Source organism: Polyangium jinanense, from assembly GCF_028435265.1.
GTDB classification, from domain to species: Bacteria; Myxococcota_A; Polyangia; order Polyangiales; family Polyangiaceae; genus Polyangium; species Polyangium jinanense.
Genome location: NZ_JAGTJK010000015.1, coordinates 1 through 57,671, shown reverse-complemented (window position 1 = coordinate 57,671; position 57,671 = coordinate 1). Strand labels below are relative to the sequence as shown.

The following is a 57,671-nucleotide window of genomic DNA, read 5'->3' as shown; positions in this document are numbered from 1 at the left end:
CGAGGGCCCGCTCGACCTCGCGGACCTCGCGGAGGTCGGTCGAGACGGCGAAGGTGCGGAGGCTCTTGCCCGCGGCGTCGCGCTCGACGAGCGCGGTCATCACCACCTCGAGGAGACTGCCGTCCTTGCGCACGAACTCGTATCGGCTGCCTTGGCCGACGCCGCGCTGGAAGAGCTCGGGGATCCGCGCGAGGGCGAGCTCTCGGGAGGCCTCGGTCATGAAGTCGACGGAGCGGCGGCCGAGGACCTCGGCGCGCTCGTAACCGAGCGCGTCGAGCCATCCGTCGCTGACGCTCACGAGGCGGCCTTCGGCGTCGATCGAGTGCAGGATGATCGGCGCGTGCTCGTAGAGGTACTCGTGGCGGCGCTCGATGTCGCGCTTGTCGTCGAGGATGCGTCGGGTCGTCTCGACGCGGCGGCGGATCGCGGCGAGGCGCGGACCGAGGCGTGGCGCGTCGTGCGGGAGGACGAAGAGCTCGTCGGCGCCGGCGTCGACGAGCGTGCGGAGGTGGGCGTCATCGTCGCGATCGGTTGCGACCGCGAGGGCAGCGGCGTCGAGGCGCGCGCGGGTCGTGCGGCAAGCGTCGAGGGCGGTTCGGGGGGCGTCGCCTTCGAGGTCGAGGACGACGACGAGGGACGGGTCGCCGAGCGTGCCCGGATCCTCGTTCGGGAGCACGTCGAAGCCGGCGGCGCGGAGCTCGGCTTCGAGCAAAGCGCGCACGGGCGAGGTGCGTCCGAGGATCGAGGCGGGGAGAAGGCTCGGCAAGACCGAAACTATCTCGCGCGTGGCGCGGCGCGCGCAAGGGCGCGGTCGATGCTGGCGCGCGCTTCACAAACGAGCGGCCTGGGGATCGCGGTAAAAGGCAGAGGATCGCCCTTCGGATCGCAAAACCCGAACGGGCCGGAGAACGCGGCGTCGTGCGGCCAGGGCGGACTGTCAGGGGGTTTGCGTCGCGTCCTGCGCCGGTGGCGTCTGCTCGATCTCGCCCGTCTCCGGGTTCACGTCCTCGATGGGCTTGCGGTCGCGCAGGTAGCGCCGGATCGCCTCGTTCTGAACGAGAATGGGCGAAAGGAGCGCGCCGCGCGCCTTCCGATCCGCCTCGCTGTCCGAGGGATACTTGCCGAGGATCATGGCCACGGCCTGAAGCATGAGGGATTGCCCCTTCGTGCGCGCGTCCTTCACCGTGGCGTAGGTCAAGGTCCCGCCGGGGCCCTCGATGGCGGCGCGGTATTGCCCTTCGAGGGTCATGAGCCGCGCCACCTGCCGCGTGAGACCGAGCTCCGTCACGAGAGCCTTGTAATCGGGCTCGTTCACCCGCTCCAGAATGCGGTTCACCTCGGCCAGCTCGTCCACGAAGCCGAGCGTCGTGATGGCGCCCACGCCCTTCGGGAACAGGACGTCGAGCATCTTCAGCGCCGCGTCGGCTATCGGATCGCCCGGCGCGCAGGCGCGAATCTGCGCATCGGCGCCGTCGCGGAGGGCGCCGAGGGCGGCGTCGACGTAGATATCGAGCTGCTTGGCTTCGGGCGAAAACGTCGATTGCTTTCGACCAGCCCATCGCGCCTCCAGCGCGCGTGTGTCCGTGTCATAGGCGATCGCGTTGCCCGTGTGCACCACGAGGTCCGTGAGTCCAGAAGCCAGGGCGAGCTTTCGCACCTGGTGCAGGGCGAAGAGCCGCCGACCGGTCGAGAACGTGTAGAGGCGGAACAGGGCGTCGAGAAAAGGTTCCATGCAGGCAGTCCTCGGACACGTCGGCCCCCCTGCGGGTTGGACGTGGTGTGGACGGCAGGTTGCATCGACGTCGACCCGGAAGGCAAGGGAGATTCGTGGTCCCGACACCATCCCGAGCGCGGGAGGGCTGGGAGCTCGAAGCGTGGAGGTCGCACCGGGGGCGTGGTGGGTGGAGGTCTCGCCTCGCGGGCCTCGGACGTGGGCCCGGGTGGCCTCGAGGGTCCGCATTTGGAACACGAGCGCGGGCAAAAGTGGGTGAGGGTCACGCCTCGCGTCGCCGGACCCCGGGCCAAGGCGGGTTACACCCTCCCGTTTGGCGACACCGACCGGGTGCGGGCAGGGTGCCCTCCGCCCATTTTCTGTGGCGACTTTGGGCCGAGGAGGCAGCACCCCGTCGCTGTCGGGGTTCGAGGCCCGAACGAAGGGGGCCCATGCCGCCGCGATCGAGGTTCGGATGGCGTCTTTCGAGGGCGAAGGTCCGCCGTTTTCGGGTTCGAGATGGCGCTTTTTCGGGGGGCGAGCACCCGATGCCAGGTGCGTGTCGGAAGATGGGTGGGGCAGGTCCACCTTTGTCCGCGATCGAGAAGGAAATGGGGTGGGTGGTAGCCAGGCGAGTCGAGGCCCGGGCGAGGCACGACGAGGGGCGCGGGCGTCGCGGCTGGGGGCCCCGCGAGGAATGGGGTGGGGGCGAGGGTCGGCAGAGGGGGTTCGACCCGGGAGGGGGCAGGGGCAAGGCCACGCGGCACGGGGCTCGACCCCGGACTGACAACGTCCGCGCACACCGTGATTTGTCTTGCCGGACCCGTTCGTCCTCCTGATAGATGGGCCACAGCTCATCGCAGGAGGGGATTCCAGATGGGACGAGGGGATTACCTCGTCGCGGCGTTCGTCATGTGAGCGTATGGCTATTGCGTACCGCCGCAGGACTCGAAGGAGTGGGGCTGCTGCGTGTCGCAGAGGAACCGCTGGTCGTAACAGCAGCCCGTGCAAATGGGGCCTTCATTTCGTCGGAAGCAACCATTGTAGCAGTTCATCGACGGCACGTTGCACTCTTTACGCGGCGTGAATCCACCATCGATCCCGTCGAAACGGCCCTTGGGCTTTTCGCGCGTGCTGCAGCCCGCGCCGAGCACGAGGACGAGCCCCGCAAATACCACTGAACGTCGAATCATCATGGACAGCGCCCCGATGGCCGGGTCTCTCATTGCGGCTATTCTTTGTCGGGACACGAGTAAAAACGATAACCACCATCGTTGGCGCACGACGAGCCGTTGTCGTCACAGCAAGCGTGGCACTTCTCTCCCATGTCGGCCTTGTAGCAAGCGTTGTGACAAGCTCCGGCCTTCCTAGCGCATGGGTCGCGATCCGCTTCGGTGGGGTCAGTCGTGCAAGCAGGGACCATCGAGGCGAAGGCCGTGACGAGTATGGTGGCACGAATGAATCTCATGGTGGTCATGTTCGCCATGTGAGCAAGCCGAGTCAAGGTTCGTGTACTCGCCGCGCGACCAAGGAGGTGGATGCATCGAAGGCCGCCCTCTCCGGCGTCGACAGGGGGCGAGCAAGCGAGCTTCGAAGCGGCGCATGGCGCGAGCGCAGGGCCGCAAGAGATGGTGCTGCGGGCGATGACGCTCTCCGCGGAGATCACCCAATTCGAGGTCACATCGCAAGAGGCGCTCACGCCGCACGCGGATTTCATGGTCACGCATGGCGTGCAGAGCCCGGACATGACCTCCGGGGCGCAGCGCTCGATCCACGCGATGCTCGGGTATGTCGATCGACGTATTGCCAGGAGCGACCGGGCGGCGATGTCGCTCCTCTTCGGGATCACGATGCGGAGGCAAGCGCTGCAATTGCTCGACGAGAGCCAAGCCGTGCGGGACACGGTCGCGGAGGCGAAGATTGCGAAGGCGGAGGCGACGTTTCACGAGAGCGCGGAGGCGCATGTGCTCGCGTTCGAGCAGGCGCCGCCCCAAGGCGTGAAGCTATCGCTCCCGTACCTCGCGAAGCGATACGACGAGGTCACGGCCTTCTTGCAGATGCGCCCGCTCTGCGAGTTGCCCTCGTCGTCGTGGCGTGAGGCCGGCTGCGCGGAGATGCGTCCGCATTTCAAGACGGCGGCGACGTACCGCGCGACCACCCTGCCGGAGCTCATCCAGACCGGGCTCTCGACGATGAAGGCGCAAGGCGTGGGCGGCGCGTTGCTCGATGTGGCGGCAGCGAAGCTCGCGGCGGGCGATGTGAAGGGGGCTGCCGTTTTGCACGACGCCGCTTTGCGCGGCGCGGAGGGGACATGAATCGCTTGCTTGTTTTCTGGATCGTCGTGCTCGTGCTGATGACGCCCGCGCATGCGCGGGCGGGGACGCCGTACAGCGTTCACTGGGAGATGCTCCAGGAGAGCAACTCTTGCGAGGACGCCCGCCTCGGTATCCCCGGGGGCGACTATTTCCACGCGAACCGGATGCCGCTCGCGACCTTCGAGGTTCCGGGGGCCTACGTTTCGATCCCGAACGGCCCGAAGAGCAACGTGGCGGAGGCCCCGTCCAACTCCGTGCTCCTCCGCATGGGCACGAACGAATTCACCTTCGGCACCCAGAACGCCATGGGCAACGATACCTGCGTTCACCAGCAGAACTTCGTGACCCTCGTCTCGATCCCGCTCGGTATCCAAAAGCCGCTGTTCAACGTCCGGCGTGACGGGACGGCCTTCAGCGGCAGTACGCAGGTCGGTCTCTCGCTTTCGGAGATCAATCCGCCCCTCGCGCGGGACATCGCGAACCTGGAGGTCGAGATCGCGGCCGAGCGGAAATGGCTCATCGAGAACGCGGCGAAGGCCGCGAACCTCGCGGAGAGGCTCGACCTGCTCCAGCAGCTCGATACGGAGCTGCATGATCTCGTGTCCCGGCCGCTCGACGAGATCAGCGAGGTGGACCTCGACGCGATTTTGGAGCGGTACGGAGACGTGGTCGACGAGGCCACGCGGGAAGCGCTGGTGCAGCTTCTTTCCGACCTGAAGAAGAGCGTTCAGGATTTGAAGGACGAGCTCGCGAGCCTGCTCGAACATTTCGGCGCGCAGGCGGACGCGGTGGCGGATCTGGTGACGGGCGAGGCGCGGGCGGCCGGGTTTTCGCCGGATGATCCGTGGGAGTATTCGCTGACGTCGTCGGAGGTGCCGTGGGTCGAGGTGCCCGACGTCGGAGACCACTTTGGGGACTATGCGGAGGTGATGCAGACGCTGGTGCATGCATCATCGCGCATTGCGATCGGGTTCCTGCCGTATGCGGGGCCGGCGCTCGACCTCTGCGAGGCGGTGACGGGGAAGCTCCTGTGTTTGCCCGGGGGGGAAGGATCTGACCACACCACAGAGGAGCGAGTCGGCTCGGCGGTGGGCTTCGGATTCGGGAGGGACCGGGAGAGGAAGCGGGAGCGGAAGCGGGAGCGGGAGCGGCAAGTGGAATCTGATTGTGTACCGCTCCGGCGGCTCCCGCCGGCTCCCGCCGACCCGGTCACCATCATGTGACGCTCGGTTCCCGGGCGCATCGTGAGCCCCCTGGCTGGTTTTCCGTTGCCGCCGAGCCGATGCACGTGCGACTCAGTACACCATGCAAGCAATGACGAGACTCCGCTCGGTCATGCTGGGCGTGCTGGGGTTGGGTTTTGGTGCGGTAGGGATGATGGGTGCGTGCGGATCACCTCCCGATCCGGGGCCTCTCAAGGCGTGCCCGGCTCCACCCGACATCCCGACCGACACGTCGACCGGATGTGCGGCAACGATGCCCGAGCCGTGCATGCGTTATCGCATCCCGCTCCTCGGCAATCCGAGCATGGACCTCGCGCTGCGCGCGAAGTACATCGCCGCGTTCGGCGACGCTTGTTACATGTCCGAGGGCCCCACCCCCACGTTCAACTGTTTCTACAAGACCCCGCAGGAAGCGTGCGACGAGGGCGTGCGGGTCGCAGAGGTCTTCGGAGCGGCGCCCTACGACAAGAACTACCCGGCGTGCGAGCCCATCGCCGGCACGGAGAACTACTTTCGCCAGGTCGGGCCGGACCCCGCGATCCACATCGTCATCAGCCATGAACCCGCGCCGAGGCAGACGCCGCTCGTCGAGGTCGACGGCGTGCTGGTGGAGGTCAATGGTCCGTACCGCAATTTGTCCGAGCCGCCAACCCTCGGACTCGCGCAGCCGTTCAACAAATGCTTCAGCGGCATGGTTGACGAGAGCGGGGATGCCCTCAGCCAGAGGAACTATATTCTCCAGGTCAACCGTAACGCGCACAAGGGCGACGCGGGCGTGGGCGAGATCCACTCCGATCTCGCGGGCTTCAAGTGGCCTTGCACGAATGAGAAGTGCGAGTCGGTGATATGCGAGGAGCCGCTTGTCCTCCCGGATCCAGAGGATCCCGTCGCGACGTACCCGGAGGTGCACCACGTCGTGCCGATGAAGGACAAGCGCAGTTGCCCGTGGGGCACGAACTCGACGAAGAACGCTGCGGTCATATCGCGGGCGCTGAACAACTGGCTTTTAAATAAAAACCCGCCGGCCGAGGAGGTGAAACGGCTCAACGCCGCGCCGGCGTACACGCCCTGACGCGGCAGCCGGACGCGTGCGACGAGCACGTTGACGCCGAGACCCACGTGGCCTAGTCGAGGCCTCATGGTCACGCGCAACCATCCCCGCGGACGCCTCGTGTTCGACCGAGATGCCATCGTGCGCGCCGCGTTGCGCGCTTACGTGGAAGCCATCCTCGCCACGCTCCCGAATGGCCCGGCGTACCCGGTTTGCGACATCTCGGAGTGGACAGGCGACGTCCAGCGTGGCGCCTTCATGACCCGCGACGGATGCGGAGCGTACGACGTCGTGGCGTGGACCGAAGCAGGCGTCGTTGGTCTCGCGTACGAGCTTGGGTTTGGCCCGATTGCTCACTTCGGCCTGACGCCTGACACGGTGACGGGTGGCCCAGAGGATGTGCGCGGGGCTGTGCCAGGGCTTCCCGCTGAGCTGGAGCCAGCATTTCAGATGGCCGCCAGCATGCTCGACACGTTCAGCGATTTGTACAATGGAAAGTTACCCAATAAGAAAATGTATTCGGAAAGGTTGGCCGGGGTTGGCTTCTGGCTGCACGGCGATCGCGTCGGGGGCTCCATGTTCGACGCCCCTACCTTGCTTGGCGTCATGCGACTTGTCCCATGGGGCATGCTCCAAAACGGTCGGCTACCATTCTGGGTACTCGGAGAACTTGCCGCGCACGCAGCAGAGCGCGCCCGCACGAGGGACGCACCCATTCACGCGCTCATCGACACGGTGGTCGATCGGCGGATGCAGGGTCCCACGGAATTCACGGCCGACGAGCTCGCGACGCTGTTTCCCAAGCCGCTCGGTCCAGAGGACCTGCTTTTCGCTCAACGGCGCCTTCAGAAAGCCGGCATTACCTGGCCCGGCTCGCCCGAGCTTCCCGAGGAGCCGAAGCCAAGTGGTATCGACCCCTTCAAGCGAAAGCCCATTGTACAGGCCAAGTGAAGGCGCAAGCGTCCGCGGCTCAACAAGCCTCGACGCACGGGAGCGGTAGCGGTAGCGGGTTTGGGAGCGGGAGCGGGAGCGGGAGCGGGAGCGGGAGCGTCAGACGGGGGCGCAGTGCGCGAGGCGGTTGCGGGCCAGTTGCAGGCGGGCGTAGGCGGTCTTCAGGCGGATCCCGAGCGCGCGGGCAATCTCCGGCATCGAGCGGCCTTCGATTTCGTAGGCGATCAGCACGGGGGCGAGCTTTTCGCCGAGCTTTGGGAGGGCCCTCCAGAGGAGGCGGGTCGCGTCCATGGCCTGCGTCACCTGCGGATGGACCGCGGGCTCGGGCAGCTCGGCGACGAACGCCTCCGTCCGGTGCCGCGCAAGCTTGCAATGGTTCGCGGCGATATAACCGGCGACCGTGTAGAGCCACGCTCGCGCCTGCCTGTCCCAAACCATGGAGTCACGCTGTCGCCACGCGACCACGAAGACCTCCTGCGTGAGGTCGTCCGCTTCCCGCTCCGGGACGCCACGCTTGAGGAGGACAGAACGAACGAAGCCCCAGGATTCGCGGTAAAACCGCTCGAAGGATGCCTCCGGGGAGGGAAAGGTTACCGGTTTTTTGGCGGATTCAGGGCAGACGTCTAGATTGGTCACAGCTTGTGAACTCCGGTTAGCTCGGGGTTTGCAGGTCAGACGCCGGTCGGTGTTGGAAGCACCGGCTGGCGTCGCTTGCTTTTGTCTCATGAATCGTGGGGGAAGGCAATCACGAAAGGTGAAGATTGGTTCGTCGGGGGAGAACCTGCGATCCATAGGGAATGGGACGAGGAGCACCGCAATGGGGGCCGTGATCCAGGCGGAAAGGGTGGGCCGCCCGTGCAGAGGGCGGCCCACCCTGCTGGTTCAGGATGCGCGGCGGTAGACGAGGCGTCCGAGGGTGGCGATGACGCGGTCCATTCGGTCGAGCGCGCGCCCATCGACGCTACCGATATAACGCATGGCCTGGGCGACCTGGACGCATGCCAGCACCTCCCGTGCCGAGCCGAGGGCGGAGGCGTAGCGCTGCCGCTTCGTACCGGCGTGGTTGCCCATTCCCTCTGCAATGTTGACCTTTCGCCAAACGGCGACACGGCCTCTCGTGTTAGATGGAACGGTGAAGTTGTCCACGCGGCCCACGCCCGCGGGTGCGGCGGAGGCCTGGGCGAAGGCTGAAAATGCGAAGGGGTACAGGTGCGCCTGCGGGTGCGGGGGGCGGGTCGTGGTGAAGCCGTGGCACCACTGCGTGGGGATCCCGCGGTTCATCCGGTGGCATCAGCCGGAGGTGTGTTCAGCGTGGGCGGAGGTTGAGAACGCGAAGGGGCTGCACGTCTGCGCCTGCGGGTGCGGGAAGCGGATTCGGGTGCTACCGCGGCACCACACCACCGGGATCCCGCGGTATTTGCGGGGGCATTATGATACGCGTCGCCGCAGAAAGGATTGATCAAGCGTCATTCGCCATTACGGAGGGTCTCTTGCCTGCCGCAATTGGCGAGCGAGGCTCGTCCTTTGCCAAGCCGTTTGGACTCGAGCCGCTCGTGGCCATCGCCGAGCGGGCGCTCCACGAAAATGGAATCGTCTCGCGGTTTGCGGGTCGTCCAGGCATTTCGGGCAACGATCGCACTGCTGGAGGACATATATGTCCAGAACAAACGTGCACCGTCGAGCGCGATCGGGATTGGGCACGACGCCCTGGACGTGTGAATGCTGCATTCTCAACGCCTTCGCCTGCGAAGTTTTCGTGACGTGATTCGCTCTGCACGGGTGGACGGAGCGCAAAAACTCCAGTATCTTCCGGTTCGTGCCCGAGCACACGACAGGCAGCATCATCGCAGGTCGTTATCGTCTCGAACGTGCGCTGGCACGGGGCGCAATGGGCAGCGTGTGGGTAGCTCGACACCTGCAACTCGACGTGGATATCGCGATCAAGTTCATGGCGCCGCAGGTCGCCTCCTCCGCCGACCTGCGCGCGCGCTTCGAGCGCGAGGCCAAGGTCGCGGCCATCCTCAAGAGCCCAAATGCGGCGCAGGTTCACGATTATGGTGTCGAGGACGGATCGCCCTACATCGTGATGGAGCTCCTCGAGGGGGAGGATCTCGCGGCCTGCCTCGCACGCGAGCGCCGGCTGTCGCTCCGGGCCACCCTGGACATCCTCGAGCAGGTCGGCAAGGCTCTGCGCCGCGCGCACGAACTCGGCCTCATTCACCGCGATCTCAAGCCCGGAAACATCTTCCTCGCTCGCCTCGGCGACGAGCAGATCGTCAAGGTCGTCGATTTCGGGATCGCAAAGTCCACCGGGCTCATCGCAGGCGCACAGGCGACGCGCACCGGCGCGCTGCTCGGCTCCCCGAGTTACATGAGCCCGGAGCAGGTACGCAGGAGCAACCACGTCGATCACCGCACCGATCTCTGGTCCCTCGGCGTGATTGCATTCCAGTGCCTCACTGGCCGGCTCCCCTTCCCGGGCGATGAGATCGGCGAGGTGCTCGTGGATGTCTGCACGGCGCCCATTCCGCTCGCCTCGGAGGTGGCGCCCGACCTCGGCCCCGAGATCGATGGGTTCTTCCAGCGCGCACTTGCGCGAGATCCAAAACAGCGTTTCCAGAGCGCGGCCGAGCTCGTCGAGGCGTTTGCGAGCCTGGCCAGGAACGTCGGGGTGCATGCATCGAGGAGCTCCGGGCCTGACATCGGCTCCGGCATCGAGATTGCGGCCCCGATCCCCATGTCCCAACCCGAAATGGGTACGCTGTCGCCGTCGGCCCAGACGCGGCCTCACACCCCGCTGCCGAGCCGTGGCCGACGCACCGCGATCACGATCGGCGCGGCCATCGCCGCAGCGGTGCTTGGCCTCGGCCTCTTCGCATGGCTGCGCGCGCCTTCGCCGCCCGATGTGCTCGCAGGGCCCCAGGCGAAAGCGCCAGCGGAGCCCTCGCCGCCCAGCGCCGCTCTCGCGGCGCCCGAGGCGGCGCTGCTGCTCGACACGACGCCTCTTGTGTCCGCATCGCCGAGCGCCTCAGCGGCCCCGCCGTCCACGTCGACGCATTCAGGGAAGGCCGGCCGCCGCCCCCCTCCTGCCCCTTCGAGGAAGACCGATGACCTACTCCAGCATATGTGACATCCGCGTTTGCGGCGTTCCAGCGCGGATCGCGGGGCTTGCGTGTGCTGTGGGGCTCGGAGTTTGCGCCTCCGGGGCGGGCGCGCAGGAACCCAAGGCGCATGATGCGGCGGCCGCGGAGGCGCTTTTCAAGGCCGGGCGATCGCTCGTCGAGAATGGCGACTATGCCGCAGGTTGTCCAAAGTTCGAGGCCAGCCTCGCGCTGCACCCTTCGGCGAGCACCGCGCTCAATCTCGCCCGGTGTCACGAGCAGGAGGGCAAGCTCGCCTCGGCCTGGGAGGACTACCACCGCGCCCTCGGTCTGAACCACGAGACCCATGGGGAGCAGCGGCGGAGAGGCCTCGAGGAAATCGCGAACAACGGGATCACGGCGCTTTCGCCGCGGGTGCCGAAGCTCCGTGTCGTGGTCGCGCACGCGCCGGCGGGTCTCGAAGTGCAGCGCGATGGCAAGGCACTCCTTCCTGCAGCGCTCGGCGAACCGCTGCCCGCCGATCCGGGCCCCCACGAGATCCGCGCGAGCGCGCCCGGCCACAAGACGGAGACCCGCACGGTCACGCTCGAGGAGGGCAAAAGCGTCACAGTCGAGCTGGCGCTCGAGCCCGAACCAGAGGCCAGAGCAGACGGGAAGACCGGAGGTGGCGTCCCCGCCTGGGCGTGGGTCGCCGGGGCCGTCGGAATTGGGCTCTCCGGGGCGGCGATCGGATTCCTCGTCGACAACCGGGCTGCGATCGGCGCATTGCAAGAAAACTGTCGCGACGTCCGGGGCGGTACCTATTGCAACCCTGGGTACGACTACGCAGCCGACAATGCGCGCAAAAACCGCGATCTCGGACTCTTCGTCGGGCTGGGCAGCGCGGGGATGATCGTGATCGGGGCTGCGATCGTGGGGATCGCCGGATCGCGGTTTGCGAAGGAGCCGACGCGGACGGCCATTACGCTCCCGTGGATTGCACCCGACGGCGCGGGCGCGACGATCGTGGGGAGCTTCTAATGCACGGACGTGATCGAATGCGGCTTCCTGTCGTCGAGCTCTCTGCTGCGACGGCCCTGTTCTCGGTCGCCTCGACCGCGTGTTTTCCGGACGTGGAACCAAACGTGTTCTCGCTGCCGCGGTGTGATCGGGTCGAGCCCCGCTGCGGGCCGGACGGCGACGAGAGCTGTTGCGCGGACGCGGTCGTGCTGGGCGGCACGTTCAACCGCGTCAACGATCCTCAGTTCCCCGCCACGGTCGCTGATTTTCGGCTCGATCGTTTCGAGGTGACGGTGGGTCGATTTCGGCAGTTCGTCGCGGGATATCCACAGAACAAGCCCCAAAAGGACCACGGGAGCCACCCGCGGCTCGCGGGCAGCGGGTGGGATCCTGGCTGGGACGACCATTTGCCCAGAGATCGGGCGGAGCTCGAAGCTTCGCTGGGCTGTGATCCGAATTTTCGGACGTGGACCGACGGACCAGGCCCGAACGAGGAGCTCCCCATCAATTGCGTCTCCTGGTACGTCGCCTTCGCCTTCTGCGCCTGGGACGAAGCCCGTCTCCCGACGAAAGCCGAGTGGAACTACGCGGCCGCCCACGGCAACGAGCAACGGACCTATCCGTGGGGCGAGGCCACGCCGACCCCGGACCTCGCCGCGTATGGCTGCGATACCACCAACATGGGGTGCCTGATCCCGCGCGTCGGATCGAGATCGCCCGCCGGCGATGGAGAATCGGGGCACGCTGATCTGGCGGGAAGCATGTCGGAGTGGCTTCTGGATTACCACGGCACACATCCGACGCCCTGCAACGATTGCGCGAACCTCAGCGATAAAGACGAGGACAATGGCCGGGAGGCCCGCGGCGGAGATTTCGCACATTCCACGGAGGGACTGGCGACCACCTTCGAGCTCGGGTTCACACCCGAGAGCCGCGAGGCCTTCCTCGGGTTCCGCTGCGCGCGCGAAAAATGAGCGCCAGCCAGTCGACTGCAAAGCCGTCCCGAACGTGTGCTGGACAGGATATTGGAACGCTTATGGATGGGAAACCGCCGCTCATGCTCCGCAGCGCTCATCTTCCGGCCGTCCCGGAGCCACAACACGAATCGACGACGGCGTCGACCGCCGTCGCCTGGCGCTTCGAAGGCCAGCTCCACGTCACCGTCATTGCCAAAGCCACGTTCACCTTCGCGCCGGACGCGCCGATGTCTCGAACGGAGCCGCAGGAGATACTGCGTTCGGACGTTCACCACGGCAACAACCCGGCGCGCAGCGTCCGGTTCACGAGTGATCTCGCCCCCTACCTGGCGCGTGCCGATGTGCTCTTCACCGGACACGCGTATGCGCCCGAGGGCAACCCCGTACAAGCCTTGCCTGTGCGGGTCGCGATTTTCGATGACGATCGGCTCCTACTCGACAAGAGGCTGCTGATCCGCGCCCCTCGTGGCTTGCAGCGCATGCCCATGGTCTACGAACGGTCGACTCGCGGTATGGACGGCCAAGAGAACCCATTTGGCCTGGAGCCGCCCACGGACGAACAGGAGCCATATATCCTCGATCCCACCGAACCGCACCGTCCCGCCGGCTTCGGGCCGATCGGGCGCGCCTGGCCCATCCGCAAACGACTGCTCGGCTCGGTGCCCCGCCACGTGCTCGATGGACCCATCGCCGAGATCCCCGAGGGCTTCAACTGGTCGTACTTCCAGGCTGCGCCGCTCGATCAGCGAATCGATTGGCTGCGCGGGGACGAGTGGCTCGTACTCGAAGGTCTGCACCCGGCGCTGCCTCGCTTCCGGACGCGCCTCCCGGGTTTGCGCGGCGCGGCGCGGGTCTTCGGCCTTTCCGCATTCGGCGTACCCGACGGCCAACCGCTCGATCTCCACCTGGACACGGTGCGGATCGACGGGGACGAACAGCGCTGCACCGTGGTGTGCCGGCGCAGCTTCCCCATTGCCAGCGAGGCGGCACTTTCGGCGTTGCGGATCGTGGCAGCCGTCCAGATGACCGGCGAAGAAAGTATCTCGCGAATCGAACCCACGCCGAGCCGGAATCGGGCTGGCTGCGTGGGAGCGACACAGCCCACGACCACGCTTGCGCTCTCCTCCGACGCAGCCGCTGCGGCGAAGCACCTGCCACTCCTTCCATTTGTTCCGCCACCCGTCCCCTCGGGAGCCCCGACGTCGGGTACCGGTGCAGCTCTGGGGCAAAACTCCGTGCCCCGCGAGCAGGCGCCTTCCACAGGAACGCTTGCTCTGGTCCCGGAAGAGAATGAGGCAGCGGCTACGCGTAGCGTAATGCCTTTCCGAGCCGCCGCGCCGTCTCCGCCGATCATCGAGCACGTCTCGTCACCCCCTCCGCCTGCACCGACGCCGGTCGAGCCGCCGATTGAGCAAGGACAGACCGCCGCTGCGCCGGCGCCTCCACCCATGATCGGGCCGCTCGCTGGGTCCGAAATGGTCGCGCGTACGGCGGTTTTACCTGAGCCGCCGCAGTCATCCACGGAATCCAAGGATCTCCCGCTTGAGAAGTGCGCGGCAATCGCGGCAGCGATAGCATGCCACCGCGCCGAGACGACGGAGATCCTCCGCGAGAACGGCCTCGGGCCCATGGAGTGGGCAGCGCTCGAGCGACGCTGGATGGACGCGATCCGGACCGAGACGAGCAAGGGAAAGCCCGGGCTGCTCAGGAGGTTTGACGCGGCGTACGTCGATCAGATCGAGAAGGAGCGCGGGCCCATCCAGGCGAGCGAGTATGCGCGCCTGACGCTCGCATCGGAACAGGGGGCGATCGCCGAGGCGCTTTCGGCGCTTTCGCTGCCGCAGGGCGCTGCCATGCGAATCGAGCGCGTCTGGGTCGAGAGGTTGGCGCAAGACAGGGCGCTCCGGAAACACGTGCGAGACGCGCTCAAAGGGTTGCAGAGGGAAGGAACTGACGCCTCATGAGAATGCTGGTGCCGCCGACGCTCAATCTCTCGGCTCCGGTCGCGATGCCGGCGCCGGGGGCCGTGCCCGAGGCGCTGCGTTTTCCCGTGGGAGAGGCCCGCCACCTCCTGGCCGCCTATGCGCGCAAGTTCGCGGGCAAACCCCGCGTGACTCGCGATACGGCACTGCTCCAGGAGATGGCGGAGCGCCTTCGCAGCTTGCAGGTCGAAATCATGGCCACGCGAGCGAGTGGCGCGGGGATCGAAGGCATGGCCGCGGCCATTGGCGGCCACCTCGCCCTGTTCGCCGTGGAGCTTGCGCAGATCCGCAAGGCAATCCACGCGCAGCCCACGGCAGCGCGGCTCGCTTCCCAGGTCACGCGGTTGAACGATCAGCTCCTCCTTTACCGCATCCATTTCGCGGGGCGCCCGCGGCTCACGGGCCGGGCCGGGCTGCTCCGGCGCTCTGCCGCGAGCTTGGCCGATATCCTCTCGACATTGGAGGATCCGGAGCTCGATGCGCTCTCGGATGCTCGCGTGGCTCTCTGCCGAGAGCGGGGACGGGCTCAGCTCCGCACGCTGCAGAACGAGGCGCGGGAGATCGAGCGCGTCCAGGCGGCGGCTCCGCTAGGCGAACGCCTCCGCAGCCTGGAGCACGAGGCGGCGTTGATATCCACCGAGTTTCAGGTCTTCTTCGAGGGCAAACCTCGCGAACGGACGAACCTGATCCAGCTCGCCCAAATGTGCGATCGCCTCGCAGAGATCGAACAACAGATAGCCGCCCTATTTCGACAGGACCATTCCGCCGAGAGTGCTCGGATCCTCGCTGGCGTGCAGCGCCAGCTCGACATTTACGAGGCGGAGTATCCCAGGATCAGGGAGGCGTGGCGGCGACGAGGGATCGACGTCTGAATCATGATGCTTTCCGGCCGCCGGAGCGCGTCGTCACGGCTGGGCGGACGAGGCGCTGCCGGACGGCGAGCGGGATCGCCGCGGCGTTCGGGGCAAGCGCGAGCGCGAGGAAAGAGCCATCCTCTTCGAGCGCAACGCCCGTTCGTACGAAGCGCGCGAGAAGCTCGCGCAGGCTGGCCTCGGACAGGTCCATTCCCGGCGTAGATCGAAGCTGGGCGAGGACCTTCGATGGCGAGGCCGGCTCGGCAATGGCCTGGTAGACCTTTGCCTCCAGGGAGCTCAAGACCTGGGACTCGGCCTGCCCGCAACGGGTATCGACGAGGAAAAGCCCCCCTGACGCTCCCGGCATGCTCGTGAGGGCGGGCAGTTCGGAGGACTCGGTCCAGGCGCGCAGCCATTCCAGGGTCGCCTCGATGACCGGCCTGTGAGCCTCCTCCGGGAGGACTTCCTTCCAATCAGCCTCGAAGTAATAGGCTACCCGGGAAAGATTCACGTGCTCCGGGGGGTACAGGAAGCGGTACCAGGCCATGGGACGGATTTGAGCCGTCCATCGCCCTGTGTCATGGAAATAGGGGCTATACCGGTGGCATTCCACCGCCGGCGCTCCGCCGAGCGGCGGCCAGAGGTGCACGAGCTTGGGCATCCATTCAGCCATCTGCGCATAGTCTTCGGGCCGCTCGCCCGGCACCCGGATCAGCAGGTTCCAGAACGGCACGATACCCATCTCCCGGCACATCTTGAGGAGGAAGACATTCTGAAGACCCGTGACCCCCTTGCGCATGGCGCGGAGGATCCCCGTGGACAGACTCTCGATGCCGGGTTGAATGTAGGCGATCCCCGCGCTCTTCAGGGCCGTCACGTGAGCCCGGTTCAAGTTGGACTTCACGCAATAATAGAAGCGCGCGTCGGGGCCCAGCGGCCTCCCGGCGAGCCAGGGCAAGAGGTCCTTGAATGCATCCATGGTGAGGATGTTGTCGGTGGCGTGCATGCGCCGTATCGGATAACGCGCAGAAAGGGTCTGGAGCGCCGACCGCACGTGGCCGGGATCGAAGGGGCGAGACACCATCCCCTCGGCGTTCAGCCCACAGAACGTGCAATGGCTCTTGGCGCCCCACCAGCAGCCGCGAGCGCTCTCGAACGGCAGAAAGACACGCTCCTTCCAGCCTGGGGAGCGCGCGAGGCCCACCTTCGAGGCCTCCTCGAAGAAGTCGTCGAAATCGGGCGCGGGCAGGGTATTCAGGACCTCCGTGCCGACCGGGCGGGCCGGCGGCCCCGATCGGATCTTCCCCTGGTCGTCGCGCCAGAGGATTCCCTGAAGTCCCTCTGGTGGACGGCCCTTCGAGAGGGCGCGGAACAGCGGCACGATGATGTCGTCGGCCTCCCCCGTCGAGACGGCGTCGATCCAGGGCGCTTTATGGATGAGCTCATCACCCTGCTCGCCGTGGAAGCACGCGCCGCCATAGACCAGCTTCACGTGCGGCGCCGCCTGCTTCAGGCGGCGCCCGAGGGCCAGCGCCGGCAGGGTCTGGAAGAACGTGCATCCGAAGGCAACGACGCGCGTCTCTGCGGCTTCCCGGAGCCACTGGACGCAGGCGTCGAGGAAGACCGGGACCGCCTTGGCTCGTATCTTCCGAAGCCACGCTCGTGGCTGTTTGACCGCCAAGGACTCGAGCTCGTCGCCGCACTGGGCGAGAAACACGTCCTCGGATGGACCGAACCGCCCCCACACGGATTCCGCGAACAGCCATTCGCCGACCTGGGGCTCCACCCCTTTCCATCTGGCCAGCATTTCATAACGTCCGGGTCCGATCTGATGGGCAAACGCCAGATTTAGGTTGAAGACCCGGGCGTCGAGCCCCGCCTGCCGAAGCTGCGCCTTGATCAAACCCAGCGCGAGCGGAGGCCGTAGGATCGAGCCGAATGGCATGTGGACCAAGTGAATCATGGGACCTCAAATCAACGGTATGACAGGGATGATGTCGAGGCCGCACGCATCCATGACGCAAGCGTCCGCCGGCGTGAGGTCCAGCCCACAGGCATTCGCGCCGCAGGCCTGCGCGGCGCAGGCGTTCACGCCATGGGCATCGCCGCCGCAGGCCTGCCCTCCGCAGGCATCCCCGCCGCAGGCCTGCCCCCCGCACGCATCGGCGCCTCCGGCATCGGCGCCGCATGCGTCTGCTGCGCAGGCGTCCGCCGCGCAGGCGGCGGCGCCGCACGCAGCCCCCGCGCAGACCGCAGCGCCGCACGCGTCCGCGCCGCAAACCCCGCCGGCGCCGCCCCCAGCCCCGCCGAATGCGACGCCGCAGATGTCTCCAGCGCAAAACGCCGCGCCGCACGCCCCGCCACCGCCGACCGCGCCGGTGCACGCGGCGGCGCCGCATGCATCCCCGCCGCAGGCATCCCCTCCACACGCATCCGCGGCGCAGGCAGCGCCGCCGCACGTTGCGCCACCGCAGACGGCGGCGCCGCACGCATCCAGCGCGGCTTCTTCACCCGAGCAGACGGCGGCGCCGCAGAGCCCTCCATCCTCGTCGGCAGGCTGTTCCTCGATCGGGGCTTCGCCGTTCGGGCTGGTCTCGACAGCGAGCGCAGGGACGTTGTTGACCACGACCGTATTTTGACCGGGGTCGAGGATCGAAATGAGCCCGCCCAGTTTACACGGCAGAATCGCGCCCTCCGTCAGGATGTTCGACGCCTGGGTGAGCCCCACCCCGGGGACCATGATCGACCAGGTGCCCCCCGTCATGGGAATGCAGGGCATCCCGAAGAGCATGCACATCCCGAACGAGGGGATGTTGGCAATGGGGACGGTGTGATCGATCTGCGCCGCGTCCACCCCGCCGATCTGAACCGTGTTCGATCCGACCTGAAGCCTGCCGGGCAGCGCTCCGGTATTGCACACGAGGCTTGCGTTGTTCACCACGACCAGATTGGGCACGGGCTGTTCTCCTCGTGGGGGTGACGGAAACGTGGGCCATCAAAAAGGCACGACGGGGAGGGACACGCGGCGTGTGGCGCGGGAGGTCCGTGTTGTTTCATGCAGCGCCGCGTCCGGGGCATGTGCTTCCGTGCAGAGCTCGGCTGGATCCGTGCGAATGGCCTTGCGGTCGTAATCGTGCGGACCGATGGCCCCTGATTTTTCTGCTCGCAGAACCAGTCGCTCCTTGATGTTGTATTTCCAGCTCGGGCAGGGCAGAACGGCCTGCTCGCCCCGCGTGTCCTCGGCGTAGAGGAACTTGTAGGCGCACGCGCCCGCGCAGCTCGGCAGGATCCGGCACGAGCGGCAGCTCTCGTTATCGAGCGGACTCCAGTCCGTGAAACGTAGCGCCTCGGCGCTTCTTTGGATGGCGGCCATGTCGAAGATGGTACCCACCGCCCGCCCGGGCGTGTTCACGGTGTCCCAGCATTTATGGATTTCTCCCGTCGGGAGGATGACGAACCCCTGCGGACGCACGGCCGCGCAGGTGCCCCGGAAACGGGGCGGGTATGGCAGCGAGGAGAGCCCTCTGTCGAATGCGTGCCGGGCGAGCCGCGCCTCCAGATCTCCGTATTCGCGCTTGCTCAGGCAAGCGTCGGTGACACCATGGCAACCCGTGGTAATAGCCTCGACCGGCGCGAAGTACACCTGGAAGTTCCGGCGGCCCCCGAGGCCACGGCGCCAGAGGAGATCGAGGAGATCGACGACCCGATCGGCATTCCGGCGATCGATGTTCACGCGGATCGAGAAGGTGATCGGGGTGGCCTCCACCGCCGCGAGGAGGTTCTCGGCAATGCGATCGAACGTAGGCTTGCCCGAGAGAAGCGCGCGGCGCTGGTCGTGGTCCTCGGGGGCGCCGTCCAGCGTGACCTGGATGGTCTTCACACGCCGCGCCCAAAGAGACCGAGCCACGTCGGCCGTGAGCAGATAGCCATTGGTCACCATCATCGCGCTGTAGGCGATGTGGCGTCGAGCCGCGCATTCGATCAGACGATCCGAGAGTCGCTCGATGATCTCGCGCCGGACGAGCGGCTCCCCGCCGTACCAGGCGACGTGGAGGGAGCGAGCTCCCGCCGCCTGCTGCTCGACATGAGCGAGGATGGCGTCCTGCACCTCCGGGGTCATGCTGCCCGCCGGTTTGTCCTGCCCCTGAAAACAATAATCGCACCCGAAATTGCAGGCCATGGTCGGAGCGATGGTGAGGATCATCGAACCGGGGTCGAAGCGGTGGGCGCGGTAGGCCTGTTCCATGGTCCGAAGCTCATCCATGGCGGTGCTCACCAGGTATCCGGCCTGCACCATTTCGCCCACCGATGAATCCAGTGGATCAGGAGCCTCCCCGGCCTCGATCCGCTGGTAGAGCGCCCACTCGTCGGCTTCCCAGAGCCCGAGGCCACCGCTCAAGGAGTTGTACGCGAGGCACCGACCATTCCGGAGGTGGACGAAGATGTTGTATCGCGACGGTTTGAACATGGCGGTGGTCCCCGCCCAGCGCCGTAGCGCCAGGCCCATCGTTGCGGAGTTCTTCGGAGCGATCTCGACCTCGCTCAGTTGAGCTTGACCATGACTCCCCTGATGATGATGTCGCCGGACGGGGCGCCAAGGGTAAGCCCGGAGATTCCCCCGACATTGGTCTGTGTGACGCCAGCGACGTTGACAGCATTGCCGCCGATGATGCTGATGTTGAGGGCGTTGATTTCAACGCTGGATCCGTCCAAGGTAATCGTTGCTCCAGCCCCCGTGTCGAGCACGATTTTCTTCTTGCTGATCGTGACCGACTCCGCGGCGTCGATCCGGACGTGCGCGCCCTCCATGGTGATCGTCGCCCCGGCCCCTGTGTCGAACACGATCTTTTGGTCCGTCATCGTGCTGGACGAGGACGCGACGGACACCGTGTGCATTTCCCCCACGGTGACTGCGTCGACGGCGCCGATCTGCGCAGAGCGGTTCACGCCGACGACGATGCTCCGGTTCACCCCGGTGACTTCGCGCTCGTTGTTCCCGACGAGCTTCGTCTGGTCATTGCCGATCGTGACCTCCTCGTCGTTTTGTACGAGCTTCGTGCGGTCGTTGCCGATCGTGACCTCTTCGTCGTTTTGCACGAGTTTCGTGCGGTTGTTGCCGATCGAGACCATCTCGTCGTTTTGTACGAGCTTCGTGCGGTCGTTTCCGATCGTGAGCGCCTCGTTTTTCGTCACGAGCTTCGTGCGGTTGTTGCCAATCGAGACCGTCTCGTCGTTCTGCACGCGCTTCGTTCGGTCGTTGCCGACCGTGATTGCCTCGTCGTTCTTCACGACGCTCTTCTGATCCCTCTCGGCCTGCAAGAAGACGAGCTCCCTGCCTTTCGCGTCCTCGAAGCGGAGCTCATTGGATCCGCCTCCGCCCGGCGTCGACTGGCTCTTCCACCCGCTCTGGGTCTTGTTCTCGGGCAACGTGTAGGGCACCTTCTGTACATTCGTGTAAACCCGGCCGACGATGACGGGCCGGTCGGGATCTCCGCCCAGGAAATCCACCAGCACCTCCTGCCCCACGCGCGGCAAGTTGATAACGCCAAACCCCGGTCCGGCGAGCGGCTGGCTCACGTGGATCCAGCAAGAGCTGTCCTCGTCCATCTTGCTCTCGCGGTCCCAATGGAAGTGCACCCGCACCCGGCCGAATTCGTCCGTATGGATTTCCTCGCCGGGCGGACCCACCACGGTTGCGCTCTCGATGCCGATCGCCTTCGGCTTCGGCGTGGCAAGAGGTGGCCGGTAGGGGATATCCGCGCTCCGTGCCTCGCACCGCTGGGAGAAGGCGTCGAACGGCGTGCCGGCGTGGGTCGCCTTCACGACGAGCAGGCGCCTGTCCGGGCCGAGCTCCGGCCGCGGGTGATCCAGCATGGTCAAGACCGTGCCCGGCGCGAGGTCGAGCGCGTTCGTCTCGAAGGTGCAGATCCTCGCGTCCTCGCGCTTCGCGTCGAGCCGCTTTTGCAAGAGGATCGCGCCCTCCGCCTCATCGGTCCTGCTCTTCCCCTTGGCGTCCGCGAACGGCGTGCCCTCGCCCGTGTCCGTTCCGAAAAGGAACGCCCCCGGCACGTAATGGTACCGCTCGAGCTTCCTTTCGATCTCCAGGTCCGCCTCTTCTGCGCTCAAGACGAGTTGATAATCGGCGCGCAGGCGGTAGTCGTTGTCCCGCAACGTGTAGCGCCCCGGGCGCACCTGCTGGCCGACGTGCACTTGCGTCGCATACTCCCCCGTGACCATCGAGATGTCGTCCTTGAAGGCGATCGCGCTCCCGCGTTGCTCACTCCTGTGCGGCGCATCGGAAAGGACGAGCCTGGTCTCGGTGCCCGCCTGGACGAAGTAGAACGAGATCCCAGCGTCCTCGAGCATACGGCACATGAAGGCATAGTCGGACTCGCCGTATTGGACGCGGTACTCCCGCTTCTTGTACGTTGCCGAGAGCTTCATCTCCGGCTGGATGCCCCACTCGTCCAGGATACGGAGGACGATGTCCGGCTCCGATACGTGTTGGAACCTCCTGTGATTGCGCCGCTGGGTGGCGAGCCAGAGGTCGGGGACGATCGTGAGCTCGTACGTGGACAGTCCCTTCTCCTCGACCGTCGCGAGCTGGAAGCGGTTGCACAACCCTGACCACGAGCGTTCGTAGCGGTCACCGACGATGGTGAAGCGTGCCGGCTTGCCGACGACGGCGTCGAATTCGATCGCGAGATTTTCGCTGACGACGACCAGGTCGACGACGAACAGCGACGAGATCTGCTCGGTGACCGAATACTGGCGAACGTCGCAGAGCTCGCTCGAGCCGGTGGTGATCCGGAGATGGTTGGTCTGCGATGCGTGAGCGATCGGTACCATGGGTTGCCTTTCGTGGAGCAGCACCGCCGCGAGCCCGCTACCAGGCGACGGCGCGCCCCAAGTCTACCGAGGACTCTCTACGATCCCGGCCATCCAAGCGCGAATCCACTCCGTGTGAATCGCCAAAGAAAACGCGACGCGCCTCTCCTCGTGGCCACCGAACGCAGCGGTCCTCGCGGCCGTGCGTGTCGAATGGACACCAATCGTCCACTAGCACACGCAGGTCTCCGTTTCATTGGGGTGGCCACCTGGTTCGGGCCAGGAGAAACCCTCGATTTCGCTTACGGGGGATCCTGTAGGTGACGTTTACGACGTAATTCACGGGGCGGTGAGGTCGCGGAGTGCTCTTCCCCGGCTTCCACGGCTCGGAATTCTTGCGTTGGCTTTGTCGCCGTAGGCAAGTCTCTAGACGCCGCTCAACGCCACTTCGCCCGCAGCCAGCCGTCGATCGCGTTCACGAACTCGGCGTGGACGCTCTCCGGTGTCCTCTGCAGCGCCTTCGGCACCTCGAACGAGTGGTCGCCGCCCTCGACGACGTGCAGGCTCGCCCGGTCGCCGAGCCGCGCCAGCACGAGGCGGAGCAGGGCGAGGTCGCAGAGGGGGTCGCGCGTGCCCTGGAGGAACAGCATGGGGGCCCGGACGGCGACGAGGTTCGCGACCCTCAAGGCCGAGCTGGTCGACGCGACGCGCTTCCCGACCCGGGATGCCGCGATGGCGTCCATCGGTGCTACCTCGAGCGGTTCTACAACCACGCCCGGCGGCACTCGTACCTCGGGTACTTGAGCCCGGTCGAGTTCGAATTGAGAGCACAAGTGGCCGCGTTTGCGGCATAGTAGGTTTGTCCACGGGAGCGGGGGAAGATCAACCCACGCGCCCGCCTTCGAATAGCTCCCGACTGTGGACCTCAGGCGAAGGTCGCCGCCCGTGATCTGGGTATATCTCCATCGCATGCGCGCGCTCGGCGTCATCCATAGTGTTTCTGGCGACAGACGAGGTGGCTACCACCCTCGCTGGGGCCGGGTCCCTTGGCCACGCGACGCGCAAACTGGAGGGAGGGCGTTTGGCGAAAGGTCAACGATGCGGCTGTGCCTCATGTCCACGCAGACGAGAACCTGAGCCGTCTCATAGCATTAGCGTTCTTTAGGCGAAAGCTTCCCACCGCTTCGGCGAGATTCAATGCCACGCTATGCATGGCCCTGCGTAGTTGCCGAGCCAGGTCCGAGTCCCTCCGTTCGATCTGCTCTGCAATACCAGCCGCGTCCCGGGCCATGGCCAAGACGACCTCGTAAATTCGCAACACGACGAAACCTCCTTCCCGACGACCCGTTCGCCGGGACCCTGGTCCCGCACCGTCGCGCGCAGGTCTCTGCAAGACTGCGAAGCACCGCGCGGAGCCACCCCGCAGCCACGCGAAGCGTGGCGAGGATGGCGAGCACGGCCTGGTCTTGCAGAGACCGAGCACGACGGTAAGCTCGCCGTCCCCGAGCGGGATCCCCTACGTCCCTGTCCCGCTTGCACGCGCGCTTGACTTTGGCCCGCACGTGCGCTCCCGCTCCCGCTCCCGCTCCCGCTCCCGCTTCCGAGGCGGGGAGAAAGCCCGGCAAGACCGAACCTACCTCGCGCGTGGCGCGGCGCGCGCAAGGGCGCGGTCGATGCTGGCGCGCGCTTCACAAACGAGCGGCCTGGGGATCGCGGTAAAAGGCAGAGGATCGCCCTTCGGATCGCAAAACCCGAACGGGCCGGAGAACGCGGCGTCGCGCGGCCAGGGCGGACGGCCCGGATCGAACCAGGCCGTGACGGTCGAGCTCGATGGTTGGTGGACGAAGTTTCGCGTGGCGAGCCCGGATCCTGTGGAAAATCCCTCGTCTACGAGCGCGCGCCGGAGGGCCGCGGCGTCAACGAGGCGACGCGCGAGGGCGTGGCTTTCGGTGCGGTCGAGCTCATCGTCGGGGACGCCGCGGAGATCTCGGAAGAGCTGGGGGAGGTCCTGCTTGACGCCGAGGTCGTTCGTGAGCGCGCGCCACGCGCCGACGTCGGGCAACCGGGCCGGGTGCACGAGCTCCACGTCGGTCCAGCCGATCCAGCGGGCGTCGTAGTCGAGCGGGACGACGCCGAGGCCACGCGCGTGGTCCCAGGTCCAGAGGAGCGCGAGATCGCGGGGAGGTCCGGGATCTCGGGGGCGCGTCGCGAGGACGAGGTGCCGGAGGAGCGAGGCGTGGAGGGGATCGTCGAGGAGCCACGCGATCTCGTCGGCCGTGACGGGCGCGGCGCGGATCATGCGGTCTTCGAGGAGCCGGGCGGCCTCGTGCCTGCGCGCGCGTTCGGCGCGACGGCCGCGGACGAGCGCGCGGTAACGTTCGTCTTTGCGTACGGCCGAAGGGACGCGGCGGAGCGGGGAGGAGGCGCCCTCGGCGGTGACGATGAGCTCGCCGCGAGGTCCGAGCGAGACGACGTGGCCGGCGATGACGGGTGAGAGCGGCAGGGCGGGATCACGCGTGGGGATGGGCGCGGGATCGAGCGAGGTTCGTCGCGGGAAGAGGGCGGCGAGGAGGCGCGCGGGATCGGCGTCGGGGAGGGGGAGATCCCGTGGGACGAGGGGCGGAGATGGATCGAGGTTCGTCGGGACGAGCGGCGGCGCTTCGGCGAGGAGGCGTGGGGAGACGCCGACGTCGCGGGCGAAGGCTTCGGCGAGGTCGCGCGGGGAGCAGAGGAGGACGACGTCGCGGAGGGAGGGTTCGTCCGCGGTGGGGATGCGGAGGAGGTTCGTCGCGGCGAGGCGCGTGAGCGAGGGAGAAACACCACGCAAGGCGAGGGGCGAGGGCAAGAGGCGGCCGGCGCCGGCGCGCACGAGGGGCGTCGCGTCGGCGATGCGCGCGAAGGCGAGGTGGTGTGTTCCGGCCTCGTGTGCGTCGAGCGAGGAGAGCGCCCACGCGAGGAGGACGAACCGTGCGTCGCGTGGATCGGAGAGGCCAGGGAGGGCGGGCGCGGGCCAGCGCTCGGGGCGAAGGACGCCGCGATCGGCGAGGGAAGCGCGCGAGAGCGCGACGCCGCGGAGGAGCGCGGCGGGATCGGGGTGCGCGAGGTGGAGGGTCGGATCGGCGGCGGCGATGGTGCTTGCCGTGACGAGGTGAGGGTCGATGTGCTGCGCGAGGACCTCGGCGAGGGAGAGCGCGTCTTCGGCGAGATCGAGGGAGGTGCGTTCGTCTTGCGCGAGGCCGATGAGGCGGAAGGCCCAAATGAAGGCGAGCGCGGGGGAGGCGGCGACGGCTGCGGATGCGGCATCCGCGGACGAGGCGGCAAGCGCGGCGAGCGTCGCGGTGACGAGGGGTGCGGGCAGCCATCGCGCGAGGGAACGGACGCGGTTCGTGCGTGTTCCGGAGCGTGGCGGTGGGGTTGTCTCGGCCGGACCGAGGCGGGAGTCTGCGGCTCGATCGAGCTCCTCGGAGAGCACGCGGCGTGCCGAGGCGTCGAGATCGGCGAGGAGCGCGGCGAGCAGTGGGCGCGAGGTGGGTTTGTCGAAGGCGTCCGCGAGGGCACGGCAGATATCGTCCACCTGCTCCAAGAAGTTTGTCGAAGCGATCTCGGCGAGGCGCAGGAGGACCCGGATGCAGGTGTCCTCGGCAAGTGGGTTCGCCTCACGCGCGAGCGTGCCGAGCAGGCGAACCGTGACGTCGAGCAGAAGCGAGGTGTCATCGCTCGGGCTCGCAGGAAGGAGCGTGTCGAGCACGGCGGCGAGGCGCGCCGTGTCGAGGCCGTCGAGGGTGGCACGGAGCGCAGAAGCGAGGCAGCCGCGCACGGAAGAGCCATGATCGCCCGATGCGTGCGAGAGCGCCCAGAGCGCCTGGAGCCGCGCGCGCACGAGCGAGGCTTCCCCCGCAGGCGCCCACGTACCTGGAAGGTCGAAACAACCGAGGAGGGCTGCGTCGATGCGGGACGCGGCCGCGGCGCGATCCGCCGAGGCCTGCGCCGCGTTCGTCAGGGCCGCCATCGTCCCCGGAGGCACGTCGCTACCGGCTTCGAGGAGACGTCGCAACACGCCGAGGCGCAGCGACAACCCCGCGTCGGGCCCTGCATGCTCGGCCGCGACGTCCACGAGCTCTCCGGGCAGGGTCTTTCCGTGGCAGGGCGAGGACACCACTGCGACGAGGAGCGCCGCGGAGACGGGCGCCCGTCGCGCGAGCCGGGCGAGTCGGCGGAGCAAGCGCGTCGCGTGCTCTTCGTCGCCGAGCGCGAGGAAGGTGCGCGCGGCTTCGAGCCACATCGAGGCCGCCGCGTCGGGGCCTATCTCCTCGAAGAGAGCTTCGAGCGATTGGAAGGCCTGCTCCGCGCGGCGAGGGCGCGCCTCCGCGAGCGCGGTTGCGCGCAGGAACACGCGGCTCGCGCGGCGCACGCGTTCGTGATGGGCAAGGTCCTCGGGGCGCTCGCCATGCAGGCGAAGCGGGAAGGGGACTTCCTTTCGTGGTTCGAACCGCAGGAAAAGGGCGCCTTCGGCGAAGTATCCTTCGTGCTCCTCGACGACGCGGCGCGCGGGCCAGGCGTCCGCGCGGACCTCGAGGACACGCACGGCCGAGACGAGGGAGCGGAGGCGCACGAGGAAAACGGCCTCGTGATCGGGGGCGGGCGCAGGAGCGTTCACGGCGCCTCCGGGTCGTCATCTTCGGCCCCGAACGAGGAGAGCAGCGCACCGCGCGCGAGCCGGGCGGAGAGCGCCTCGATGCGGTCGTAGGACGCGAGCAGCGCCTCGGCGAGCGCCACGCTCGGCCGCGGCCCGCGCCCCGCTTGTGCTTCGAGCGCCGCGGCCACGGCTTCGAGGCGCGTCGCGAGGTCGAACAGGCCGATCGATCGCGCGTCCGCCGAGAGCCGTCGGAACGAGATCGCGCGGTGCTCCGTGCGTTCGAGCGCGCCGGCCGCGGCGAGCTCCTCGATCGCCGCGCGTGCTTGCCTCGCGAGGCGCTCGGGGATCATCGCGTCACCTCGAGCGCGGGATCCACGACGTCGAGCGTGAGATCGATCGTGGAGCCGTCCGCGAGCATCGCCGTGATCGGCTCGATCACGAGCGAGCCTCCTTCGCGGGCGAGGCGGACGCAGAGAAACCGCGGCGGCCTCGCGGCGCGGCTCAGCACTTCGAGGTTGTCGAACAGGAGCGCGCGCTCCTCCCGGAACGAGAGCGAGGTCCGGAGCTCCACGCCTGCGCCGATGCGCATGCGTATCGAGAGCTGCTGCGTCGCGTGATCGAAGTCGCTCGGGGACAACCCCTGCACCGGCAGGAGCACGATCGGCGACGAGCGAGGGGGGCGGCCGAGCGCGTCGAAGTCGAGGCTCCGGCCGAGCCGCGCCGCGTCCTCGGGGCCCGCGAGGACGTGGAGCGCGAGGCGGGCGTCGCCCCAGGGGAGCGCCGGCCGCAGGGCCACGCTCGTCGCGCGGCTGCCCGAGAGGCGCCCGTGCGAGAGCGCGATCCGCGCGCCCGAGAGCGTGAACCGACCCCGCGCGAAATCTCGCATCGTGAGGCCGCTCCGCGCGAACGCGGGCCCGGCCGCGAGCCCCTCCGCCCACGTCCGTGGATCCGCGGGCCGCGCGGGTTTTCCCTTCGTGAGCAGCGTCCGCGTGAGGACACGATCCTCGCCGAGCACGGCCACGTACGCCGTCACGCCCGCGACGCCTCCCGCCGCGACCCACGCTTCGAGCCCGAGCCCCTGCACCTCGATCGGCGGGACCTCGACGTACGCGCGTTGCGACGCGCCCGCGATGTCCTCGAGCGGCAGCGCGCCCATGTTCGCGCGGAGCGCGCGCCCGAGGTTGCGCGTGACGGCGAGCTCCCGGAGCGCGTCCGCCTCGGCCGCGCCCGCGTCGGGGCCGTCGAGCCCCGGCAAGAGTGCCGCGAGCCGATCGAGGGACCGCGCGAGCCTGCCGAGGCCCGCGTCGCGTGGTCCGCGCGCTCGCGGACGCATCGCTGCCGCACGCGCAGAAAGCTCGCGCACCCGATCCCCCGAGACACGCGCCGCCCGCCGCAGGCCGAGCGTCACGAGCTCCGCCACGAGCGTGTCGACCTCGGAGAGGAGCGGCGCGAACCGCGCGACGTCTTCCGCGGAGAGCGGCTCCGCCTTCGAGGGCTCGGGGAATACCATGGCCGGCGGCGGCTCCGTGGGGCCCGCGCGTCCGCCGAGATCCCGCGCCCGTTCGTCGCCGCGCGCGACCAGCCGATGCAAACACGTCGGCGCATCCCCCATCGGGCAATCACATCCGACGCGGCCGTCGCGCCACGTGACCGTCGCTCCTCCGACACGCGCTGTGCCTTCGCCCATCGGTACGGCCACGAGCTCGGTCCGCGCCGCGGCGCGACGCATTCCGGCCGGCGCTTCCCGGCGGCTCGTCACGTCTCGCCCCCGCGCACGTGACGCCCGACCCAGGCCGCGAGCTCCCGCGGTGTCATGGCGGCGATCGGCATGCCGAGCGCCGCGAGCGCCCCGGTGACGCGGCGATCGAAGCCGCCCGCGCCCTTGTCGCCGAGGGCCACGAGCCCGAGCACCGTCACCCCGGCGTCGAGCAGATCCTTCACCCGCGTGACGAGCGCGCCGAGCGCGCCTCCCTCGCGGAAATCCGAGATCAGCACGACGAGCGTGCGCCGTGGCTCCGAGACCAAGCTCGCGGCATACCCCACGGCCCGCGAGAGCAACGTCCCGCCGCCGAGCTGCAGCGAGAACAAGACTTCCACCGGATCCCCGGCGATCTCCGTCATGTCCACCACGTGCGTGTCGAACGCGACGAGGCGCAGATCGATCGACGGGACCGACGCGAAGATCGCCGCGAGGATCGCTGCCTGCACGACGCTGTCCACCATCGAGCCGCTCTGATCGAGCAGGACGATGAGCCTGTGGCGTGTCTGCCTCGTGAGCCGTCGCCGGAACACGAGCCGTTCGACGCCGAGCACGCCGCGCGCGCGGTCGTAGTGCCGGAGGTTTTCCCGTACGGTGCGCCGCGCGTCGAGGTTCGCGAGCACGCGCAGGTTCGTCCGGCCGCGTGGTCCGGACGAACCCGTGAGCGAAGGAGCGAGCTCCTTGGCGAGCGCGCGCGATAGGTCGCGCACGGCCTCCTCGATGAGCCGCCTGGCCGCGGGGAGCGAGGCTTCGGGGATCTGCCCGCGCAGCCGCACGAGGAGCGCGAGGATCGCGGGCGAAGGCGTCACCGAGGCGAGCGCCGCCGGATCTTCGAGCAGCGCCGCGAGCCCGTGCCGCGCCGCCGCATCCTCCTCCATCACCACACGCGCCTCGGGTGGGAAGAGCTCTTCCACGCTTGCGAGCCACGTCGAAGGCCGGAGCACGCTCGGCCCGAGCCCGGCTCCGCGCGCGCCTTCGTGCGACGGGCCGCGCCGGAACGCGCGGTCGTAGAGGAACGAGAGATCCTCGTCGATCCGCAGGAGCACCTCGTCCCCTTCGAGAGGGCTGCCGAGCGAGCTGTCCGCGAAGCGCCCGAAGAGGAGACGCAGCCGCCGCGCTGCCTCGCGCTTCTTGTCGTCCGCGCCCGCCGTCATCGCGCCTCTCCGCCGCACGCGACGAGCCGCGCCGTGGGCGCTTCGATCAGCACCTCGCACCGCGCGAGCACGTCGTGCACCGGCGCGAGGACGAACGCGTCCCGCTCGATCACGAGCGTCGGTCCTTCGGCGAACGCCGCGAGCAGAGTGTCCCGGGCCGCTTCGTCCGACGTCTCGTCCATCCGGTGCACCTGCACGAGCGGCAGGATACGGCGTCCCGCGTCTCCCAGGACGAACTCGCCCGAGACCTCGGTCCGTGGCCATTCGGCAGGCGCGTTCGCGGAGCGCTGGAGGTAATACGCGAGCAGCGTCGCGTCGTAATGCGCCACCGTGACGATACGTTTTTCCGAGCGGCCCGCGGCGATCGCGGCGAAGCGCGGCATGCACGCGTCCACGTCGGGCAAGTAGGCGCGGTGCGGCCGAGGCCGGGGCAGGATGAAGAACGTCGACACCGCGACGACGCCGAGGATCGACCAGAGCCACGCCGGTACGCGCTCCTCGGGCGCCAGCGCGACCGCGAGCGCGAGCACCGGCGCCACCGCGGCGATGTAATAGGGCTGCACGCGCGCAAAGCCCGACGCATACGACACGCCGATCATCGCGACCAGCAGAGCGCCGGCAGGCACGAGCGCCCCTGCACATCGCGGAACCAGGAACCCGAACAGCGTCGTCCCGATGCCGAGGTAGATCACCCCGGGACCGACGCACTTGACAACTTCCTCGATGACATACCCGAGCATCCCGCCCGGCGCGCTGTCCCCCCAAGCGAGCTCTGGGAACCGCGCCGCGACCTCGCGCGCCCCGTGATCCCGCACGATCGTCATCCCCAAAAGGATGAACGCGGGCGCGCCCAGCGCCGCCCCGACGCCGATCGGATGCGCCACGCGCCAGAGCGGTTTGCGCGCCGCGACGAACCCGAGAAGCACGCCCGCGATCACGAGCGGCGCGAGGTAGTACGTCCACGCGAGCAGCGCCGTCGACACGGCGAGCCCGAGCCGCGCCGCGCGCGAAGGGGCCTTCGCGAGCCGCGCGGCCAGCGCGCACGTCACCACCACGAGGAGCCCGAACAGCGGGATCTCGCTCACCTCGCGGGAGCGCGCCACGAGCTCCGGGCTCACGGCCACCACGAGCGCCGCGATCGCCCCGAGCGCACCTGCGCGCCCTCGCACGAGCCGCGCGCCCCACACGATCGCCGGCGAAAGGAGCGCACCCGCGATCGCCGCGGGCGCACGCATCACGGCCTCCGAGCCGCCGAACGTCCCCGCCGCGTGCAGCACGACGAACCATAGCGGCGGGTGCCGATCCTCGAGCCCTTTGCCCGTCAGGATCTCGCCCATCGGCAGCGCCCCCGTGAAGAGTCGCTGCACGTCCTGGTCGTGCACGAACGGCAGATCGAGGTGCAAGATCCGCAGCACGAGCCCGAGCCCGAAAAGCGCGGCCGCGACGATCGCGTCGCCTCTCGGAAGCGAGCCCAAAAGCCCCATCGCGACCGCGAGCAGCGCCGGCACCACGAGCGCACGCACCCCGACGAGCCGCGCGAGCACGCGCGCCACGAGCGGCGGCTCCGGCTCGGCCGCGAGCGGGATCAACGGGACGGGACCGAGCCCCGTGTCGTTCCGGTCGATCGCATCCCGGAGCGCCTGCGTCACCGCTTCCAGATCCTCGATGGGTGCCTGCGATCGCGGCGTCTCGTAGGCGACACCAAAACTCTTCGTTTCGCGCACGCCGGGCCATCGCCCCCGATCCACGACGTGCAATTCGATCCGTCCCCCAGGCCCGTCCGGCCCGGCCTCGCGCCGCGCCGTGAAGACCACGTCCTGCTCCTCGCCCCGCCGCGGCGGAGACAGGTGATACCCACGCGCGACGACCGCTCCCGGGGCGAGCGGGTGGACGAGATCCTCCCACGTCACCAACCTCAGCGCCTTCGTTTCAGGCCAAAGCAAGAGCGAGGCCGTGAGGAGTGATGTCACGGCGAGGAGCACGCGGATCCAGGGGCTCTCGGCGATCGCCCTCGCCCTCCGGAGGGCACCGCGCAATCCTCGCTCTGCCATCCGCGGGCTCGGACGCTAGACGACGGGTTCACCCGGGTAAAGTGGACAGCACGAAAGGCCTGGAGCCCTCGGGATCCTCGCGCGAGCGAGCGGCGAATCCCGGGCAAAAGCCATAGCTTGTGTGCCCCCGCGCCTTATACTGATCCCTCGTGCCGAGCACCCCTCCTCCTGAAGGCTTGCTCCTCGAGCAGTACCGCGGTCGCCTCCCCGGCGACGAGACCGTCACTTCGCCCGCGGCCATCGCCCGCGCGAAGACGCGCATCCAGGTCCGGCGTTTCGCCGGCCCCGCGCATTACACCGAGCACCTCTCCCACCTGCGTATCGCGCACCTGACCGATCTCCACGTCGGCCGCGTGACCCCGTGGGCCGTGCAGCTCGCGGCGGTCGAGCTGACCAACGCAGAGAAGCCCGATCTCGTCCTGCTCACGGGCGATTTCGTGTGTCACAGCCAGCAGTACCTCGACCGCCTGGAGGCCCTCGTGCAGCGCTTCGAGGCGCCCGTGATGGCGGTGCTCGGCAACCACGATTACTGGTCGGGTGCGGACGAGGTCCGCCAGGCCCTGCGCCGCGGCGGCGTCGAGGTCCTCGACAATCGCCACACCATCATCGGCCTGCGCCACCAGATGCTTCAGGTCGTCGGCCTGGACGACGCGTACACCGGCCACGCCCGCAGGGACGAGGCCTTGAAGGGCCTGCGCCGCGATCTGCCGACGATCGCCATGTCCCACATCGCCGAGGAGGCCGACGGGCTCTGGGCGTACGACGTCCCGCTCGTTTTGTCCGGCCACACCCACGCCGGCCAGGTCACGCTCGCCCGCCTGCACGAGCTCGCGATCGGCAAGCTCGCGGGACATCGCTACGTGCACGGGCTCTACGGCAGCCGCAGGAGCGGCGGCGCGCACCCCGGCGCGGTCTACGTCGGCGCGGGCATCGGCGCGTCCGTCATGCCGATCCGCCTCGGCGAACGAGGCCAGCGCGAGGTCGCGATCTTCGAGCTCGGCTACGAGCCCGGCGCGATCGAAGAGCACCACGACGAGCAGGACCCGCTGCCCGGCCGCCCGCCCACGCCCGAGATGATGGCCAAGCGCGCCGCCGCCGTGGTCGCCAAGCGCGAGAAGCGCGAGCGCAAGAAGAGCTAGAGCATCGACCGGTTCGATGCTCGGAAGATCGCGAAGCGATCTTCCCTCGGGGGGTGAATCGACCGGGCTTTGCCCGGACGAGAGGGGGACGCGAGGCGTCCCCCTCGGGACAAAGAGCTCCGGACGCCCGGAGATGCCCTTGGTGCCCCGCCAAGAGAAGGTCGGCGCGCCCGGAGGTGGCTTTGGTGCTGCGCCAAGAGAAGGTCGGCGCGCCCGGAGATGGCTTTGGCGCCCCTCCAAGAGAAGGTCGGCGCGTCCGGAGGTGGCTTTGGTGCCCCACCAAGAGAAGGTCGGCGCGTCCGGAGGTGGCTTTGGTGCCCCACCAAGAGAAGGTCGGCGCGTCCGGAGGTGGCTTTGGTGCCCCACCAAGAGAAGGTCGGCGCGTCCGGAGGTGGCTTTGGTGCCCCACCAAGAGAAGGTCGGCGCGTCCGGAGGTGGCTTTGGTGCCCCACCAAGAGAAGGTCGGCGCGTCCGGAGGTGGCTTTGGTGCCCCACCAAGAGAAGGTCGGCGCGTCCGGAGGTGGCTTTGGTGCCCCACCAAGAGAAGGTCGGCGCGTCCGGAGGTGGCTTTGGTGCCCCACCAAGAGAAGGTCGGCGCGTCCGGAGGTGGCTTTGGTGCCCCACCAAGAGAAGGTCGGCGCGTCCGGAGGTGGCTTTGGTGCCCCACCAAGAGAAGGTCGGCGCGTCCGGACCTCTCTTCGGCGCAGTCGATGTGAGGTCGCTAGCTAACTCGTGGCCGCTGCGCCTCGAACTTCGCGTGCACGAAGCGCAGGACGTCGTCGCGGTGCTTCTCCGCGCTGAGCTCGTGGTGGAAGATCGCCTCGATGCGCATCTCGGGGCTCACCACGAACGTGTACCGCTGCGCCACGCCCACGACCGGCCAGAGGACGTCGTAGGCCCGCGCGATCCGCTTGTCCGCGTCCGCGATGAGCGGGAACGGCAGGTGGAGATCGCCGGCGAACTTGCACTGCGTGCCGCTGTCGTCCGTGCTCACGCCGACGAGGCTCGCGCCGGCCAGCAAGAGCTCGTTGTAGTTGTCCCGGAACAGGCGTGTCTCGCCCGTGCACACCGGCGTGAACGCCTTCGGGTAGAAGTACACGACGGTGCAAAGCCCCTCTTGCTTGGAGAGGACGAACCGGTCGCCCGCGCTCGTCTGCGCGTCGATCTCCGGCGCACGATCCCCGACCTTGAGCGAGCTCATCGGAAACAGGGGTAGCAAAGCGAACGCGGCGCGTCGAGAGGCGCAGAACGTCAGCCATCCGCGTCCGAAGACGGGCCCGCCCACGCAGCCTCGGCTTCGAGCCATCGAAGCTCCCACGCAGAGAGACGCGCGACCTCCTCCGGAGGCAAGGGCGAGACGAGCAGCGCCTCGGAGGCGCCGAGGCCGAGCCGTTCCGCGGCGCGTGAAGAAATCTCTTCCAGCTCGCGAGGACCAAGCCGCGCGAGGGCGCGGCGCAAGGACGGGAGCGAGGCGAGGAAGCCCTCGAAGCTGCCCGAGGTGACGTGCGCGACGAGCGCTTCGAGCAGCGACGGCTCGTCGAGCAACGCGCGCGGCGAGAGCGCGAGCAGGCCTTCGAGGTACGCTCCCTTCGCCTCGGGACGCCCCCGCGCCGCCTCGAAATGCGCGCCGAGCTCCGAGCCCCGTCCCTCGCCGAGGCTCACGAGCAGGCCGTCGAGCGCACCCAGCACGAGCGGCGAGGCAGCCCGCGCGATCTCCCGCGCCGCCCGCGCCTTCGCCAGCAAGAGCTCCCGCACGGGGCCCATTCCGTCAGCCGCGAGCGCCGCTCCGCCGAGATCCGCGAGCAGCGCCGGAACGTCCGCGGCCCGCGCCCCCGAGGTCTGCGCGAGCCGCGGGAGCCTGTGCGTTCCCTCCTCGTACGCCGCGCGGCCGAGCGCGTCGAGCCACGCCGCCTTCGGAAGGCCAAGCCGCGCGCGGAGCGCCCGCACCCGCCGTAACTTTCGCGCCGCTTCGAGGAGCGATCGTGGATCGTCGTCCGCGCGGATCGCCGCCTCGAGCGCCGGCGCGAGCCGCAGGCACACGCCGTCGAGCCCCATCCGCACGCCTCGCCCGACGCACACCGCGATCGCCCCCGCGCGGCCTTCACCTTCCCGCGCCGCGCGCACGAGCAGCCGCGCCGCCGCCTCCTCGACGCTCGCCCCCTCCGCCGCGAGCTCCAGGAGCCGCGCGTCCACCTCCGGCGCGTACGCCACGGTCCAGCGCTCCGTCGCCGCCTCGAACTCGGTAGACGCTTGGGGGGCGCCCTTCGCCCCAAACCCCTCCGCGTCGCCCGCCCCGACCTGCGTCGCGAACCCGAGCCCGAGCCACGTCGTGCGATGCAAGAACCACGAGCACCGCCGCGCCTTCTTCGACGCCGCGAGTGAGAGCTCGATCCCGCGCGGCGGCCCTCCGGAAGGCAAAAGCCCGAGCGCCTCGGCCGTCGCCCGAAAATCCCGCAGGATCGGGCTCGGGCCCGCCGTCGGCCCGAGTTTGCCCATCCGGCTGCCTCGAAGCGCCTCGCCGAGCGCCGCGACGACCCGCCGCCCCGAGACGCGCAGCTCGCCTTTCACGAAGCAGCTCGTCGCCGCCTCGATCACCTCGGCCCGCCCGATCTTCGGCCGCCCCCGCAGCGACGCGAGCTCCCGCGCGAACGCGAGCGCCGCGATCGCGTCCGCCGGCCCGAGCGTGTCGCCTTCGACCCGCGCCCGCCGGATCGTCTCGAGCAGCACCCGCTCCGCCGCCTGCGCGAACGGATCCGCCTTCGCGCGCGCCTCCCACACGTGCTGGTAGAACGCCGGCCCGCTCATCCCCGGCGCGTACCCGAGCAGCGCGTCGAGCCGCGGGAACGTGTACGGCACGAGCCGCACCTCCGCTTCCGCGTCGTCCTTCGGCGCGCGCTCGAGCGCGGGCAGCGTCTCCCGCGCGCCGCCGAGCGCGATCACGTGCAGCGCCCCGGCCACGACGAGCGCGCGTTTGCCCTTCTGCGCCGCGGCCTCCGCGATCTTCGCCGCCATGAACCGCTCGCGTGAGAGCGTCCCGTCCGCTTCGAGCTCCTCCTGACCAAACGTCCACCGCGTCGCGAGCGCGTACACGCCCACCGCGAGCGCCCAGCCCTCGGGGCTCTCGTCCCAGCCTCCTTGCTCGAACAGCGCCTCCCACAGCTCGTCGAAATCCCGCGCGCCCGCCCGCGCGCAGAGCGCCGCCGTGAACCGGCTCCGCCCGAGCAGCCCGCCCGCGTCCTGCCCGAGCCGCTCGCCGAGCGCGCGTTCCGCCGAGGGGAGGTCGTCCTCGCCGAGATCCGACGTGTCCTCGGGCAGCGGCGAAAACCGGTCGATGAAGCGCACCTCGGCGCCGCTCGCCTTCGCGTACCGCAGCGCCACGAGCTCGGGCGAGTAGTCGCAGAACGGGTAATACGCCCGGGATCGGGGCGCCTCCGCGGCGTGGCTTCCGTCCCGCCGCCCGACGAAGCGCGGGCGTTTGTCTTCGGTGATCGCGCAGATCGCGAACGGCGCGTGGCTCTCCGGATCGAGCAGCGCTTCGAGGTGCTCCTCGAACCGCGCGGGCAGCTCGACGAGGATCACGTCCGGCGCGAAGGCCGGCAGGAACGCTTCGAGTTTCGCCGCGCACGTCGGGCTCTGGTGCCGCACAGGGAAGAAGGCGAGCGCGCTCGACAGCCCGAGCCGCTTCGCGACCTCGGCGCGCGTTTCCTCCGGCGCTCCGAGGTCTCCGAGCTTCATCGCTCGCGGCCGATCTTGCGCCACGCCTCGAGCAGCGCGCCCCACGGGCCGCCATGCCGCGCCGCCCGATCCCGCACCACCGTCTCCACGTACCGTTCGAGCTTCGCCGTGTCCTCGGCCGCGTCGAGGGTCGCCGCGCCTGCGAGGTGCGAGGCCACCTCCTCGGCGCCGAGCCTGCCCGTGCCGTAGTAATGCGCGTGCAGCGCGGCCGCGTGCAGCGTCGCGATCGCCTCGGCCGTCGAGAGCGGCGCCTCGGGCCGGTCGAGGTGCACGCCCTCGCGGCTCCGGCCCGAGCGCAGCTCCTGGAACGTCGTCACCACGAGCTCCACCGCGTCCCGCGGCACGGGCACGCTCGCCCCCGCTGCCGCGAGCTGCTTTTGCACCTCGCGCTCGACGAGCGCCATCTCCACGAACGGATCCCGGATCGGCCGCACCGACTCGAAGTTGAACCTCCGCCGGAGCGCCGCGCTCATCTCGTTCACCCCGCGATCCCGTGCGTTCGCCGTGGCGATCAAGTTGAAACCCTCCCGCGCGAACAGGATCCCGTCCTCGCCTTCGAGCTCCGGCACCCGGAGCACCTTGTCGGACAGGATGCCCACGAGGCTGTCCTGCACCTCCACGGGGCAACGCGTCAGCTCCTCGAAGCGCGCGATCCGGCCCTCGCGCATCGCGGCGAACAGCGGCGACGGCACGAGCGCCTCCCGCACCGGGCCCTTCGCCAGGAGCAGCGCGTAGTTCCAGGTGTACTTGATCTGATCCTCGGTCGTGGCCGCGCTGCCTTGCACCGTGAGCAGACTCGTCCCGGTCGCGGCCGCGGCGAGCAGCTCCGACAGCATCGACTTCGCGGTCCCCGGCTCACCGACGAGCAGGAGCGCGCGGGGCGAGGCCAGGGTCACGATCGCGCGCTCGACGAGCGCGTCGTCGCCGAAGAATTTTTGGGTCACGGCGATCTCGCCTTCGCCGCCTTCCCGGGGCAGCTTCGCCTCGCCCGAGCCCAGGATGAACGTGCGGATCATCCGCGGCGACAGCCGGAAGCCGCGCGGCTTCGGGTGCGTGTCGGCGGCGGCGAGGGCGTCGAGCTCCTCGCGAAAGAGCACCTCTGCGGCGGGACGGAGGACGGATTCGGGCACGCGGATCGCTTCTCGCCGCCCGGCGCGGTGCGGCCTTGGCAAGCGCTACCTGCGCGCATTCTCCGCGTCAATCCGGCCCGTCTGTGTGTCCTCGTCGTGACGTGGTGAAACCCGGTGCTCGCGTGGCCCTCGCCGCCTCCGCGCCGGATCCCGGCTGGAAGTTCGCCGGAGGCTCGCTCTTCTGGAGCCGATTCGCTACCATCGTCCCCGACGTGTCCCGACGAACTGCCCGGGCAAGCCTACTGCGTGGCGGCCGACCTTCGGCCCTCGCGCCTTCGGCGGGGCACCTTCCTAACGAACTGCCCGGGCCGGCCTGCCGTGCGCCTGCGGGCGCCGGGCGGGGCAGGGAGAAGCCATCGATGAACCGAATGTCTTGGCTCTTGGTCGTTCCGCTCGCTCTCGCATCCGCTCTCTCCGTACCTGCGGGGTGCGTCGAGTTCGACACTTATTTCTTCGACGAATCGTCCTACGTTGGCGGCGCCGGGGGCAACGGCGGCACGGGCGGCGGCACGGGCGGGGGGGGCACGGGCGGGACGCAGGCGTGCACGACGCAGGCCGACTGCCCGACCACGGAATGCCGGATCACCGGATCGTGCAACGCCGGGACGTGCGATTACATGACCGAGATCATGCCCGGCATGCCCGTTGGCGCGCAGGTGTATGGCGATTGCAAGCAGCGGGAGTGCGACGCGTCGGGCGCCATCACGCAGGTCGACAGCTCTGCCGACGTGTACGTGTGGGCAGCTGATTCCTGCCGCACGAACGGCTGCGAAGCGTGGAAGAGCCCGCAGCCCGCCTCGGGTCAGTGCACGACGACGTGGGGCGCGTTCGGCATCTGCGACGACAGCTTCAACTGCATCCAATGTGCGAAAAACGAGGATTGCAGTGGTTTGCAGTGCGATACGTCGATCGGGAAGTGCGTTCCCGCGCATTGCCTGAATGATGTGCTGGATGCCGATCCCGATCCCGCCAAGAGCGAGACGGACGTCGATTGCGGCGGCCCCTGCGTGCCTTGCGAGATCGGCATGAAATGCAGCGTGCGTCCCGATTGTATGGGCGAGGGGCCGTGCCTCGGGAATCCGAAGACCTGCCAGGTGCCCACGTGCAGTGATGGCTTCAAGAACGGCGACGAGACCGGGTCGGATTGCGGCGGGTCCTGCGCGCAGGACATGGCGAATCCGAAGAAATGCGGCCAGGGTCAGGGGTGCCTCTTTCCAGACGATTGCGTAGCGGGTTTGTCGTGCAACTCCGGCACATGTGAGCCATGATGACATCGTCTCGCGGGAAGGCCCCGGCGTCTGCGAGGATGGGGGCGGGGCCTCTCGCGACCGAGGAAATGATTGAAGACGCCGCGTAGGCGTGGAGGAGCTTCGAGAATGCGAATCGGACGAGCTTGGATTTGGCCCCTCGTGATCGCGGGGCTCTCTTCTTTCGCGGTGGCTTGCGGGACCGGCGCGAACCCCGCGGACCCGACGGGCACGGGCACGGGCACGGGCGGCGCGGGTGGCACGGGCGGCGGCGGCGAGGGCGGCACGGGCGGCGGCACGGGCGGCATGGGCGGCGTCGGGGGAGGCTCGGGCGGCAGCAGCACGGACACCTGCAAGCGCAGCGAGTGTCCCGGCGTCGACTCCCCGTGTGGCGTCCGCACCTGCGATGGGGGCGCCTGCGGAATGATCGTCCTTCTGCAGGAGGGTACGGTCCTCGAGAGCCAGACCTACGGCGACTGCAAGCGCGCCGTGTGTGACGCGAACGGCGGCATCATGCAGGTCGAGGACACGAACGACCGGTTCGATGACGGCAACCCCTGCACGCTCGACACGTGCATGAACGGGGACACGCTGCACATCAACCAGGAGGCCGGCTTCTCCTGCGGCATGAACGTCAAGTGCAACGACGCCGGCCAGTGCGTGCGCTGCAACGTCGGCGGCCCCGCCAACGAATGCCAGAACGGCAACGTCTGCGTCGCGTCGAAGAACTACAAGGACGTCGAGACGCTCGACGGCACCCTCAACAAGTGCGTGCCGACGTCGTGCAAGGACGGGTCGAAGAACGGTAGCGAGACCGACGTCGACTGCGGGGGCGGCACCTGCGCTCCCTGTGACGTCGGCAAGGCCTGCAACGGGCCGCTCGACTGCATCGAGGCCGCCTGCGATGCCGCCACGAAGATGTGCGCCCCGCCCGCGTGCACCGACGGCTCCTTGAACGGCGGCGAGACCTACCCCGACTACGGCGGCCCGGAGTGCCCGCCGAGCTTCGTCGTCGGGTCCGCGTGCCACGTCCCCGAGGACTGCTCGTCGGGCGTATGCCAGGGCGCGAAGTGCGCGGCGCCCTCCTGCACCGACGCCACCCAGAACGGCGGCGAGGGCGGCGTCGACTGCGGCGGAAGCTGCGCGGCGAAATGCATCGAGCCCTGAGCCGCGCGCGAATCTCCACCCCGCGCGCCGGCCTCTTGCGCTATCGTGTAGCTGTTCACCTGTCACGGACGTAAAAGGCCCGAGTCCTCACGCCCTCGCAGGCGGCCCCCCGCCAGCGAGGGCGCGCGTTCTTTTCCGGAAGGCGCGCGCGCGGGGGCTCGGGCCTCGGCGTCGAGAGAGCCGCGGGCGATGCGGCCCGGGAGGAGAGCTTTGCCATGAGAATCGAACGAGCTTGGATGATCGCTTGTATCCTCGGCGCGACGATTGCGGCGTCCGCGGTCGGCTGTGGGGATGGCTCCAGTTCCAACAACCCGACGTCGAGCTCGTCGAGCGGCGGCACGGGCGGCAGCGGCGGTACGGGCGGCGACGGCGGCGCGGGCGGCGGCCCGGGCGGCAGCGGCGGCGGCGTGTCCCCCGAGTGCACGACGCCGGCGGACTGCACGAACCAGGGCGCCGCGAACTTCTGCGGCGAGCCTGCGTGCGAGTCGGGCAAATGCGTGCGCAAGGCCTTGCGGCCGGCGGGCACGCCGCTGCCCTCGCAGGTCTACGGCGATTGCCTCGAGATGCAATGCGACGCGAATGCCCAGCCCGCGCCCGTCAACAAGGACGACGACGTCTACAACGACGGCAACGAGTGCACCGACGACGTCTGCATGGACGGCGTCGCGATGCACAACGTCCAGGCGCAGGGCTTCCTCTGCTCCGCGGCGGGCATCTGCAACGACATGGGCCAGTGCGTGCAATGCATCGAGGGCGTGCAGGGCTGCTTCAGCGGCAACCAGATGTGCATGCAGGGCGTTTGCGTCGGCATCAACTGCGCGAACGGGATCAAGAACCCGGGCGAGGGCGACATCGATTGCGGCGGCAACTGTCTGCCCTGCGACGACGGCAAGACCTGCACGAACGGCTCGCAATGCAAGAGCGGCGTCTGCACGGCCGGCACGTGCGCGGCGCCGAGCTGCATGGACGGCGTGAAGAACGGCAAGGAGACCGGCTTCGATTGCGGCGGCGGTGAATGCCCGCTCTGCGGCAAGGACGAGGGCTGCCAGCTCCCGACGGACTGCCAGAGCGGCGTCTGCGTCGACGTCTTCTGCGCCGAGCCGAGCTGCACGGACGCGCTGCAAAATGGTGACGAGGCTGGCACCGATTGCGGCGGCTCCTGCCCGAACCCCTGCCCCTGAGCGGTCTCTCCGCGCGTCGGCGCGTGATTTTTCCTCACGCGCCGGCGTTTTCCTTCCGACCTCGAAAGACATCGCCTAGGATTCCCGCCCGGAGGCGGCGATGCATCGGCATGTCTTTGTTCTTTTTGGGCTTTCGATTTCGATCCTCGCGGCGGCGTGCGCGCCAAAGCTGGTGGCGCCGGGCGGCAACGGCGGGGCCGGCGGCGCGGGGGGCATAAGTGGGCCGGGAGGCACGGGCGGGATGCCAGAGTGTTCGACCCAGGCCGACTGCCCAGACACGGAATGCCGGATCGGCGGCTCGTGCAACGCCGGGACGTGCGATTATACGACCGCGATCATGCCTGGCACGCCCGTCGGCGCGCAGGTGTATGGCGATTGCAAGCAGCGGGAGTGCGACGCGTCGGGCGCCGTCACGCAGGTCGACACCCCTGCCGACGTGTACAAGTGGGCAGCGGATTCCTGCCGCAAGGACGACTGCGAAGCGTGGCTGAACCCGCAGCCCGCCTCGGGCGCGTGCATGACGAAGTGGGACAGGCCAGGCATCTGCGACGACTCCTTCAACTGCATCGAGTGCACAAAGAATGAGGACTGCGCCGGTTTGCTGTGCGATCCGTCGATCGGGATGTGCGTCCCTTTTCTTTGCGGGAACGGGAGCTACGAAGCGGGCAACGGCGAGACCGACATCGACTGCGGCGGCTCCTGCGCGCCCTGCGCCGTCGGCCTGAAATGCAATTCGCAGTCCGATTGTGAAGGCAGGGGGGCGTGCGTCGGCTCGCCGAAGACCTGCCAGGCTCCTGCCTGCAACGACGGTTTCCACAACGGTGACGAGACCAGCACCGATTGCGGTGGCGCTTGCGCGCAGGACATGGCAAGCCCGAAGAAGTGCCCCCAGGGCCAGGGCTGCCTCGTCGCCAACGACTGCCAAGCCGGCCTCTCCTGCATCTCCGGCACCTGCCAGCTCTGACGCATTTCCCCATGCCATCCGCCCCCCTCCCCGTCGTCCCCTCCGATTGCCTGCTCTGCGGCACCTGCTGTTTCTCCGACCTTCCCGAGTACATCCGCGTCTTCGGCGTCGATCACGACCGCATGGATGACGACGCCCGCGCGCTCACGGAGTTCATCGGCAATCGTTGCTACATGCGCATCGAGGACGGCCATTGCGCCGCGCTCGTCCCCGACCCGGAGACGCGCCGCTTCGTCTGCTCCATCTATCCGATGCGCCCGGACGCCTGCCGCTCCCTCGATCGCGGCACCTCCGCGTGCCTCGGCGAGCTCACCTTGAAGCAGGACCGCCCCCCGCTCGCGCTCGAAGCGATCGTCCGGAAAAACCGCTCAGGGTGAATCCGCCGCGTCCGTCCCCGCGTCCGCCGCCGCGGGCGCGGCGCGCCGCTCGATCCGCATCGTCACGTCCAGCAGGACGGTTTGTCCCGCATTGACCCGGATCTCCCGCTTCTCGTCCGGCGCGTTCGGGTGCTTGAACGTCACGTAATGCCGGCCTGCCACGACCGGGATCGGACGCCCGATCGGCGTCACGTCCACGTATTTCCCGTCGACGAGCACCTCGGCCCACGGCCGCGCCAGGACCTTCACGTAACCCCGTTCCGACGCGTCCGCCTCGCTCGCCGGCTCGGCCGTCACGTCCTCCTCGCGGACGAACCCCTCCACGACCACCGCGCCCAAAACCACGAGCCCGAACAGCACGGCGAGCTTCTGCACGAGTGGCCCGAGCGGCAAGGGCGGCGGCCCCTTCTTCGGCTGCCTCCGCCCCTTCTCCTCGCCGATCTCCTCACCCAAAAACGAAAGCGCGAGCGCCCGCGTCACGAGCTTCCGCGACGGCTCCCGCGTCGCCTCGTCGAGCGCCTCGGCCAGCGCCTCCGCGAGCACGTCGCCGTCCTCGTACCGATCCTCCGACCGCTTCGCGAGGCACCGCATCACGATGCGCGAGAGCCCCCGCGGCAGCACCACCCCGTGCCGCTCGAGCGGCGAAGGCTCCTGGCTTCGTACCCGCCGCGCGAGCTCCTCCCGTCCCTCCGCGCCCTCGTCCCACGGCCGCGCCCCGGTGAGCATCTCGTAGAGCACGACCCCGAGCGAAAACACGTCCGATCGCGGGCCCGCCGGCTCCCCCACGATCTGCTCCGGCGCGGCGTACTCCGGCCCGGACAAACGTTCGCTCCCGTCGAACGGCGACGGCACGGCGGGCGCCGACAGATCCATCGCTGCCCCGAAATCCACGAGCACGCTCCGCCCATCGGGCGCGAGCACGATCCCCTCCGGCCGCACGTCCCGGTGCACGACCCCGCGCGCGTGCGCGTGCCCGAGCCCCGACGCGACCCCGAGCGCGATCGCCGTCGCCACCTCGTGCGGCAGCTTCTTCGTCCGCGCGAGCACCGCCGAGAGCCGCGGCCCCGGCACATCTTCGAGCGCCACCCACGTCGCGCCTTTTCCCGGCGACATGTCGAGGCAACGCACCACCGACGCGTGCCCCATCTTCGCCAGGATGCGCGCCTCGCGCTCGAGCGCCGACCCGAGCGGCGACCCTTCCGCGAGCGTCCCCTTCAGCGCCTTGACGATCGCCACGCGCCCGAGCCGCTCGTGCTCGGCGCGGTAGAGCGTGGCGATCGCCCCTTCGGACAGCTTCTCCCGGACCCGGTACGGTCCTATCTGCGTTTGCAAATCGAGTCCCATTCAGCGCTTGGGGGCTCCGCTCGGACAAGGCGAGCTGCGCCCCCAAACCCCCTACCTCGGAGAGCGGCCACCCGTCATCCCGCTCGGCGCCTCGATCCCCAGCACATCGAGCACCACCTTCGCCACGTCCGCGAGGCTTCGATCGTCCGCGAGTTTTCCGCGCGGGTGCGTCGAGACGAACGGCACCGGGTTCGTCGTGTGACCGCCGCGCGGCTTGCCCTCCGCGTCGAGCATCTCCTCGCAGCCGCCGTGGGTCCCCACGACGAACAGCGCGCCGCCCTTCGCTTCCGTCGCCGCCGCGATCTGCGCGACGGCCGCGTCCACCGCGTCCACCGCCTCGATCGCCGCCGCGAGGTCACCGCGGTGCGCCGCGTGATCCGCCGCCGCGAGGCTCACGATCACCACGTCGTGGCTCCCTTCACGGATCGCGCGCGCCGCCGTCTCCGCGATCTCCGCTTGCTCGACCACGCGGATCTCCTCGCCGTCCTTGCGTGTCCGGCGCCCGCCGTCGAACACGTGCGCCACGTGCCTCGCGCGGTCCGGCTCCGCGATCCGGAGCTGCGTCAAACCCGCCGCCACGATCGCGTCGCCGAGCGTGCCCTCCGGGGGTTCGTCCGGGAACGCGGCGAGCACCTCGCACGCCGGATCGAGCCCTACGAGCGAGAGCAACCCGAACTCGTCGAACGCGTACACGGGCTTCTTGCGATCGGTCAGGTACTCCTCCTCGATCTCGCGCGGCACGCCACGACGAACCATCATCGCCGCGAGCTCTTCCACGCGGTCCGCGCGGTGCGTCAGGAAGAGCCCGGCTTCCTCGCCGAACCACGACCAACCCGCGCTCTGCCCCGAGGCGAAGTCGGCCATGAACGACCCGACCATCCCCTCGTACTCGCCGATCCGCGTGGGCTCGACGTTCCCGTCCGTGAGCTTCGCCTGATACGCCGCTTGCAGCGCCTCGTACGGCGTGTCCTTCGTCTTCGCCTCGCCGCGCACGATCGCCGCGTACGCCTTCTGCACGCGGTCCCAGCGCCCGCTCCGATCCATCGCGTACGACTGCCCCGAGATGGTCCCGATCACGCCCTTGTCCTCGAGCTCGAAGGCGAGCGGCTCGAGCAGCTTCCACGCGCTCCGCGGCGCCGCCGCCTTCTCCTCCAGGAACGCGTGCACCACGACCTTCACGTCGTGCGCCTCGCACACGCGCACCATCGTGCGCAGGTGATCGAGCGTCCCGTGCGCGCCGTCCGCGGAGATCGGCGCGAACAGATGCAGCCGGCAGTTCCGATCGTTCGCGATCCACATCGTCCGCTCGATGACCTTGTTCTGCCAGAGCTTCTTCGCGGCGATCGCTTCATCGATCCGCGCGCGGTGGGGCCGCGGCGTTCGGCCCGTCCCGATCGCCTCGTAGCCGAGCGCGCCCGAGCCGACCTTGCCCGCGCCGAGCCCCACGGCCTCGCCGCTCGCCAGAAGGCGCGTCTTTCCGAACTGCTCCGCGAGCCGCCCGAGCGCCTCGGCCTTCGCCAGCCGGACCGCGTTTCCTTCGCGCGCGTCGCGCTCCCCGAGCCCGTCGAGCAAGCACAACACCACGGGCTTCTGCCTCGGCTCCACCACCATGCGTGTACTCTACTCGCTCTTCGTGATGGCTCGCCGGCTCGAGCGCCGTGATCGCACGGCTTCCCGGGCCAGCTCATCCGCACGTTCGTTCAGCGCCACACCCGAATGTCCGGGGACGTACTCGAGCCGCGTTTTGTTGCGCTTCAGCACATCCTTCACCTCGGCGACGAGGTCCGTGTTGGCCTTCGCCTTCCAGCCCTTCTGCAGCACGCCGATCGCGTACTGGCTGTCCGTGCGGACGAGCAGCGGCTTGCCTGTGTCCTCGACGGCCCCCACGGCCCGCAGGATCGCCGTCAGCTCCGCGATGTTGTTCGTGCCGTTCCCGAGGTACTCGCTGATCTCGATCCGCCGATCCCCGTCGACGACCACGACCCCGAGCCCCGCCGGCCCCGGATTCCCCGTGCAAGCGCCGTCCGCGTACGCGACCAGCTGCCCCTCTGCGAGCGGCGGCGCCGCGTCATGCGCGGCCTTCGCGGCGGCCTTGCGCTCCTCGGACGTCGTCGCCTTGGCGCGGCTCGTCCCTGCGGACTTCGTCGCGACCTGGGCCTCGCCGTCTTTTTTCTTCTCGACGGCCTCGGCCGGGCCACACGCGTCATCCGGCAAGAGCTCGCCGGGGACCACCTTCAGGTTGTCCTCGCGCGCTCCGTACTTCCGCCCATCGTTCGGCTTGTACCGAACTTCCACACGACCACCGTCCGAGACCAGGCGGCCCGCCTCGTCGGCCTTTGCGTACACCTTTTGCCCACGCAGGAGCGCTCGTACCCACGGCACGCGCGCACCTTGGCACAGACCCCCGCCCCGGCGAAAGCAATCGTCATGTGTTCCGTGACCGTGACAGCGTCGCCCCCGTGACAGCCGGCCCTGCCCGTTGTACACGCCCCCTTCGTGAACGAGAACGAAGACGCGCGACCCTTCTTTGCGCCTGGCCTCTTCGAGGGACAGGTGGCCATCGTCACCGGCGGCGGCAGTGGCATCGGGCTCTCCGTGGCGCGGGAGCTCGGCCGGCTCGGCGCCAGCATCGCCATCTGCGGGCGCAAGCCCGAGAAAATCGAAGCCGCGATCGGCACCTTGCGCGAGGCCGGCCTCGCCGAGAGCCGCGTCCTCGGCGTGCCTTGCGACATCCGCGAGCCCGCGCAGATCGAGGCGTTCGTCCGCGCCGCGATGGATCGCTTCGGCCGCGTCGACATCCTCGTCAACAACGCGGGCGGCCAGTTCCCGAGCCCGGCCGAGCAGATCTCGCCGCGGGGCTTCGAGGCCGTCGTCCGCAACAACCTGAACGGCACGTTCAACATGACCCGCGAGGTCGCGAACGTGGCCATGATCCCGCAGAAGCGCGGCCGCATCGTCAACGTCACGGCGATGGTCGTCCGCGGCTTCCCGGGCATGGCGCACACGGGCGCGGCGCGCGCGGGCGTCGAGAACCTCACGCGCACGCTCGCGGTCGAGTGGGCGACGCATGGAATCCGGGTCAATGCGGTCGCGCCGGGCACGATTCGTTCGAGCGGCACGGCGCAATATGGCGACGGGATGCTCGAGTTCGCGCGCAAGGCGACGCCGCTCAAGCGCCTCGGCGGCGTGGACGAGGTCGCGCGTGTGGTCGTGTTCCTCGCGAGCGAGCGCAACGATTTCATCACGGGCGCGGTGATCCCGATCGACGGGGGCGCCTCGCTCTGGGGCGACATCTGGCAGATCTCCGATCCGTAGCGTGAGCGCCGGCGATCCGCATACCACTCCGGAAGGAGACGTGTCCGCGCAGGCGCCTGCCTCGGCGCCCGCGCCCGCCCCCGCGCCCGCCCCGGCGCCCCGGACAAACGCATTCCGCGCCGCCTACGCCTGGTGCCGCGAATACGTCCTGGGGTACGATCCCGGGTTTTTCTGGGTCCTCGCGCCGTTCATCCTGCTCTGCATGGTGCTCTATACCCGGGCACCCACGACGAACTACATCTTCGACGAGCAGGAAGCGCTCCTCGCGAACCCGTACGTCAATGCGACCGGGGGCCTGCGCTACATCGACGCCATCTTCCGCGATTTCTGGGGCCTGCCGCCCGATCGCAGCGTGGGCTCCTACCGCCCCGTCCCCAATTTCCTCTGGCGCGCGCTCTGGGCCATCTCCAAGCAGCCCTTCTTCCACCATTTTTACAACGTCCTCTTCCACGCCGTGAATGGCGCGCTCCTCTCGCTCGTGACCTTCCGGATCACGCGCAGACGGGGCACGGCGTATCTCGCCGGCGCGATCTTCGTCTCCGCCGCCATTCTCACCGAGGCCGTGAGCGGCATCGTCGGCATCGCCGACGTCTTCGGCGGCATGGGCGCCCTGCTCGCCGTGCTCGCGCTCGCGCTACCGGGCTGGCTCATGCCCGCGGGCGTCTTTGTCGCGCTCGTGTTCGGCCTCTTCAGCAAGGAGAGCGCCGTCGTCTGCGTCCCGCTCGTCCCGTTCGCCGCGCTCGTCTTCTCGCCGCACCTGCATCCCGAGCGCCCCGCGCGTATCCTGCGTACCCTCGCCGCGCTCGTCGCCTCCGTCTTCGCGTTCGTCCTGTACGTCGAGCTGCGCAAACGCTGGTTCCCCTCGCCGACGCCGGCCGAGCTCCTCGAACCCTTGCCCGAAGGCGCCTCGGCCCTTTCGCGAGCCGCGCGCTCCTTCCTCCTCTGGTTCCACCAGGCGCCGCTCCCCAAGGATCCGCTGAACAATCCCCTCGCCGAGGTCGATTTCCCGCATCGCATCGCCGGCGCGCTCCGCGTCTACTGGCGTGGCCTCGTGCAGGTCGTTTTTCCGCGCACCCTGAGCGGCGATTATTCGTTCCCGCAGGAGCCCGCGCCGGATCGTCTCGTCTTTGCCGAGAGCGTGCTCGGCGCGGTGGCCCTGATCGGCCCGCCCCTCGCGGGCATTGGGATGTGGATCGTCGGCGTCGTCCGGGAACGCGCGGCGCGCAAGGAAATCGTTCGTCTCGGGCTCGCTGGAAAACCCGCGCCCGGTCGCCCTCGGCTTGCGATCCTCGCGGCCTTCCTCTTCGCGCTCGCGCCCGCGCTCGTCGCCGTCGAGGTCTTTGTCCTTCGTCCGCGCGGGATTTCGCTCACCTTGCGTGGGTTTTCCTGGGCCATCCTCGCCGTGCCCGTCTTCGCGATCTCGCTCGGCCTCTTTGCCGATTGCACACGCGGCGTGGTCCCGCCCGACGCGCCCGAGGCACCACGTCCGCTCGGGCGCGCGGGGCTCGCGCTCGTGGCGGTGGGCCTGGTTTGGCTCGTCGTGAGTTATTTCCCGCACTCGAACATCCCGGTTGTCCTGCCGACCGTGCGGGCCGAGCGATTCTGGTATTTCCCGGTCATCGGCACCTCGCTCCTTCTCGCCGTCGCGTTCGCGGCCGCGCACGAGCGCCTTTCGAAGCGCCCGCGCTTCCGTTTCGTGGTCCCCGCCGTCTTCCTCGCCTTCTTCCTGTTCCAGTGCGTCAAGGCCTATGCGCACGCGATGGATTACCGCTCCGACCTCACGTTCTGGGAGGCGACGAAGGATGCGGTGCCGATGTCGGCGAAGGCGCACCTCAATTTCTCGGTGATGAAGGGGGCGCGTGGGGACATGGAGACGCGCCTCGCGGAGAGCCGGAAGGCCCTCGAGCTCGCGCCGGAATGGGCCATGGCGCACGTCTACACCGGCGACACGCTTTGCCGCATGCACCGCCCGGACGAGGCGTGGCCCCATTACGAGATCGGCTTCGGCCGGGGCCCGAACGAGATCGGGCTTCTCGCGCTCGGGCTCCAGTGCCTGTACGACGAGAAGAAGCTGAAGGAGCACGAGGACGCGTTGCGCACGCTCGCGGAGGAGCACCCCGGGACGTGGCTCGCGTACCTCGCGATCGATACGCTCGACAACGGCGAGAAGCACGGCGGCGTCGATCCGAAGCACCGCCCGCGCTCTTACAATGAAGGTCCGAAGGAAAACGCGGAATAACCTGCGGGACCTTCGAAACGAGAAACCCCGCCTCGGTTTGCCGAGGCGGGGTTTTTCGTTCACCCGGTGTTCAGGCCGAGATCACTTGCCCTTGCGGTACGTGTTCCACATCGACTGCATGCGCGCGCTCTGACCCTCGGTGAAGTGGTCCATGCAGGCGTCGTCGGTGTAGTCCATGAAGTTCTTGATCGGGTCGACGCCCGCCGTGGAGCAGGTGTCGCGGCCCGTCGGGCAGCCGTAGGCCGCCGACTTCTCGGCCGGCGTGTCGGAGACGTAATCGTTCGTCTTCTGGCAGCCGCCCTGGAACGTGTGATAGAGGCCCATCCAGTGGCCGACCTCGTGCGTGCCCGTGTCGCCGAGGTTGTACGGCGCCGCGCTGCCGCCGGGGACCGACGAGAAGAGCAGGACGACGCCGTCATCCTTCGGGTTCGAGGTGTAGCTCGAGGGGAACGTCGCCCAGCCGAGCAGGCCGCCGCCTGGGTTCGAGCTGTAGACGTTGAGGTCGTCGGCCGAGCCCTGGCGGAGGGCCGTCTTCATGTTCTTCTCCGCCGTCGTGCCCGGGCCCGCCGTGTACCACGTGCTGTTCGTCGTGCGGTCGACGCTGACGAGGTTGAACGTCACGCCCCAGGCTGCGTACGCGTCATTGAGGACCTTGATCTGGTCGTCGATCTGCGTCTGCGGGATGTCGCCGTTCGCGATGCCCGTGCCCTTGTTGATGACGTGCCAGTAGACGGGGATGACCGCGCCGACGCTGACGTTGAGGTTATCCTTCCAGGGGGCGAGCTGCTCGAACTCGGCCTCGAGCTTGGCCGCCTCCTCCATCGTCAGCTCCTTCGTGCCGCAGGTGCGCACGACGGGCACGCCAGCGGCTTCCGTCTCGCCACCGACGTCGCCGCCGACGTCGCCGATCTCGGTCGAATCGGCGCTGCAGCCCGCGCCGAGCAGCGCGAAGGCGGAGAAGATACCCCCGAGAACGACCGTGTTGTGAAGCTTGCGCATGCGGCTCTCCTTTGGTTGTCGGAAAAAAAAGGACCGACGCAATGTACAGGGCGCGCACCGTTTTATTCAAGTGAAATCGATTCGAAATCGTCTCCGCGTCGGGACGCGTAATGACCCGACCGATATCAATAGCAATCAAGTTGCATGAATATGAAGCGGCGCGTTCGCGCGGTGGAGCACACGTCCGCCTGGGGCGGGACGTGTAAATATCCGAAGCAGCGGACAATTTGGTCCCGTTTTGACAATCGTCACACCGCCGTCGTGGTACAAGCCACAGGCTCGGCGATGCAAATGCAATCAAATTGCGATGGATTGCGCGTCGGCGACGCGATCGTCATCCGCCTGTGGTCATTCCTATGACCACGGCATGCAATCAATGCTGGCGGAATATTCCAGCGTTGGCGCTGTATACGACCGCGTCGAGCCGATGTTCCCGACGCACGAGCAAGAGCTCCGGGGCCTCGAGGTCGACCTCGATCTCGCCCCCCACATCCGAGAAGCCACACGCCCGCGCCCCGAGCTCGGAGCCGATTCGCCAAAGCTCCTCCGCCGGCGTGCGCCGGTCCCCCTCCTTGACGCGCAGCGTGATGCGTTTCCCCGTGCGGAGCCGCTCGCCGAGATCGACACAGCGCAGATCCTCGAGCGGCGCCGTCATGACGTGACTGTCGATCCCCGTGCAAAGCAGGGCGCCCGCGCCCACGAGCGCCGTGACGTCCGGCAGCCCGTCGCCGAGATCCCGCTCCGTCGTCGGGCACAAACAAACGAACGCGCCCGCCTCGCCGAGGAGCCGCGCCTCGTGCGGCAAAAGGTGCGTCGCGTGCACCGCCACGAAGCGCGGCGAGAGCACGGAACGCTCGGCGAGGAGCTCCACGGGCCGTTTCCCCGTCTCCGCGAGGCACGCCGCGATCTCCGCAGGCTGCTCGGCCACGTGCGCATGCAGCATCATGCCGCGCGCCTCGGCGAACGCCGCGATCGGGCCGAGCCAATCGGGCGGGACCGCGCGCACACTGTGCGGCGCGACGCCGATCCGCACATCCGGGTCCTGCGCCCATCGCGCGGCGAGCGTCTCGACGTCGGCGAGCGAGCGATCGAGATCCGCATCGGAAAACCTACGTTGCGCGCCCTCGGGCGGCCGGCCCGCGCCCGCGCGCGTGTAGATCACGCGGAGGAGCGCAATGCGGAGCCCCTCGGCCTTCGCCGCGCGGATCACCTGATCGGCGAGGACCGTGCGGTCCTCGTACGGCGTGCCGTCCGGCTGGTGATGCACGTAGTGGAACTCGCCCACGGTGCGCACGCCGGCGCGGTAGAGCTCGCGGTACGCGACGCGCGCGATCGCGTGGATGCTCTCCGGCGTGAGCGTGTCCGCGAGTGCGTACATCGAGGTCCGCCAGGACCAGAAATCGTCCGTGCCCGTAGGACCGGGCCGCTGCGCGTCGCCCCGCATCGCGCGCTGAAAGGCGTGGGAATGCGCGGTCGCAAGGGCGGGCAGGAAAAACCTCTCGTTCATGAGCGCCTCGTCGTGATCGTCACGCGCGGCCGGTTCACTTGCCCCAGTTGACCTTGGGGCGCCCCGGCGGGGTGACGTTCGGCATCACATGGTAGAGCGCGCGGGCGAAGAGCGGCAGCGATCCACACGCGGCCTCGCCGAGGTTTTTCTCTTCGTCGGGATCGGTGCGCAGATCGAAGCAGTGGTACTCGCCGTCCCACTCGCGCGCCTGCACCTTGAGCGGCCCCTGCATCGCGCCCCAGTTGCGGAACGCGCACTCCCACACGCCCGTGCAATTCGTGAGCGGCACGGGCTCGATCGTGCGCTCGGGCCGCGTGAGCGGGTGGCCGATCATGCGGCGCCGGAAGGGCACGAGCGCAGGATCGTCCCACACGCCGAGGAGATCGAGGAACGTGGGTGCGAGATCGAGGTGATAGACGTACGCGTGCTCGGCGGCGCGGATGCTCGCCTCTTCTTCCGGCGCGAGCGTGCCCTCGGGCGCGTCGATCCACGTCGGCACGCGGATCTCCTCCTCATAGAGCGAGCTCGTGTGCCCCATTTGCCAGTGCTCGCGGAACGACTCGCCGTGATCCGAGGTGTACACGACGACCGTGCGAGCGCCCTTGTCGCTCTCGCGCACGTGCCGGAGCAGCTTGCCCACGGCCTTGTCCGACAGGTACACGACGTTCTTGTAGTAGTTCAGGAACTGGTCGTTGAGCTCGGGCGCGTTCTTGAAGGCCGCCGGCTGGAACGGCGCGTGTTTCTCGTCGTAGACGTAGGGGTAGTGCACGTTCGAGTAGTGCACGACGGCGAAGAAGGGCTCTTCGAGCTCGCCGAACTCCTGGATCACGCGCTCGGTAAGCAGCGAGTCATACGCGCCCGCGTCGAGGTCGGCCATCGTGTCGAGGTGCGTCGCGACGGCGAAGTGGCTCGCGGGGATATCCTGCACGTAGAGCCGCGCGTTGCCGAAGATGAGGTTCTGGCTCGTCCAGTACGCGGTGTCCCAGCCCGCCGCGGCCGCGTACTCCCAGAGCAGCGGCACCGAATGCAAGACGGCGCGTGGCTCGGTCGGGCGCACGCCGGACCAGATGTTCGAGATGGAGATCGCCGTGGTCGAGTCGTGCGCGTGCATCTCGTAGAGGGGCATGCGGTTCGGCATGGCCTCGTTCGAGAAGGGCGTGGCGCAATCGCTCGCGGGGTCGTAGGCGACGCACGTCACGTCGGCGCGCTGGCTCTCCTGGAGCACGAGCAGCACGTTGCGCGGCCGCTTCGGGCGTGAGGAGAGCTTGGGCACGGGCTCGGGGCGCCTGCGCTCGACGCGCAGATCGGGCGAGTCGTTCGTGATGTCGAGGTTCTCCTTCACCACCGCGGTGACGCCGTGGAAGTAGAGGAGATCCGGCGGCGACGACATGACGACCCGGTAGCTGACGGGCGTCTTCACCGCGAGGACGAGCACGGCCGGGACGAGGAGCGGCGCGACGAGGCGCGGGATCCTACGAGGTCGTACGAACCTGCGCGCGAAGACGAGCATTCCGATCGAGGCCGCGATCGCGAGCACGACCTCGAAGAGCAGGGTGGGGCGCGTGAGCGGGAGGTAGCCGTAGAGCGAGTCCGCGACGGACTTCGAATGGATCTGGCCGTCGAGCGTGAGATACGTGTTCCACTGCCTGTGGAAGGCGCCCTCGACGCCGAGCGCGACCGAGAAGAGCAGGACGAAGAGCCCGCCCACGGCGCCGCGGAAGATCCCGCGCGAGCGCGCGGCCACGTAGAGCAGGACGCCCCAGAACACAAAACTCTCGCAGAGCCCCGCGAGGTAGCCGAGCCTATGCCATCGATCGAGCCGCAGGAGGTGATCGTGCCGGCGCAAGAGATCCGTGACGAGCACCCAGAGCATCGGCGTGACGAGCGCCAGAAACCCGATCCACCTGCGCCGCCGGCGGAGCCGCTTGCGCCGCTGCCCCGCAGGCCCGAGCACTCGTTTCGTCTTGCGCTTGCCGGGGTTCGTCGTCGCCGCGGTCGCGGCGGGCCCAGGGCTTCCTTCGCTCACTTCACTCACGTCTTTGATTCGTTCACTTCACGAGGCCCGGCAGCCCTCCGTGCAGGGCCTCCGCGCGCGCGGCCATGTCTCCGCACGCCGCCGCGCCGAGATCACGAAGCTCCTTCGGATCGGCGAGCACGTCGTAGCAATGCCACGCCGTGTCCCACTCGCGCGCTTCGAGCTTCAAATTCCCTCGCATCATGCCCCAGTTGCGGAACGCGCAGCCCCACACGCCCGAGCAGTTCGTGAGCGGCACCGGCTCCGTCCGCTCGATCGGCCCGAGCAGGCTCTTGCCGATCATCGCGCCATACCAGCGCGAGAAGCCCGCCTCGCGCTCGAGGCCGAGCATGTCGAGGATCGTCGGCGCGAGGTCCGTGTGGAACAGGATCGATTCGCGGTGCGACGCGAGCGCGGCCACCTCGGCCTCGGTGAGCGTGCCCTCGGGCGCGTCGATCCAGGCCGGCACGTGGATCTCCTCGTCGAGCACCGCGCCCGTGTGCCCGAGCTGCCCGTGCTCGCGGAACGACTCGCCGTGATCCGAGGTGAACACCACGATCGTGCGTTCGCCGAACGGCTGTTCCCGGACGAACCGCAGCATCTCGCCGATCGTCCGATCCTGCAGGTGCACCGCGTCGAGGTAGTAGTTGCGGTAGGCCTCGTTGTCCTCGGGCGCCTTGCTGTCCTGCGCGGGCTGGAACGGGGCGTGCTCGGGATCGATGCGGTAGGGGATGTGCGTGTTGCCGTAGTGGGCGACGGCGAAAAACGGTTCGCGCATCTCGCGGATGTCTTTGCGGATGCGCTCGGTGAGCAGCTCGTCACGCGCGCCGAGATCCATGTCGGCGAGTGGATCGAGATCGGTCGCGCCGGTCTGGTGCGAGGTCGGCAGGTCCTGCACGTAGAGGCGCGAGTTCGCGAACATCATGTGGTGGCTGGTCCAGTACGCCGTGTCGTACCCGGCTGCGTTCGCGTAATCGAAGAGCAGCGGATAGCCGTGCAGGTCCTCGCGCGAGGCCGTCGGCGGCAGGCCCGACCAGAGAACCGCGAGCGAGATCGCGGTGGTCGAGGCGTTCGAGCGCATCTGGAGCAGCGGGAAGCGCTTGCGCGCCGCGGCGTTCGTCGCCGGCGAGAAGGGGCAATCGTCCGTGGGCGCCGTGCAGTGTGCGTCGGCGCGCACGCTCTCGGTGATGACGAAGAGCACATTCGGCCGTGTGACACGCGCGCCGCTCGGGATCGCGGTGGCGCCGGGGAGTTGGGGCGGCGTGCGCAGTCCAGGGCGGACGTGCTCGGGCGGCCGGAGGCCGGTGATCTGCTTGATCACGCCGCCCATCGCGTGGAGATAGATCACGTCCGGCGTCGAGGCCTGCACGGTGCGGTACGAGCAGGGGATCAGGAAGCCGAACACGATCGCGAGCGGCGCGAGGATCCGCGCGACGCGGCTGCTCCGGGTCTGGCGCGGACGCACGAACCTGCGCGCAGCGACGACCAGCGCGGCGGCGCAGACGAGCGGCGGCGCGATCGCGGACACGAGGTTGCCGCCGTCGGCGCGCAGGTGCCCGACGACGCTCTCCGAGAACGACGTCGCGAAGAGCAACGCGTCGAGGTTCACGTACGTCGAGTAGCAGCGCTGAAAGTAGATCTGGATGCCGAGCGTGACCGTCGCGAGCAGCACGAAGAGCGAGGCCGAGATCCAGCGAACGGCGCCGCGACGCGACGACGCGGAGTAGAGCAAGAGGCCCCAGAGCACCGCGCTCTCGACGATCGCGCCCGCGTAACTCGCCACGTGCTTGCCGCGCAGATCGAGGAGCCTTCCGCCGCGGATCCAGATGTCGACGGCGAGCACGAGCACGACCGGGGCGAGGAGCACGAGCCAGGCGATGCGGCGCCGTGCGCGGGCCAGGCGCCGAAGCTTCTGGCTCTTCGGCCCGAGGGACGCGGGCTCGCTCGTCCGGGCGCCTTCCGCGCTGGGATCGAGGGGATAGTTCGTCGCGGACACGCTCTCGCGCCTCATCCTAGCCCAATTCACGTCCCGGCAACGAATGGGTGACGTGTTTGTAACGACGGCGCTGGAGGACCGGGGTCCGGCGTTGCCCGAGTCACCTGAACCAGGCGACCGCGGGGGACCGTTGAGACGTGGGGAGCATGCTCCTCCGGACGGTTCGATTTATGCTCCGCCCCGACCAAAAGGCCGTCCGGAGTCAGCCCATGTCGACGAACACCGAGCCGACGGAACACGCGCGCCTCACGCTGGAGCTCGAGACCGCGCTCCTGCGTGAGCTGCGCTCGACCTACCAGGACCTGAACGCCACGTATTTCCGGCGCGCGCTGAAGATCCCGACGATCGAGCTCGGCGACGCGGAGCGTTACCTCGGCCGCTGGCACCGGGAGACTCGTTGCATCGAGATCGGCCGGCGCCTCGTGATCGAGCGGCCCTGGGGGATCGTGGTCGAGGTGCTGAAGCACGAGATGGCGCATCAGTACGTGCACGAGGTGCTCGGTCAGACGAGCGAGCACGCGCATGGCCCGGCCTTTCGCGGGGTCTGCCAGCGGCTCGGGATCGACGCGCACGCCTCGGGGCTGCCGGAGGCGCAAGACGCGGAGCCGGGCGAAGCGCGCGTGCTCGAGCGGATCGCGAAGCTGCTCGCGCTCGCGGAGAGCGCGAACGTGAACGAGGCGCAAGCCGCGATGAACGCCGCCCAGCGCTTGATGCTGAAGTACAACATCGACAGCGTCGCGGAGCGGTCGGCGCAGGGCTACGGCTTCCGCCACCTCGGCAAGCCCACGGGCCGCGTGACCGAGGCCGAGCGGCGGCTCGCGTCGATCCTCGGCAAGCACTTCTTCGTGGAGGTCATCTGGGTGCCGGTGTACCGGCCGCTCGAAGGCAAGCGCGGGAGCGTGCTGGAGATCTGCGGCTCGCACGCGAACCTGGAGATGGCGAGCTACGTGTACGCGTTCCTGACGCGCACGGCCGAGCAGCTCTGGACAGCGCACAAGAAGACGAAGGGGCTCGGCGGGAACCGCGATCGGCGCACGTTCGTGGCGGGCGTGATGGCGGGCTTCGACGAGAAGCTCGGAGCGCAACGCGAGGTCAACACGAGCGAGGGGCTCGTGTGGGTGAAGGACGCGGATCTCGGGCGGTACTACCGGCAGCGGCATCCGCGCATCCAGCACGTGAAGTACGCGGGCGGGCCGCGCAGCGAGGCGCACGCCGAGGGACGCGCGGCAGGTCGGCGCATCGTGCTGCACAAGCCGGTGGGGCAGGGGTCGAGCGGAGGGATCCGGCTTTTGCCGGGGAAGTCGTAAGACTCCCTGGGTCTCATCCGGGAGGCGCTGCGCTGGGGCTTTGCCCCAGACCCCACCGGGGCTATCCGCCCCTGGACCTGGACCAGCGCAAGCGCTGGACCCGGGGTCGATGAACTGCGCGATGCGCAGTTCATCGAACAGGCCGAGGCAAGAGCGGGAGCGACCCTGCCAATCAAGACAGCGGCGCTGCCCTTTCGACTGGCGACGCGGTCCAACGGGCCCGTTGGAAGAACTGCGCATCGCGCAGTTCTTCCACCCCGAGTCCAGGGCTTGCCCTGGTTCGGGTCGAGGGGCGAACAGCCCCCGCGGGGCCCGGGGCAGCGCCCCAGCGCGGCGGTTTGCGATGAGACTATGCTCAGCCCTCGCGGGAGCGGGGAGACGTCAGGAGCAGCAGAAGAAGTCGCGCCGCTCGACGAAC

General features: G+C 68.7%; 42 protein-coding genes and 1 pseudogene (1 of these 43 running past the window's edge). 18 read left to right on the top strand and 25 right to left on the bottom strand.

Going from position 1 to position 57,671, the window contains the following annotated elements; genetic code table 11:
• The 3 genes from KEG38_RS25575 to KEG38_RS25565 form a co-directional block, all read right to left on the bottom strand.
• On the bottom strand, positions 1-766 hold the beginning of the coding sequence (locus KEG38_RS25575; RefSeq protein WP_272422514.1) for a PAS domain S-box protein. The gene continues 2,267 nt to the left of window position 1, outside the view; the window shows 766 of its 3,033 coding nt (coding positions 1-766); the start codon lies at positions 764-766; its stop codon lies beyond the left edge, outside the window.
• Between the two features lie 171 nt (positions 767-937).
• Positions 938-1,732, bottom strand: a complete 795-nt coding sequence (locus KEG38_RS25570) for a hypothetical protein (protein WP_272422513.1) — start codon at positions 1,730-1,732, stop codon at positions 938-940.
• Between the two features lie 905 nt (positions 1,733-2,637).
• Positions 2,638-2,904 (bottom strand): hypothetical protein, encoded by a 267-nt coding sequence (locus tag KEG38_RS25565; protein ID WP_272422512.1) that lies wholly within the window; start codon positions 2,902-2,904, stop codon positions 2,638-2,640.
• A gap of 345 nt (positions 2,905-3,249) precedes the next feature.
• Between KEG38_RS25565 and KEG38_RS25560 the strand changes: the two genes are divergently transcribed.
• The 4 genes from KEG38_RS25560 to KEG38_RS25545 all read left to right on the top strand — a co-directional run bounded on the left by KEG38_RS25560 (position 3,250) and on the right by KEG38_RS25545 (position 7,251).
• Positions 3,250-4,026 carry a hypothetical protein gene (locus KEG38_RS25560; RefSeq protein WP_272422511.1) on the top strand — a complete coding sequence of 259 codons (777 nt, stop codon included), beginning with the start codon at positions 3,250-3,252 and terminating at the stop codon, positions 4,024-4,026.
• Positions 4,023-5,249, top strand: a complete 1,227-nt coding sequence (locus tag KEG38_RS25555; protein ID WP_272422510.1) for a hypothetical protein — start codon at positions 4,023-4,025, stop codon at positions 5,247-5,249. Before KEG38_RS25560 ends, KEG38_RS25555 begins: the two co-directional genes overlap by 4 nt.
• Before the next feature lie 268 nt (positions 5,250-5,517).
• Positions 5,518-6,321 carry a hypothetical protein gene (locus KEG38_RS25550; RefSeq protein ID WP_272422509.1) on the top strand — a complete coding sequence of 268 codons (804 nt, stop codon included), beginning with the start codon at positions 5,518-5,520 and terminating at the stop codon, positions 6,319-6,321.
• A 66-nt stretch (positions 6,322-6,387) separates the two neighbouring features.
• A complete protein-coding gene (locus KEG38_RS25545) occupies positions 6,388-7,251 on the top strand; it encodes a hypothetical protein (protein ID WP_272422508.1) in 864 nt (287 codons plus the stop codon).
• Positions 7,252-7,350: 99 nt separating this feature from the next.
• Here the strand turns inward: KEG38_RS25545 and KEG38_RS25540 are convergent, their stop codons facing one another.
• Both KEG38_RS25540 and KEG38_RS25535 read right to left on the bottom strand, forming a co-directional pair.
• Entirely contained in the window at positions 7,351-7,977 is a 627-nt protein-coding gene (locus KEG38_RS25540; protein ID WP_272422507.1) for an RNA polymerase sigma factor, read from the bottom strand.
• A 156-nt stretch (positions 7,978-8,133) separates the two neighbouring features.
• A complete protein-coding gene (locus KEG38_RS25535; protein WP_272422506.1) occupies positions 8,134-8,532 on the bottom strand; it encodes a four helix bundle protein in 399 nt (132 codons plus the stop codon).
• A gap of 535 nt (positions 8,533-9,067) precedes the next feature.
• Between KEG38_RS25535 and KEG38_RS25530 the strand changes: the two genes are divergently transcribed.
• The 5 genes from KEG38_RS25530 to KEG38_RS25510 all read left to right on the top strand — a co-directional run bounded on the left by KEG38_RS25530 (position 9,068) and on the right by KEG38_RS25510 (position 15,182).
• Positions 9,068-10,381, top strand: a complete 1,314-nt coding sequence (locus tag KEG38_RS25530; protein ID WP_272422505.1) for a serine/threonine-protein kinase — start codon at positions 9,068-9,070, stop codon at positions 10,379-10,381.
• On the top strand, positions 10,359-11,372 hold the full coding sequence (locus tag KEG38_RS25525; RefSeq protein WP_272422504.1) for a PEGA domain-containing protein: 1,014 nt from the start codon (positions 10,359-10,361) through the stop codon (positions 11,370-11,372). The genes KEG38_RS25530 and KEG38_RS25525 overlap by 23 nt, the downstream gene beginning before the upstream one ends.
• A 17-nt stretch (positions 11,373-11,389) precedes the next feature.
• Positions 11,390-12,325, top strand: a complete 936-nt coding sequence (locus KEG38_RS25520; RefSeq protein WP_272422503.1) for a formylglycine-generating enzyme family protein — start codon at positions 11,390-11,392, stop codon at positions 12,323-12,325.
• A gap of 62 nt (positions 12,326-12,387) precedes the next feature.
• Entirely contained in the window at positions 12,388-14,292 is a 1,905-nt protein-coding gene (locus KEG38_RS25515) for a DUF2169 family type VI secretion system accessory protein (RefSeq protein ID WP_272422502.1), read from the top strand.
• Positions 14,289-15,182 (top strand): hypothetical protein, encoded by an 894-nt coding sequence (locus KEG38_RS25510; protein WP_272422501.1) that lies wholly within the window; start codon positions 14,289-14,291, stop codon positions 15,180-15,182. Before KEG38_RS25515 ends, KEG38_RS25510 begins: the two co-directional genes overlap by 4 nt.
• Before the next feature lies 1 nt (position 15,183).
• Here KEG38_RS25510 and KEG38_RS25505 read toward each other — a convergent pair whose 3' ends face one another.
• The 10 genes from KEG38_RS25505 to KEG38_RS25455 form a co-directional block, all read right to left on the bottom strand.
• Positions 15,184-17,127, bottom strand: coding sequence for a RiPP maturation radical SAM C-methyltransferase (locus tag KEG38_RS25505; protein ID WP_272422500.1), 1,944 nt, complete (start codon positions 17,125-17,127; stop codon positions 15,184-15,186).
• A 6-nt stretch (positions 17,128-17,133) separates the two neighbouring features.
• Positions 17,134-18,120: a Cys-every-fifth RiPP peptide CefA gene (locus KEG38_RS25500; RefSeq protein ID WP_272422499.1), complete on the bottom strand. Its 987-nt coding sequence runs from the start codon at positions 18,118-18,120 to the stop codon at positions 17,134-17,136.
• Positions 18,121-18,159: 39 nt separating this feature from the next.
• Entirely contained in the window at positions 18,160-19,632 is a 1,473-nt protein-coding gene (locus KEG38_RS25495) for a TIGR04463 family radical SAM/SPASM RiPP maturase (RefSeq protein WP_272422498.1), read from the bottom strand.
• Positions 19,633-19,706: 74 nt separating this feature from the next.
• The gene (locus tag KEG38_RS25490; protein ID WP_272422497.1) at positions 19,707-22,013 is read right to left on the bottom strand and encodes a type VI secretion system Vgr family protein; all 2,307 of its coding nucleotides are present in this window, start codon (positions 22,011-22,013) and stop codon (positions 19,707-19,709) included.
• A 416-nt stretch (positions 22,014-22,429) separates the two neighbouring features.
• Positions 22,430-22,735: an alpha/beta family hydrolase gene (locus KEG38_RS25485; protein WP_272422664.1), complete on the bottom strand. Its 306-nt coding sequence runs from the start codon at positions 22,733-22,735 to the stop codon at positions 22,430-22,432.
• Between the two features lie 890 nt (positions 22,736-23,625).
• Entirely contained in the window at positions 23,626-26,649 is a 3,024-nt protein-coding gene (locus tag KEG38_RS25475) for a DUF4132 domain-containing protein (RefSeq protein ID WP_272422496.1), read from the bottom strand.
• Positions 26,646-26,978: a hypothetical protein gene (locus KEG38_RS25470; protein ID WP_272422495.1), complete on the bottom strand. Its 333-nt coding sequence runs from the start codon at positions 26,976-26,978 to the stop codon at positions 26,646-26,648. Before KEG38_RS25470 ends, KEG38_RS25475 begins: the two co-directional genes overlap by 4 nt.
• Positions 26,975-28,387 (bottom strand): YehQ C-terminal OB-fold domain-containing protein, encoded by a 1,413-nt coding sequence (locus KEG38_RS25465; protein WP_272422494.1) that lies wholly within the window; start codon positions 28,385-28,387, stop codon positions 26,975-26,977. The genes KEG38_RS25470 and KEG38_RS25465 overlap by 4 nt, the downstream gene beginning before the upstream one ends.
• Positions 28,384-29,541, bottom strand: coding sequence for a VWA domain-containing protein (locus KEG38_RS25460; RefSeq protein WP_272422493.1), 1,158 nt, complete (start codon positions 29,539-29,541; stop codon positions 28,384-28,386). Before KEG38_RS25460 ends, KEG38_RS25465 begins: the two co-directional genes overlap by 4 nt.
• Positions 29,538-31,592 carry a glycosyltransferase family protein gene (locus KEG38_RS25455; RefSeq protein WP_272422492.1) on the bottom strand — a complete coding sequence of 685 codons (2,055 nt, stop codon included), beginning with the start codon at positions 31,590-31,592 and terminating at the stop codon, positions 29,538-29,540. The genes KEG38_RS25460 and KEG38_RS25455 overlap by 4 nt, the downstream gene beginning before the upstream one ends.
• A gap of 149 nt (positions 31,593-31,741) precedes the next feature.
• Here KEG38_RS25455 and KEG38_RS25450 point away from each other — a divergent pair, with 149 nt between their 5' ends.
• Entirely contained in the window at positions 31,742-32,731 is a 990-nt protein-coding gene (locus KEG38_RS25450; protein WP_272422491.1) for a metallophosphoesterase, read from the top strand.
• A 721-nt stretch (positions 32,732-33,452) separates the two neighbouring features.
• Here the strand turns inward: KEG38_RS25450 and KEG38_RS25445 are convergent.
• From KEG38_RS25445 to KEG38_RS25435, 3 genes are read right to left on the bottom strand one after another with little or no spacing between them, the layout of a single operon-like run.
• Positions 33,453-33,932, bottom strand: coding sequence for a peroxiredoxin (locus KEG38_RS25445; RefSeq protein WP_272422490.1), 480 nt, complete (start codon positions 33,930-33,932; stop codon positions 33,453-33,455).
• 50 nt (positions 33,933-33,982) lie between these two features.
• Positions 33,983-36,466 (bottom strand): DUF5682 family protein, encoded by a 2,484-nt coding sequence (locus KEG38_RS25440; RefSeq protein ID WP_272422489.1) that lies wholly within the window; start codon positions 36,464-36,466, stop codon positions 33,983-33,985.
• Complete coding sequence (locus KEG38_RS25435; protein WP_272422488.1) at positions 36,463-37,596, bottom strand: ATP-binding protein; 1,134 nt, start codon at positions 37,594-37,596, stop codon at positions 36,463-36,465. Before KEG38_RS25435 ends, KEG38_RS25440 begins: the two co-directional genes overlap by 4 nt.
• 359 nt (positions 37,597-37,955) lie before the next feature.
• Here KEG38_RS25435 and KEG38_RS25430 point away from each other — a divergent pair, with 359 nt between their 5' ends.
• From KEG38_RS25430 to KEG38_RS25410, 5 genes are all read left to right on the top strand, one after another.
• Positions 37,956-38,864: a hypothetical protein gene (locus KEG38_RS25430; RefSeq protein WP_272422487.1), complete on the top strand. Its 909-nt coding sequence runs from the start codon at positions 37,956-37,958 to the stop codon at positions 38,862-38,864.
• 108 nt (positions 38,865-38,972) lie between these two features.
• Complete coding sequence (locus KEG38_RS25425; RefSeq protein ID WP_272422486.1) at positions 38,973-40,010, top strand: hypothetical protein; 1,038 nt, start codon at positions 38,973-38,975, stop codon at positions 40,008-40,010.
• A gap of 215 nt (positions 40,011-40,225) precedes the next feature.
• Positions 40,226-41,191 (top strand): hypothetical protein, encoded by a 966-nt coding sequence (locus KEG38_RS25420; RefSeq protein ID WP_272422485.1) that lies wholly within the window; start codon positions 40,226-40,228, stop codon positions 41,189-41,191.
• Between the two features lie 100 nt (positions 41,192-41,291).
• Positions 41,292-42,155 carry a hypothetical protein gene (locus tag KEG38_RS25415; RefSeq protein ID WP_272422484.1) on the top strand — a complete coding sequence of 288 codons (864 nt, stop codon included), beginning with the start codon at positions 41,292-41,294 and terminating at the stop codon, positions 42,153-42,155.
• 11 nt (positions 42,156-42,166) lie between these two features.
• Positions 42,167-42,532, top strand: coding sequence for a YkgJ family cysteine cluster protein (locus KEG38_RS25410; RefSeq protein ID WP_272422483.1), 366 nt, complete (start codon positions 42,167-42,169; stop codon positions 42,530-42,532).
• On the opposite strand, the gene KEG38_RS25405 is transcribed toward KEG38_RS25410, so the two are convergent.
• The 3 genes from KEG38_RS25405 to KEG38_RS25395 form a co-directional block, all read right to left on the bottom strand.
• Positions 42,524-43,864 carry a serine/threonine-protein kinase gene (locus KEG38_RS25405; RefSeq protein ID WP_272422482.1) on the bottom strand — a complete coding sequence of 447 codons (1,341 nt, stop codon included), beginning with the start codon at positions 43,862-43,864 and terminating at the stop codon, positions 42,524-42,526. The genes KEG38_RS25410 and KEG38_RS25405 overlap by 9 nt on opposite strands.
• Before the next feature lie 63 nt (positions 43,865-43,927).
• Positions 43,928-45,487: an alkaline phosphatase family protein gene (locus KEG38_RS25400; protein ID WP_272422481.1), complete on the bottom strand. Its 1,560-nt coding sequence runs from the start codon at positions 45,485-45,487 to the stop codon at positions 43,928-43,930.
• A 9-nt stretch (positions 45,488-45,496) separates the two neighbouring features.
• Positions 45,497-46,258: a ribonuclease HI gene (locus KEG38_RS25395; RefSeq protein ID WP_272422480.1), complete on the bottom strand. Its 762-nt coding sequence runs from the start codon at positions 46,256-46,258 to the stop codon at positions 45,497-45,499.
• A gap of 114 nt (positions 46,259-46,372) precedes the next feature.
• On the opposite strand from KEG38_RS25395, the gene KEG38_RS25390 reads away from it, so the two are divergent.
• Together KEG38_RS25390 and KEG38_RS25385 are read left to right on the top strand one after the other, a co-directional pair.
• Positions 46,373-47,191: an SDR family oxidoreductase gene (locus KEG38_RS25390; protein ID WP_272422479.1), complete on the top strand. Its 819-nt coding sequence runs from the start codon at positions 46,373-46,375 to the stop codon at positions 47,189-47,191.
• A 40-nt stretch (positions 47,192-47,231) separates the two neighbouring features.
• Positions 47,232-49,430 (top strand): tetratricopeptide repeat protein, encoded by a 2,199-nt coding sequence (locus tag KEG38_RS25385; protein WP_272422478.1) that lies wholly within the window; start codon positions 47,232-47,234, stop codon positions 49,428-49,430.
• An 81-nt stretch (positions 49,431-49,511) separates the two neighbouring features.
• On the opposite strand, the gene KEG38_RS25380 is transcribed toward KEG38_RS25385, so the two are convergent.
• The 4 genes and pseudogenes from KEG38_RS25380 to KEG38_RS25365 all read right to left on the bottom strand — a co-directional run bounded on the left by KEG38_RS25380 (position 49,512) and on the right by KEG38_RS25365 (position 55,946).
• Positions 49,512-50,429 (bottom strand): zinc metalloprotease, encoded by a 918-nt coding sequence (locus tag KEG38_RS25380; protein ID WP_272422477.1) that lies wholly within the window; start codon positions 50,427-50,429, stop codon positions 49,512-49,514.
• A gap of 373 nt (positions 50,430-50,802) precedes the next feature.
• Positions 50,803-51,951: pseudogene (locus tag KEG38_RS25375) on the bottom strand (formimidoylglutamate deiminase); the annotation flags it as partial.
• 19 nt (positions 51,952-51,970) lie between these two features.
• Positions 51,971-53,971, bottom strand: a complete 2,001-nt coding sequence (locus tag KEG38_RS25370) for a sulfatase-like hydrolase/transferase (RefSeq protein ID WP_272422476.1) — start codon at positions 53,969-53,971, stop codon at positions 51,971-51,973.
• A 13-nt stretch (positions 53,972-53,984) separates the two neighbouring features.
• Positions 53,985-55,946, bottom strand: coding sequence for a sulfatase-like hydrolase/transferase (locus tag KEG38_RS25365; RefSeq protein WP_272422475.1), 1,962 nt, complete (start codon positions 55,944-55,946; stop codon positions 53,985-53,987).
• A 209-nt stretch (positions 55,947-56,155) separates the two neighbouring features.
• Between KEG38_RS25365 and KEG38_RS25360 the strand changes: the two genes are divergently transcribed.
• Entirely contained in the window at positions 56,156-57,253 is a 1,098-nt protein-coding gene (locus KEG38_RS25360; RefSeq protein WP_272422474.1) for a DUF2786 domain-containing protein, read from the top strand.
• Positions 57,254-57,671: the final 418 nt, after the last annotated feature.

What these genes read in the sequence shown, in the direction of transcription:
- KEG38_RS25570 (WP_272422513.1), bottom strand. Translation starts at nt 1,732, where the DNA reads ATGGAACCTTTTCTCGACGCCCTGTTCCGCCTCTACACGTTCTCGACC.
- KEG38_RS25565 (WP_272422512.1), bottom strand. Translation starts at nt 2,904, where the DNA reads ATGATTCGACGTTCAGTGGTATTTGCGGGGCTCGTCCTCGTGCTCGGC.
- KEG38_RS25560 (WP_272422511.1), top strand. Translation starts at nt 3,250, where the DNA reads ATGCATCGAAGGCCGCCCTCTCCGGCGTCGACAGGGGGCGAGCAAGCG.
- KEG38_RS25555 (WP_272422510.1), top strand. Translation starts at nt 4,023, where the DNA reads ATGAATCGCTTGCTTGTTTTCTGGATCGTCGTGCTCGTGCTGATGACG.
- KEG38_RS25550 (WP_272422509.1), top strand. Translation starts at nt 5,518, where the DNA reads ATGCGTTATCGCATCCCGCTCCTCGGCAATCCGAGCATGGACCTCGCG.
- KEG38_RS25545 (WP_272422508.1), top strand. Translation starts at nt 6,388, where the DNA reads ATGGTCACGCGCAACCATCCCCGCGGACGCCTCGTGTTCGACCGAGAT.
- KEG38_RS25540 (WP_272422507.1), bottom strand. Translation starts at nt 7,977, where the DNA reads ATGAGACAAAAGCAAGCGACGCCAGCCGGTGCTTCCAACACCGACCGG.
- KEG38_RS25535 (WP_272422506.1), bottom strand. Translation starts at nt 8,532, where the DNA reads ATGAACCGCGGGATCCCCACGCAGTGGTGCCACGGCTTCACCACGACC.
- KEG38_RS25525 (WP_272422504.1), top strand. Translation starts at nt 10,359, where the DNA reads ATGACCTACTCCAGCATATGTGACATCCGCGTTTGCGGCGTTCCAGCG.
- KEG38_RS25520 (WP_272422503.1), top strand. Translation starts at nt 11,390, where the DNA reads ATGCGGCTTCCTGTCGTCGAGCTCTCTGCTGCGACGGCCCTGTTCTCG.
- KEG38_RS25515 (WP_272422502.1), top strand. Translation starts at nt 12,388, where the DNA reads ATGGATGGGAAACCGCCGCTCATGCTCCGCAGCGCTCATCTTCCGGCC.
- KEG38_RS25510 (WP_272422501.1), top strand. Translation starts at nt 14,289, where the DNA reads ATGAGAATGCTGGTGCCGCCGACGCTCAATCTCTCGGCTCCGGTCGCG.
- KEG38_RS25505 (WP_272422500.1), bottom strand. Translation starts at nt 17,127, where the DNA reads ATGATTCACTTGGTCCACATGCCATTCGGCTCGATCCTACGGCCTCCG.
- KEG38_RS25495 (WP_272422498.1), bottom strand. Translation starts at nt 19,632, where the DNA reads ATGTTCAAACCGTCGCGATACAACATCTTCGTCCACCTCCGGAATGGT.
- KEG38_RS25490 (WP_272422497.1), bottom strand. Translation starts at nt 22,013, where the DNA reads ATGGTACCGATCGCTCACGCATCGCAGACCAACCATCTCCGGATCACC.
- KEG38_RS25485 (WP_272422664.1), bottom strand. Translation starts at nt 22,735, where the DNA reads ATGGACGCCATCGCGGCATCCCGGGTCGGGAAGCGCGTCGCGTCGACC.
- KEG38_RS25470 (WP_272422495.1), bottom strand. Translation starts at nt 26,978, where the DNA reads ATGATCCCCGAGCGCCTCGCGAGGCAAGCACGCGCGGCGATCGAGGAG.
- KEG38_RS25460 (WP_272422493.1), bottom strand. Translation starts at nt 29,541, where the DNA reads ATGACGGCGGGCGCGGACGACAAGAAGCGCGAGGCAGCGCGGCGGCTG.
- KEG38_RS25455 (WP_272422492.1), bottom strand. Translation starts at nt 31,592, where the DNA reads ATGGCAGAGCGAGGATTGCGCGGTGCCCTCCGGAGGGCGAGGGCGATC.
- KEG38_RS25445 (WP_272422490.1), bottom strand. Translation starts at nt 33,932, where the DNA reads ATGAGCTCGCTCAAGGTCGGGGATCGTGCGCCGGAGATCGACGCGCAG.
- KEG38_RS25440 (WP_272422489.1), bottom strand. Translation starts at nt 36,466, where the DNA reads ATGAAGCTCGGAGACCTCGGAGCGCCGGAGGAAACGCGCGCCGAGGTC.
- KEG38_RS25430 (WP_272422487.1), top strand. Translation starts at nt 37,956, where the DNA reads ATGAACCGAATGTCTTGGCTCTTGGTCGTTCCGCTCGCTCTCGCATCC.
- KEG38_RS25425 (WP_272422486.1), top strand. Translation starts at nt 38,973, where the DNA reads ATGCGAATCGGACGAGCTTGGATTTGGCCCCTCGTGATCGCGGGGCTC.
- KEG38_RS25420 (WP_272422485.1), top strand. Translation starts at nt 40,226, where the DNA reads ATGAGAATCGAACGAGCTTGGATGATCGCTTGTATCCTCGGCGCGACG.
- KEG38_RS25415 (WP_272422484.1), top strand. Translation starts at nt 41,292, where the DNA reads ATGCATCGGCATGTCTTTGTTCTTTTTGGGCTTTCGATTTCGATCCTC.
- KEG38_RS25410 (WP_272422483.1), top strand. Translation starts at nt 42,167, where the DNA reads ATGCCATCCGCCCCCCTCCCCGTCGTCCCCTCCGATTGCCTGCTCTGC.
- KEG38_RS25400 (WP_272422481.1), bottom strand. Translation starts at nt 45,487, where the DNA reads ATGGTGGTGGAGCCGAGGCAGAAGCCCGTGGTGTTGTGCTTGCTCGAC.
- KEG38_RS25380 (WP_272422477.1), bottom strand. Translation starts at nt 50,429, where the DNA reads ATGCGCAAGCTTCACAACACGGTCGTTCTCGGGGGTATCTTCTCCGCC.
- KEG38_RS25360 (WP_272422474.1), top strand. Translation starts at nt 56,156, where the DNA reads ATGTCGACGAACACCGAGCCGACGGAACACGCGCGCCTCACGCTGGAG.